The organism is Ruegeria sp. THAF57, from assembly GCF_903914075.1.
Classification (GTDB): Bacteria; Pseudomonadota; Alphaproteobacteria; order Rhodobacterales; family Rhodobacteraceae; genus Ruegeria.
Window position 1 is genome coordinate 558,778 of record NZ_CAIWNQ010000003.1, and the last position, 56,727, is coordinate 615,504.

At 55.1% G+C, this 56,727-nt stretch carries 54 protein-coding genes and 2 pseudogenes (1 of these 56 only partly in view); 22 read left to right on the top strand and 34 right to left on the bottom strand.

The features are described 5' to 3' along the window. From RUESEDTHA_RS10650 to RUESEDTHA_RS10710, 13 genes are all read left to right on the top strand, one after another. On the top strand, positions 1-51 hold the 3' end of the coding sequence (locus tag RUESEDTHA_RS10650; protein ID WP_255431687.1) for an HK97 family phage prohead protease. 495 nt of this gene lie to the left of the window's left edge; 51 of the gene's 546 nt are visible here — the last part of the coding sequence; its start codon lies off the left edge, out of view; it ends in the stop codon at positions 49-51. Between the two features lie 32 nt (positions 52-83). Beyond that, entirely contained in the window at positions 84-1,262 is a 1,179-nt protein-coding gene (locus RUESEDTHA_RS10655; RefSeq protein ID WP_180886702.1) for a phage major capsid protein, read from the top strand. Positions 1,263-1,435: 173 nt separating this feature from the next. After that, on the top strand, positions 1,436-2,035 hold the full coding sequence (locus RUESEDTHA_RS10660; protein ID WP_180886703.1) for a head-tail connector protein: 600 nt from the start codon (positions 1,436-1,438) through the stop codon (positions 2,033-2,035). Further along, the gene (locus RUESEDTHA_RS10665; RefSeq protein ID WP_180886704.1) at positions 2,032-2,370 is read left to right on the top strand and encodes a phage head closure protein; all 339 of its coding nucleotides are present in this window, start codon (positions 2,032-2,034) and stop codon (positions 2,368-2,370) included. The genes RUESEDTHA_RS10660 and RUESEDTHA_RS10665 overlap by 4 nt, the downstream gene beginning before the upstream one ends. Further along, a complete protein-coding gene (locus tag RUESEDTHA_RS10670; protein WP_180886705.1) occupies positions 2,367-2,780 on the top strand; it encodes a DUF3168 domain-containing protein in 414 nt (137 codons plus the stop codon). The genes RUESEDTHA_RS10665 and RUESEDTHA_RS10670 overlap by 4 nt, the downstream gene beginning before the upstream one ends. A 20-nt stretch (positions 2,781-2,800) precedes the next feature. Continuing rightward, the gene (locus RUESEDTHA_RS10675) at positions 2,801-3,214 is read left to right on the top strand and encodes a phage major tail protein, TP901-1 family (protein ID WP_180886706.1); all 414 of its coding nucleotides are present in this window, start codon (positions 2,801-2,803) and stop codon (positions 3,212-3,214) included. A 4-nt stretch (positions 3,215-3,218) separates the two neighbouring features. Continuing rightward, the gene (locus tag RUESEDTHA_RS10680; RefSeq protein ID WP_180886707.1) at positions 3,219-3,536 is read left to right on the top strand and encodes a gene transfer agent family protein; all 318 of its coding nucleotides are present in this window, start codon (positions 3,219-3,221) and stop codon (positions 3,534-3,536) included. Continuing rightward, positions 3,533-3,745, top strand: coding sequence for a rcc01693 family protein (locus RUESEDTHA_RS10685; RefSeq protein ID WP_180886708.1), 213 nt, complete (start codon positions 3,533-3,535; stop codon positions 3,743-3,745). The genes RUESEDTHA_RS10680 and RUESEDTHA_RS10685 overlap by 4 nt, the downstream gene beginning before the upstream one ends. Beyond that, entirely contained in the window at positions 3,729-4,394 is a 666-nt protein-coding gene (locus RUESEDTHA_RS10690; protein WP_180886709.1) for a phage tail tape measure protein, read from the top strand. Before RUESEDTHA_RS10685 ends, RUESEDTHA_RS10690 begins: the two co-directional genes overlap by 17 nt. Before the next feature lie 12 nt (positions 4,395-4,406). After that, on the top strand, positions 4,407-5,039 hold the full coding sequence (locus RUESEDTHA_RS10695) for a DUF2460 domain-containing protein (protein WP_180886710.1): 633 nt from the start codon (positions 4,407-4,409) through the stop codon (positions 5,037-5,039). After that, positions 5,039-5,926 (top strand): DUF2163 domain-containing protein, encoded by an 888-nt coding sequence (locus tag RUESEDTHA_RS10700; RefSeq protein WP_180886711.1) that lies wholly within the window; start codon positions 5,039-5,041, stop codon positions 5,924-5,926. Before RUESEDTHA_RS10695 ends, RUESEDTHA_RS10700 begins: the two co-directional genes overlap by 1 nt. Beyond that, entirely contained in the window at positions 5,923-6,369 is a 447-nt protein-coding gene (locus RUESEDTHA_RS10705; protein ID WP_180886712.1) for an NlpC/P60 family protein, read from the top strand. Before RUESEDTHA_RS10700 ends, RUESEDTHA_RS10705 begins: the two co-directional genes overlap by 4 nt. Beyond that, positions 6,370-10,332 carry a glycoside hydrolase/phage tail family protein gene (locus tag RUESEDTHA_RS10710; protein ID WP_180886713.1) on the top strand — a complete coding sequence of 1,321 codons (3,963 nt, stop codon included), beginning with the start codon at positions 6,370-6,372 and terminating at the stop codon, positions 10,330-10,332. It abuts the gene before it with no gap. 158 nt (positions 10,333-10,490) lie between these two features. Here RUESEDTHA_RS10710 and RUESEDTHA_RS10715 read toward each other — a convergent pair whose 3' ends face one another. After that, positions 10,491-10,829 (bottom strand): TraR/DksA C4-type zinc finger protein, encoded by a 339-nt coding sequence (locus RUESEDTHA_RS10715; protein ID WP_180886714.1) that lies wholly within the window; start codon positions 10,827-10,829, stop codon positions 10,491-10,493. Positions 10,830-10,913: 84 nt separating this feature from the next. Between RUESEDTHA_RS10715 and cysE the strand changes: the two genes are divergently transcribed. Beyond that, on the top strand, positions 10,914-11,723 hold the full coding sequence (cysE, locus tag RUESEDTHA_RS10720) for a serine O-acetyltransferase (protein ID WP_171122181.1): 810 nt from the start codon (positions 10,914-10,916) through the stop codon (positions 11,721-11,723). Between the two features lie 7 nt (positions 11,724-11,730). On the opposite strand, the gene RUESEDTHA_RS10725 is transcribed toward cysE, so the two are convergent. The 7 genes from RUESEDTHA_RS10725 to pgk all read right to left on the bottom strand — a co-directional run bounded on the left by RUESEDTHA_RS10725 (position 11,731) and on the right by pgk (position 17,963). Continuing rightward, the gene (locus RUESEDTHA_RS10725) at positions 11,731-11,967 is read right to left on the bottom strand and encodes a hypothetical protein (RefSeq protein WP_180886715.1); all 237 of its coding nucleotides are present in this window, start codon (positions 11,965-11,967) and stop codon (positions 11,731-11,733) included. 154 nt (positions 11,968-12,121) lie between these two features. Continuing rightward, positions 12,122-13,423: a pyruvate dehydrogenase complex dihydrolipoamide acetyltransferase gene (locus RUESEDTHA_RS10730; RefSeq protein WP_180886716.1), complete on the bottom strand. Its 1,302-nt coding sequence runs from the start codon at positions 13,421-13,423 to the stop codon at positions 12,122-12,124. A 12-nt stretch (positions 13,424-13,435) separates the two neighbouring features. After that, positions 13,436-14,806: a pyruvate dehydrogenase complex E1 component subunit beta gene (locus tag RUESEDTHA_RS10735; protein WP_180886717.1), complete on the bottom strand. Its 1,371-nt coding sequence runs from the start codon at positions 14,804-14,806 to the stop codon at positions 13,436-13,438. A 3-nt stretch (positions 14,807-14,809) separates the two neighbouring features. Next, entirely contained in the window at positions 14,810-15,196 is a 387-nt protein-coding gene (locus RUESEDTHA_RS10740; protein WP_180886718.1) for a VOC family protein, read from the bottom strand. Beyond that, the gene (pdhA, locus tag RUESEDTHA_RS10745; RefSeq protein WP_180886719.1) at positions 15,197-16,195 is read right to left on the bottom strand and encodes a pyruvate dehydrogenase (acetyl-transferring) E1 component subunit alpha; all 999 of its coding nucleotides are present in this window, start codon (positions 16,193-16,195) and stop codon (positions 15,197-15,199) included. Positions 16,196-16,348: 153 nt separating this feature from the next. Next, positions 16,349-16,648, bottom strand: a complete 300-nt coding sequence (locus tag RUESEDTHA_RS10750) for a septum formation initiator family protein (protein WP_171122187.1) — start codon at positions 16,646-16,648, stop codon at positions 16,349-16,351. A 124-nt stretch (positions 16,649-16,772) separates the two neighbouring features. After that, positions 16,773-17,963: a phosphoglycerate kinase gene (gene pgk, locus RUESEDTHA_RS10755; protein WP_180886720.1), complete on the bottom strand. Its 1,191-nt coding sequence runs from the start codon at positions 17,961-17,963 to the stop codon at positions 16,773-16,775. 132 nt (positions 17,964-18,095) lie between these two features. Here pgk and RUESEDTHA_RS10760 point away from each other — a divergent pair, with 132 nt between their 5' ends. Together RUESEDTHA_RS10760 and RUESEDTHA_RS10765 are read left to right on the top strand one after the other, a co-directional pair. Next, the gene (locus RUESEDTHA_RS10760; RefSeq protein WP_171126544.1) at positions 18,096-18,602 is read left to right on the top strand and encodes a peptidylprolyl isomerase; all 507 of its coding nucleotides are present in this window, start codon (positions 18,096-18,098) and stop codon (positions 18,600-18,602) included. After that, a complete protein-coding gene (locus RUESEDTHA_RS10765) occupies positions 18,595-19,143 on the top strand; it encodes a peptidylprolyl isomerase (RefSeq protein ID WP_171212681.1) in 549 nt (182 codons plus the stop codon). The genes RUESEDTHA_RS10760 and RUESEDTHA_RS10765 overlap by 8 nt, the downstream gene beginning before the upstream one ends. Before the next feature lie 51 nt (positions 19,144-19,194). Here RUESEDTHA_RS10765 and aqpZ read toward each other — a convergent pair whose 3' ends face one another. The 7 genes and pseudogenes from aqpZ to RUESEDTHA_RS10800 all read right to left on the bottom strand — a co-directional run bounded on the left by aqpZ (position 19,195) and on the right by RUESEDTHA_RS10800 (position 25,117). Continuing rightward, complete coding sequence (gene aqpZ / locus RUESEDTHA_RS10770; protein WP_180886721.1) at positions 19,195-19,881, bottom strand: aquaporin Z; 687 nt, start codon at positions 19,879-19,881, stop codon at positions 19,195-19,197. An 89-nt stretch (positions 19,882-19,970) separates the two neighbouring features. After that, positions 19,971-20,780: a zinc-dependent peptidase gene (locus tag RUESEDTHA_RS10775; protein WP_180886722.1), complete on the bottom strand. Its 810-nt coding sequence runs from the start codon at positions 20,778-20,780 to the stop codon at positions 19,971-19,973. A 121-nt stretch (positions 20,781-20,901) separates the two neighbouring features. Beyond that, positions 20,902-21,402, bottom strand: coding sequence for a polymer-forming cytoskeletal protein (locus RUESEDTHA_RS10780; RefSeq protein WP_171122193.1), 501 nt, complete (start codon positions 21,400-21,402; stop codon positions 20,902-20,904). Beyond that, on the bottom strand, positions 21,392-22,717 hold the full coding sequence (locus RUESEDTHA_RS10785) for a M23 family metallopeptidase (protein WP_180886723.1): 1,326 nt from the start codon (positions 22,715-22,717) through the stop codon (positions 21,392-21,394). The genes RUESEDTHA_RS10780 and RUESEDTHA_RS10785 overlap by 11 nt, the downstream gene beginning before the upstream one ends. Before the next feature lie 179 nt (positions 22,718-22,896). Next, positions 22,897-23,088 (bottom strand): annotated as a pseudogene (locus tag RUESEDTHA_RS10790) (DUF455 family protein); the annotation flags it as partial. Positions 23,089-23,462: 374 nt separating this feature from the next. Then, a complete protein-coding gene (locus RUESEDTHA_RS10795) occupies positions 23,463-24,269 on the bottom strand; it encodes a ferritin-like domain-containing protein (RefSeq protein WP_180886902.1) in 807 nt (268 codons plus the stop codon). Positions 24,270-24,814: 545 nt separating this feature from the next. After that, positions 24,815-25,117, bottom strand: coding sequence for a hypothetical protein (locus tag RUESEDTHA_RS10800; RefSeq protein ID WP_170676402.1), 303 nt, complete (start codon positions 25,115-25,117; stop codon positions 24,815-24,817). 106 nt (positions 25,118-25,223) lie between these two features. Here RUESEDTHA_RS10800 and RUESEDTHA_RS10805 point away from each other — a divergent pair, with 106 nt between their 5' ends. After that, positions 25,224-25,466 carry a helix-turn-helix domain-containing protein gene (locus RUESEDTHA_RS10805; RefSeq protein WP_170676400.1) on the top strand — a complete coding sequence of 81 codons (243 nt, stop codon included), beginning with the start codon at positions 25,224-25,226 and terminating at the stop codon, positions 25,464-25,466. Positions 25,467-25,534: 68 nt separating this feature from the next. Here the strand turns inward: RUESEDTHA_RS10805 and RUESEDTHA_RS10810 are convergent, their stop codons facing one another. From RUESEDTHA_RS10810 to RUESEDTHA_RS10870, 13 genes are all read right to left on the bottom strand, one after another. After that, positions 25,535-25,867, bottom strand: coding sequence for a hypothetical protein (locus RUESEDTHA_RS10810; RefSeq protein ID WP_170676398.1), 333 nt, complete (start codon positions 25,865-25,867; stop codon positions 25,535-25,537). A 187-nt stretch (positions 25,868-26,054) separates the two neighbouring features. Further along, complete coding sequence (locus RUESEDTHA_RS10815) at positions 26,055-26,435, bottom strand: hypothetical protein (RefSeq protein ID WP_180886724.1); 381 nt, start codon at positions 26,433-26,435, stop codon at positions 26,055-26,057. A gap of 3 nt (positions 26,436-26,438) precedes the next feature. Continuing rightward, positions 26,439-26,948: a hypothetical protein gene (locus tag RUESEDTHA_RS10820; RefSeq protein ID WP_170676394.1), complete on the bottom strand. Its 510-nt coding sequence runs from the start codon at positions 26,946-26,948 to the stop codon at positions 26,439-26,441. 187 nt (positions 26,949-27,135) lie between these two features. Next, positions 27,136-28,119: a PD-(D/E)XK motif protein gene (locus RUESEDTHA_RS10825; RefSeq protein ID WP_170683816.1), complete on the bottom strand. Its 984-nt coding sequence runs from the start codon at positions 28,117-28,119 to the stop codon at positions 27,136-27,138. A 6-nt stretch (positions 28,120-28,125) separates the two neighbouring features. Next, positions 28,126-30,327 (bottom strand): Z1 domain-containing protein, encoded by a 2,202-nt coding sequence (locus RUESEDTHA_RS10830; protein ID WP_180886725.1) that lies wholly within the window; start codon positions 30,325-30,327, stop codon positions 28,126-28,128. Further along, entirely contained in the window at positions 30,320-31,894 is a 1,575-nt protein-coding gene (locus RUESEDTHA_RS10835; protein ID WP_170770570.1) for an ATP-binding protein, read from the bottom strand. The genes RUESEDTHA_RS10830 and RUESEDTHA_RS10835 overlap by 8 nt, the downstream gene beginning before the upstream one ends. Further along, positions 31,894-33,198, bottom strand: a complete 1,305-nt coding sequence (locus RUESEDTHA_RS10840; protein WP_170676386.1) for a DNA cytosine methyltransferase — start codon at positions 33,196-33,198, stop codon at positions 31,894-31,896. The genes RUESEDTHA_RS10835 and RUESEDTHA_RS10840 overlap by 1 nt, the downstream gene beginning before the upstream one ends. A gap of 344 nt (positions 33,199-33,542) precedes the next feature. After that, positions 33,543-33,905, bottom strand: coding sequence for a DUF4145 domain-containing protein (locus RUESEDTHA_RS10845; RefSeq protein ID WP_180886733.1), 363 nt, complete (start codon positions 33,903-33,905; stop codon positions 33,543-33,545). Positions 33,906-34,774: 869 nt separating this feature from the next. After that, on the bottom strand, positions 34,775-36,304 hold the full coding sequence (locus RUESEDTHA_RS10850) for a DUF3299 domain-containing protein (protein ID WP_180886735.1): 1,530 nt from the start codon (positions 36,302-36,304) through the stop codon (positions 34,775-34,777). Positions 36,305-36,489: 185 nt separating this feature from the next. Next, on the bottom strand, positions 36,490-38,199 hold the full coding sequence (locus RUESEDTHA_RS10855; protein WP_180886737.1) for an amidohydrolase: 1,710 nt from the start codon (positions 38,197-38,199) through the stop codon (positions 36,490-36,492). A 466-nt stretch (positions 38,200-38,665) separates the two neighbouring features. After that, positions 38,666-39,598, bottom strand: coding sequence for a cation transporter (locus RUESEDTHA_RS10860; RefSeq protein WP_180886738.1), 933 nt, complete (start codon positions 39,596-39,598; stop codon positions 38,666-38,668). A gap of 62 nt (positions 39,599-39,660) precedes the next feature. After that, the gene (locus tag RUESEDTHA_RS10865) at positions 39,661-40,272 is read right to left on the bottom strand and encodes a TetR/AcrR family transcriptional regulator (protein WP_180886739.1); all 612 of its coding nucleotides are present in this window, start codon (positions 40,270-40,272) and stop codon (positions 39,661-39,663) included. Between the two features lie 72 nt (positions 40,273-40,344). After that, positions 40,345-41,619, bottom strand: a complete 1,275-nt coding sequence (locus RUESEDTHA_RS10870) for a serine hydrolase (RefSeq protein WP_180886741.1) — start codon at positions 41,617-41,619, stop codon at positions 40,345-40,347. A gap of 387 nt (positions 41,620-42,006) precedes the next feature. On the opposite strand from RUESEDTHA_RS10870, the gene RUESEDTHA_RS10875 reads away from it, so the two are divergent. Together RUESEDTHA_RS10875 and RUESEDTHA_RS10880 are read left to right on the top strand one after the other, a co-directional pair. After that, positions 42,007-42,903 carry a hypothetical protein gene (locus tag RUESEDTHA_RS10875; protein WP_180886743.1) on the top strand — a complete coding sequence of 299 codons (897 nt, stop codon included), beginning with the start codon at positions 42,007-42,009 and terminating at the stop codon, positions 42,901-42,903. 64 nt (positions 42,904-42,967) lie between these two features. Further along, entirely contained in the window at positions 42,968-44,248 is a 1,281-nt protein-coding gene (locus RUESEDTHA_RS10880; protein ID WP_180886744.1) for a phosphatase PAP2 family protein, read from the top strand. A gap of 159 nt (positions 44,249-44,407) precedes the next feature. On the opposite strand, the gene RUESEDTHA_RS10885 is transcribed toward RUESEDTHA_RS10880, so the two are convergent. From RUESEDTHA_RS10885 to RUESEDTHA_RS10900, 4 genes are read right to left on the bottom strand one after another with little or no spacing between them, the layout of a single operon-like run. Next, the gene (locus RUESEDTHA_RS10885; protein WP_180886745.1) at positions 44,408-44,809 is read right to left on the bottom strand and encodes a hypothetical protein; all 402 of its coding nucleotides are present in this window, start codon (positions 44,807-44,809) and stop codon (positions 44,408-44,410) included. Then, positions 44,806-46,896, bottom strand: coding sequence for a hypothetical protein (locus tag RUESEDTHA_RS10890; protein ID WP_170676356.1), 2,091 nt, complete (start codon positions 46,894-46,896; stop codon positions 44,806-44,808). The genes RUESEDTHA_RS10885 and RUESEDTHA_RS10890 overlap by 4 nt, the downstream gene beginning before the upstream one ends. Next, a complete protein-coding gene (locus tag RUESEDTHA_RS10895) occupies positions 46,893-48,470 on the bottom strand; it encodes a site-specific integrase (RefSeq protein ID WP_170676354.1) in 1,578 nt (525 codons plus the stop codon). Before RUESEDTHA_RS10895 ends, RUESEDTHA_RS10890 begins: the two co-directional genes overlap by 4 nt. Next, positions 48,467-49,885, bottom strand: a complete 1,419-nt coding sequence (locus RUESEDTHA_RS10900) for a site-specific integrase (RefSeq protein WP_180886746.1) — start codon at positions 49,883-49,885, stop codon at positions 48,467-48,469. Before RUESEDTHA_RS10900 ends, RUESEDTHA_RS10895 begins: the two co-directional genes overlap by 4 nt. A gap of 478 nt (positions 49,886-50,363) precedes the next feature. Between RUESEDTHA_RS10900 and RUESEDTHA_RS21040 the strand changes: the two are divergent. Then, positions 50,364-50,477: pseudogene (locus RUESEDTHA_RS21040) on the top strand (ATP-binding protein); the annotation flags it as partial. A 455-nt stretch (positions 50,478-50,932) separates the two neighbouring features. Here RUESEDTHA_RS21040 and RUESEDTHA_RS10905 read toward each other — a convergent pair. Continuing rightward, a complete protein-coding gene (locus tag RUESEDTHA_RS10905; RefSeq protein ID WP_180886904.1) occupies positions 50,933-51,613 on the bottom strand; it encodes a ferritin-like domain-containing protein in 681 nt (226 codons plus the stop codon). A gap of 84 nt (positions 51,614-51,697) precedes the next feature. Continuing rightward, entirely contained in the window at positions 51,698-52,159 is a 462-nt protein-coding gene (locus RUESEDTHA_RS10910) for a peroxiredoxin (protein ID WP_180886747.1), read from the bottom strand. Between the two features lie 68 nt (positions 52,160-52,227). Here RUESEDTHA_RS10910 and RUESEDTHA_RS10915 point away from each other — a divergent pair, with 68 nt between their 5' ends. Both RUESEDTHA_RS10915 and queA read left to right on the top strand, forming a co-directional pair. Next, a complete protein-coding gene (locus tag RUESEDTHA_RS10915; protein WP_255431692.1) occupies positions 52,228-55,614 on the top strand; it encodes a DUF3971 domain-containing protein in 3,387 nt (1,128 codons plus the stop codon). Positions 55,615-55,658: 44 nt separating this feature from the next. Beyond that, complete coding sequence (queA, locus tag RUESEDTHA_RS10920; RefSeq protein ID WP_180886749.1) at positions 55,659-56,705, top strand: tRNA preQ1(34) S-adenosylmethionine ribosyltransferase-isomerase QueA; 1,047 nt, start codon at positions 55,659-55,661, stop codon at positions 56,703-56,705. The last annotated feature ends 22 nt before the right edge of the window (positions 56,706-56,727 follow it).

The following is a 56,727-nucleotide window of genomic DNA, read 5'->3' on the forward strand; positions in this document are numbered from 1 at the left end:
AGTATTGCCGAGGTGTTCAACGACGCCCGGCTGGAGCTGGCGCGACCCTAGTGCCTCAAACCCACCCAAAAAAGGAAGTGCTGATGAGCAAGACCGACACCCCGGCCTTGACCGGAGAGGGTGCGCCCCTGGTTCAGGAGGTGAAGCAGGCGATGGCTGGCTTCGTGAACGAATTCAAGGGCCTCAAGGCTGAAGTTAAAACCCAACTGCAACAGACAGAAGAGCGACTGACCATGCTGGATCGTAAATCAACCATCGCGGCGCGCCCGCATCTTGCGGCCTCGATCGAGGACGGTGCCCCGCACCAGAAGGCCTTTGATGCCTACGTGCGCTGCGGAGACGATGACGGGCTGCGCGGGCTGGAAATGGAAGCCAAGTCGCTGTCGAGTGCGGTAAACAGTGACGGCGGGTATCTTGTCGATCCGAAGACCGCCGAGATGATCAAGTCGGTGCTGAAGTCCACCGCCTCGATCCGTTCGATTGCGTCGGTCGTGAATGTCGAGGCGAACTCGTTCGATGTGCTGATCGACCATACTGATGTGGGGGCAGGCTGGGCGGATGAGAATGCCGCGGCAACCGAAACCGCAACGCCGTCGATTGACCGTATCTCGATTGCACTGCACGAACTGAGCGCGCTGCCTAAAGCCTCGCAACGTTTGCTGGATGACAGCGCGTTTGATGTCGAAGGCTGGTTGGCAGGTCGCATCGCCGACAAGTTTGCCCGCGCCGAGGCGGCTGCCTTCATCTCGGGCGATGGCGCTGACAAGCCAAAGGGCATTCTGGATCACGCCAAGGTCGACAACGATGTCTGGACCTGGGGCAATATCGGTTATGTGCCGACGGGCATTGCAGGTGGTGTCGAGGCTGATGCGATTGTCGATGTGGTCTATGCGCTGGGTGCGCAGTACCGCGTCAACGGAACGTTCGTGATGAACTCGAAAACCGCTGGCTTGATCCGCAAGCTGAAGGACAGCGATGGCCGCTTCCTGTGGTCCGACGGTCTGGCCGCCGGTGAGCCCGCGCGTCTGATGGGCTATCCAGTGCTGATCGCCGAAGATATGCCGGATGCGGGCACCGACAGCTTCTCGATCGCGTTCGGTGACTTCCAGGCCGGGTACACCATCGCCGAGCGTCCCGATCTGCGCGTTCTGCGCGACCCGTTCAGCGCCAAACCGCATGTCCTGTTCTACGCGACCAAGCGTGTGGGCGGCGACGTTAGCGACTTTGCTGCAATCAAGCTGGTGAAATTCGGCACCGCCTAAGCGGTGACGGATCCGGGGGGCCGCTGGCCCCTCGGGCGGCGGGCGCGGGCCGGGGTGAGATCCCCCGCGTTGTCTAGCTGCTCCCCTCCGTCCGAGCAACGTGGGGCGGCGCGGGCCCGCCAATTTCCTGAAGTGACGACCCCCGGAGGGGGCCGAGATTGCGGAGTGAATGGATGATGTTGATCGAAGAAACCGCCATCGCGGATGTGGCGCTGCCGGTGGATCAGTTCAAGGCGCATCTGCGGTTAGGCACGGGATTTGCTCAAGGCAGCGTGCAAGACGAGGTGCTGAAAGGCTTTTTGCGGGCGGCGATCGCAGCGATTGAGGCGCGCACCGGAAAGGTGCTGATCGCGCGCGGGTTTTCGTGGAATCTGAATGGCTGGCGCGATGCGGCGGGTGAGGTGCTGCCGGTGGCCCCGGTTAAGTCGATCAGTGCTATGACTGTGACAGATGCGGCAGGTGCCGATACGGTAGTGGATGGTGGTCGGTATCGTCTGGCCAAAGACAGTCAGCGTCCGCGTCTACGCCCTGCGGGGACGTCTCTGCCGATCATTCCTGCTGGCGGGTCGGTCAAGATTGCTTTTACTGCCGGGATGGCTGCGGATTGGGGGGCTCTGCCCGCCGATCTGGGGCAGGCGGTGCTGTTGCTGGCTGCGCATTACTACGAATACCGCGATGAGACGGCGCTGGGCGCGGGTTGTATGCCTTTTGGTGTCACCAGTCTGATCCAACGCTACCGGATTGTGCGCTTTGGTGCAGGGGTAGCGCAATGAAGCCACCCCGATTGAACAGAAAGCTGGTGCTTGAGGCACCAGTGCGCAGCGCGGATGGGGCCGGTGGGTACACCGAGACATGGGCCGCTCTGGGGACGGTTTGGGCCGAGGTCACCGCGCGCAGCGGGTCCGAGCGGCAGATCGCAGGCGTCCCGGTCTCGCGCGTTGGCTATCGCATCGTGGTGCGCGGAGCGCCCGAGGGCTCAGCGATGCGCCCAACGCCGGATCAGCGGTTCACCGAGGGCCCGCGCCGGTTTGTGATCCGTGCCGTGGCCGAGCGTGACCCGCGTGGCCAGTACCTGACCTGTTTTGCAGATGAAGAGGTGGCGGCATGAGTTACGGCGTTTCAGCCGCTTTGCAGGCGGCGGTGTTTCAACAACTGTCCGGCGACGCGCAGGTCGGCGCGTTGTCGGGCGGCGCGATCTATGACGCGGTTCCGGCGGGGGCGGTGCCTCAGACTTATGTGACGCTGGGACCGGAAGAGGTGCGCGACGCCTCGGATCGGTCGGGCGCGGGAGCCGTGCATCGCTTTACCGTGTCGGTGGTGTCCGAGGCCGCAGGTTTTGGCGCAGCAAAGACATTGGCCGGTGCTGTATGCGACGCGCTGGAGGACGCGGCGTTTACTTTGGAGCGGGGTCGCCTTGTGGGGCTTTGGTTCGAACGCGCCAGCGCCCGGCGCACCGGAACGGGCGGTGCAATCCGCCAGATCGACCTGAGATTCCGCGCCCGCGTGGAAGATGAATAAACACTCAACGGAGAGAGCATATGGCTGCCCAGAACGGAAAAGACCTTTTGGTCAAAGTGGATATGAACGGCTCGGGCCTGTTTGAGACCATCGCGGGCCTGCGCGCCACGCGGGTCAGTTTCAACGCGGAAAGTGTGGATGTTACCAGCCTTGAAAGCCAAGGTGGATGGCGTGAACTGCTGTCGGGGGCTGGGGTCAAATCGGCCTCGATCTCGGGCTCGGGTGTGTTCAAGGACGAGGGCACTGATGAGCGCGCGCGTCAGTTGTTCTTTGACGGCGAGACGCCGAGTTTTCAGGTGATCATCCCCGATTTCGGCATTGTCGAAGGCGCGTTTCAGGTGACCGGCATCGAGTACGCGGGCTCGCATAACGGTGAGGCCACCTATGAGATGAGCCTGGCCAGCGCCGGTGCCCTGACCTTTACGGCGCTGTAACCCAATGGCCAATCCGTGGACGGGTGAGGTGGCATTGACCATCGACGGGCAGCCGCGTGCGCTCAAGCTGACGCTGGGTGCTTTGGCGGAACTGGAACAGGAGCTGGGCGCCGAGACGTTGGTGGAATTGGTGCAGCGGTTCGAAGGCGGGGCGTATTCCAGCGGTGATGTGCTGGCGCTGATCGTGGCGGGGCTGCGGGGCGGCGGGACGGATGTGACCCGCGCCGACATGCTGCGCGCCGAGATCGAGGGTGGCCCAATGGCTGGTGCCCGCGCGGCGGCTGAGTTGCTGGCCCGCGCCTTCATGGTGCCGGACTATTGAGCGGGTTCGACTGGCCAACCCTGATGCGGGCCGGGATGACCGGCCTGCGTCTGACGCCGGAGCAATTCTGGCGTCTGACCCCGGCCGAACTGCGGCTGATGCTGGGGCAGGGCGCAGGCGTGCCCGCGATGAACCGGGCAGGGCTGGACGCTTTGCTGGCGGCCTACCCGGACAAGAAACAAGGAGAACGTGATGACGACGGATCATGACGGGTTGGACGACCTGCAAGAGCGGGGCGAGGCGCTGGGCGACTCGCTGGGGGATGCTGCGTCGATGGCGGCGGCCTTTGACAGCCAGATGAAACGGATCAGCGCTGCGTTTGAAGAGACCGGCAAGGATGTGGCGACGTTGGAACGCGGCATGTCCAGCGGTCTGCGCAAGGCGTTTGATGGCGTCGTTCTGGACGGTATGAACCTGTCGGATGCGCTGGATGTGCTGAAGAACTCGATGATCCGCACGGCGTATTCGGCGGCGATCAAGCCGGTGACGGATCACTTTGGCGGTCTCATTGCAGGTGGGATCGGGAGCTTTGTGCAAGGTGTTCTGCCCTTTGCCGATGGCGGCGGCTTTAGTCAGGGCCGGGTGATGCCCTTTGCCAATGGCGGGGTGATCAGCGGCCCGACCACATTTCCGATGCGAGGGGGAACCGGGCTGATGGGGGAAGCTGGCCCCGAAGCGATCATGCCGTTGGCACGTGGCCCGGACGGTAAGCTGGGCGTTCGTACATCCGGCGGCGCGCGCGCTGTCAATGTCGTGATGAACATCACAACACCGGATGTGCAGGGGTTCCGCCGCAGTCAAAGCCAGATCGCCGCACAGATGAGCCGCGCATTAGGGCGCGGCAATCGCAACAGATAAAGGGAGCAGGTCATGAGTTTCCACGAAGTGAGATTTCCCGCCAGTCTGAGTTTCGGCTCGGTCGGTGGCCCTGAACGGCGCACGGATATCGTGACGCTGGCGAACGGGTTCGAGGAACGGAATACCCCTTGGGCGCATTCGCGCCGCAGGTACGATGCCGGATTGGGAATGCGATCGCTGGACGATATCGAAACCCTGATCTCCTTCTTCGAAGCGCGGCAGGGGCAGATGTTTGGGTTCCGGTGGAAGGATTGGTCCGACTACAAATCGGGGGCTGCGACAGCCGAAACGGATCAGGGCGACCAGATCATCGCGCGGGGCGATGGGCTTCAGACTGAGTTTCAGTTGGTTAAAACCTATCTTTCAGGCGGATTTCAGTATGCGCGACCCATCGTAAAACCAGTTCTTGGTACAGTGATATTGGGTTTGGAACAGGATGAAGTTCGCGAAGGTGTGGACTTTGAGGTCGATCTTGTTCGGGGTCGGGTTATGTTCGCGGATCCGCCACCTGAAGGTGTTGAAATTACGGCTGGATTTGAGTTCGACGTCCCGGTCCGGTTCGACACGGACAAAATCCAAACAAGCGTCGTAAGCTTTCAGGCGGGTGACGTTCCAAATGTGCCCGTGGTTGAGGTGCGTGTCTGATGGTTGGGAACAAGGATGCGCTGCAGGCACACTTACAGACGGGATTAACAACCACCTGCCGATGCTGGGCGATCAAACGCGTTGACGGACAGGAATTTGGTTTCACCGATCATGACATGGAACTGCGCTTTGATGGCCTGACGTTCAAGGCCAGTACGGGTTTGACTGCAACTGCGATTGAACAGGCGACCGGGCTTTCCATAGACAACTCCGAAGCGATGGGGGCCTTGTCGGATGCGTCTGTCACCGAAGCGGATATCGAAGCGGGCCGGTTTGACGGGGCCGAGGTGCGCGCCTGGCTTGCAAATTGGGCTGCGCCTGACCAAAGGGTCCTGCAGTTTCGCGGCTCGGTCGGGGAATTGCGAAGGGCTGGTGGCGCTTTTCATGCCGAACTACGTGGTTTGACAGACCTGCTAAATCGACCTCTGGGGCGGGTTTACCAGAAACCTTGCACGGCTGTGTTGGGAGACATGTCTTGCAGGTTCGACACCGACGCCCCTGGCTTTTCCGCAGAAGCTAAGGTCGCTGAACTGACGGCTGGCAGCGTCATAAGACTAGCAGGGGCAGCATCGCCGGACAGCGGCTGGTTCGACCGTGGACGAATGGATGTGCTGACTGGTCCCGCCTCGGGCTTGTGGGCGTCCATCAAACAAGATGACGTAATCGCAGGTGGGCGCACCATTACGTTGTGGTCCGGAATCAGCGGTGGACTGGGCTTGGGTGATCGGGTCCGTCTGACGGCTGGCTGCGACAAACGGATGGAGACCTGTCGAAAGAATTTCAACAACCTTCTGAACTTCCAGGGCTTTCCTGACCTGCCAAAAGAGGATTGGGTGCTGGCCGTTCCCAAGAAAGGCAATCCAAACACTGGGGGAAGCAGGCGATGAGCGGCTCCAGACAGGAGATAGTGAAGGAAACCCGAACCTGGTTGGGGACGCCCTATAGACATCAGGCATCAGTGAAAGGTGTGGGCGCAGATTGCCTTGGCTTGCTACGAGGTGTCTGGCGCGCGCTTTTGGGTACAGAGCCTGAACGCGTGCCCTCTTACAGCGTGGATTGGTCCGAACCGCAGGGCGAAGAGCGCATGTGGGCGGCCGCTTGCCGGCATCTACTGCCTAAAGACGTTTGTGAATTGGAACCCGGCGACGTCCTGCTGTTTCGTATGCGAGAAGGCCGGGTTGCAAAACACGTCGGAATTGTCAGCGCGGTGGGAAGCGCGCCGCGATTTATTCATGCGTATTCCGGGCACGGCGTTGTCGAGAACACTCTGAGCGCCCCTTGGCGTCGCCGAGTGGTCGCTTGTTTCAGCTTTCCCTTGGAGGGTACTTGAATGGCTACGATTGTTCTTTCCGCCGCCGGTGCGGCAATTGGCGGTGCCATCGGTGGTACGGTCGCGGGTCTTTCGACAGCAATTGTCGGGCGCGCGATCGGTGCGACTTTGGGGAATGTCATTGACCAACGCCTGATGAGCCAATCCGTGATGGGCAGCGGCAGCGAGGTCGTCGAAACAGGTCGGCTCGACCGATTTCGCCTGACCGAAACGGGTGAAGGTGCTCCGGTCGCGACCATTTTCGGGCGCATGCGGGTTGGTGGACAGGTCATTTGGGCTTCGGACTTTCTGGAAACTCACAGCACCAGCACGCAAACGCAATCCGGTGGCGGTGGTAAGGGCGCGCCCAGTACACCGGACGTCACAACCACCACCCATAGCTACAGCTATTCAGTTTCGGTTGCGATTGCAGTGGGCGCGGGTCTGATCGCCGATGTCCCTCGAATTTGGGCCGACGGAGAAGAGGTTGAGCGCGCAGGGCTCAACATGCGTGTCTACCACGGATCGGATGACCAGCTTCCTGACCCCCTTATCGAGGCCATCGAGGGCGCAGGTTCGGTTCCGGCGTACCGGGGAACGGCATATGTGGTGATCGAAGATCTGCAACTGGCTGCCTTCGGAAACCGTGTACCACAGTTTTCTTTTGAGGTCGTCCGACCGGACCAACCGGACCTGCCAGAAGCCCCAAACGCCTTGTCCAGTATTGTCCGTGGCGTTGCGATGATGCCGGGGACCGGGGAATATGCGCTGGCCAGCACACAGGTGAACTACACCAAGGGCAGGGGGCAAAGCTGGGCCGCAAATGTGAACTCGGCCTCGGGTGAACCTGATCTTGTGACGTCAACCAAGGCGTTGAGTGCTGAGCTTCCCGCTTGTGATGCGGCGTCTTTAGTCGTGTCTTGGTTCGGAAATGACTTGCGCTGTGGTCAGTGTCAGATTCAGCCCAAGGTTCTGCACAAGGATATCGAGGGTAAGAACATGGTCTGGGGCGTGGCGGGGATGACACGTCAGACCGCGCAGGTCGTCAAACATGATCAGGATCGTCCTGTCTATGGTGCAACCCCCGCCGACGCTTCTGTCATTCAGGCGATTCAACACTTGAAGGGTGCCGGCAAGCGGGTGATGTTCTACCCCTTTATCCTTATGGATCAATTGGCCGGGAACGGTCTGCGTGATCCCTGGTCCGATGCCACCGATCAGCCACATCTGCCTTGGCGCGGGCGAATTACCTTGAGTTCTGCACCAGGTCGCCGGGGTTCCCCGGATGGCTCTGTAGCCGCAGATCTGGAAGTAGCAGAATTCTTTGGAGAGGCTCGCGCAGATGACTTTACCGTAGGTGATGGGGGCGTCGAATATACCGGTCCGCAGGAGTGGGGCCTGTTCCGGTTTATCTTGCATTATGCCAGCCTGTGCAAAGCTGCTGGGGGAGTGGAGTCCTTCTGTATCGCGTCGGAAATGAGGTCGCTCACGCAGATAAGGGGGGCCTCAGGGTTCCCGGCTGTGGATCAGATGCGCGTGTTGGCCGGTGAAGCCCGCAAGATACTCGGGGCAGAGACCAAGATCGGTTATGCTGCGGATTGGAGCGAGTATTTTGGATATCAGCCTGCCGATGGCAGCGGAGACCGGTATTTTCATCTGGATCCGCTTTGGGCCGACGACAATATCGATTTTGTTGGCATCGACAATTACATGCCGCTTTCTGACTGGCGGGACGGCGAGACCCATGTTGATGCTCAAAACGGGGCATCAGCGATCTATGACCTCGACTATTTGCGCGGCAATATTGAAGGCGGCGAAGGGTACGACTGGTACTATGCCTCGCCAGAGGAGGCTGAGGCACAGATACGCGCTCCGATTGAGGATGCGGAACATAATGAGTCGTGGGTCTGGCGCTACAAAGACCTGCGCAATTGGTGGGCGCAACCGCATCACGAACGAATAGGGGGCGTGCGACAGCCGGATCGAACCGCTTGGGTTCCGGAGTCGAAACCTATCTGGTTCACGGAACTTGGGTGTGCTGCTGTCGATAAGGGGACAAATCAACCGAACAAGTTTCTGGACCCAAAGTCATCTGAATCAGGTTTGCCGAAATATTCCAATGGCTTGCGGGACGACTTTATGCAGGTTCGTTACCTTGAAGCGGTTTTGGGCTATTGGTCTGACCCGCAGACCAACCCGGTTTCAGACATTTACAACGGCCGGATGATTGATATGTCCAACGCTTATGTCTGGGCATGGGATGCCCGGCCGTTTCCAGCCTTTCCAAACTTGCGCAGTCAGTGGAGCGACGGAGAGAATTACTCTCGCGGTCACTGGCTGAACGGGCGATCAGGTGCGCGGACGCTGGCGTCGGTCGTGACCGAAATTTGCCATGGCGCCGGGGTGACCGACATAGATACGTCTGGCCTGTACGGGGTCGTTCGCGGGTATGTGGTCGAGCAGGTCTCGGACGCGCGGTCCGCGTTGCAACCCCTTATGTTGCGGTACGGGTTCGACACGATTGAGCGTGACGGTATCCTTCTTTTCCAGATGCGTGACGGGCGAACACCGATCCAAATTGATCCGGAAAAGCTTGCGATCAGTTCGGATATCGACGGTTCAATCGAACACCGGCGCGAAGCAGAAGCCGAGATGACAGGTCGCGTTCGCCTGCGTTTTGTTCAATCGGACGCAGACCACGACATCGTTGCCGAGGAGGCTGTGCCGCCGGACGCACGCACGCACGCTGTGTCGATAAACGAAATGCCCTTGTCAATGACACGCGCCGAAGGCCGTCAGACATCCGAGCGGTGGCTGAGTGAGGCAAGAATAGCCCGAGAAACGGCACGTTTTGCCCTCCCCCCATCGATGTCGCAAGTCGGAGCGGGAGATGTCGTCAGCTTGAACGGAAGCGACCAAGGTACGCGATATCGTATCGACCGCTTGGAGCAGGCCGAGTTACAAATCGCAGACGCCGTCCGGATTGAACCCGGCATTTATGCGGCCACGGACTTGCCCGACGACACGATCGCCGAGAATCCGTTTGTGGCCCCGGTTCCCGTGTATCCTGTGTTCCTGGATCTGCCATTGATGAGCGGGTCCGAGGCACCGCATGCGCCATATTTGGCGGTGACGGCCAATCCGTGGCCTGGAGGTGCAGCCGTCTATTCCGCGCCAACTGACGAAGATTATGTGTTGGAACAATTCGTTTCTGGTCAGGCGGTGATTGGCCTGACAGAAAGCCCACTGATGCGTTCAACCGCAGGAGTTTGGGACGAAGGCGCCCCGCTAAATGTCCAACTCATTGATGGCGTTTTGGAATCCCGCCCACGTTCCGCGTTGTTGAGCGGTGCCAATCTTGCGGCGATCGGGGATGGAACGCCTGACAATTGGGAATTATTCCAATTTGCCGACGCCAACCTTCAAGGCCAGGGAACTTACGCGCTGTCCGGGCGGCTTCGTGGGCAGTTCGGAACTGACGCAATCATGCCCGAGGTTTGGCCCGAGGGTTCGGTGTTTGTGTTATTGGACCCACGCGTGATGCAGACCGGGCTGCTTCGGTCAGAGCGCAGGCTTGCGAAGCACTATAGAATTGGACCGGCTTCGCGTGGGTATGACGACCCGTCCTTTGTCCACCAAGTCGAGGCGTTCAATGGCAATGGTTTACGCCCCTACGCCCCGGTGCATCTGCGTGTTCGTAGATCAGGGGCGGGGGATACGTTTTCGTGGATGCGTCGAACGCGAATTGACGGTGACGACTGGGCCGGAATCGACGTCCCGTTGGGCGAAGAGTCCGAAGCTTATCTGATACAGATTCGGGCCGAAGGGTCATTGGTGCGTGAGGAATTGGTTCAAATTTCCGGCTGGACATATGCGTCGGGTGCAAAACTCGCCGACGGTGTTTCCGGTTCCTACACAGTCCAGGTGGCCCAGGTGTCGGCCAGCTATGGTCCGGGTTTGCCGGCATTTCTTACGGTAGGTTAGACGGCTAAGTAGTTAGCCGTTTTGTTGGAAACCTTCTCAGGCGACGCGAACAACAAAAAGCGCCGCCTGCTATATGATATCGCTATTTCGCCTATATGGTGAGCGAGGCAAAATCACAGACAGAGTTGTGAGAACGCAAAAAAGACCAAGCAAACGGCTCACCCGGATGCGCAGCTAACGCACTTGGTGGCCGCATGATCCAAGTTCAGGCGGCCAATTGGGATCTCTTCACCGCAGTCTTCGCAGAAACCGTATTCTCCCTCGTCTATCCTAAGTAATGCCGCCTTCAACCTGTTCATTTCGACGTCCCTGTTGGCTTGCTGTGCCTTGGCCATTGCCTGGCTCTGCAACGCGTCCATCCTGCTAAGGCGCCCTATGGCTTGTTGGTCCAGTTCTACAATCGCCTGCGCCTTCTTTCCTGCTTCCGAGTTGTCAGCAAGTTCCGCTAAACGACTGCGTATTCGGGCCTCGAATTCGGCCATCAAAGAAGCATTCATTTTCGTTATCCTGCTGATCACGGGTTTGCGTTTGGCGTTTTTGCCTCTAAATGGCATTCTAGGCGCAGCAAAGGATCAAAAGCCATGTTGGAAACGCGCAGTCACGTTACTCCCGTCGATCCCGTCTGGGATCGCATCACGACCGAAGCTCAATTGGCCGTTGAGAATGAGCCGTTGATGGGCGGGTTGGTGCACGCCTGTATTCTGCACCACCGCAGTCTAGACAGGGCATTGTCCTACCGGGTATCGGCCAAGCTGTGCTCGAATGAAATGTCCATGATGGTGCTACGAGAGATCGTGGACGAAGCTTATGCGGATGATCACTCGCTGATCGAGGCGGCTCGCGCCGACTTGATGGCTGTGTACGAGCGCGACCCGGCTTGCCATCGCCTGCTGCAGCCGATTCTGTACTTTAAGGGCTATCAGGCAATGCAAGCCTACCGTGTGGCGCACTGGCTATGGCAAAAGAAGCGCTACGATCTGGCTTACTTCTTCCAGATGCGCTCCTCCGAGATTTTCGGGATTGATATCCACCCGGCCGCGAAAATCGGCAAAGGGATTATGATTGATCACGCCCATTCGATCGTAATCGGCGAAACCGCGGTTGTCGGAGACAATGTGTCGATGTTGCATTCCGTCACGCTTGGCGGGACCGGCAAGGAAGAAGAACAGCGCCATCCGAAAATTGGTGACGGTGTTCTGATCGGTGCAGGTGCTAAGGTGCTTGGCAATATTGAAGTGGGTCATTGCAGCCGAATTGCTGCCGGATCGGTTGTCTTGCAGGCCGTGCCTGCGTGCAAAACCGTTGCGGGCATTCCTGCAAAGATCGTCGGCGAAGCAGGTTGTGATCAGCCCGCGATCTCGATGGATCATATGCTGGGTAAAGATCAGTAAGTAACACTCAGTTCGGGCGGTTGTTCTTTTTGTTCAACCGCTTGAGCCGCTTTTCTTCCCGCCGTTTCTTTCGCTCTTCAATCCGCTTGCTGCGCTCGGCTTCCCATTTGGCAACCGCGCTTTTGGAATTGAATTTCGAGTTTTCACCTGGATAGCTGTTGGGCTTGGCATAGGCATCTGCAGGTGCAATTGCAGCCAGCATCAACAAAATCAAACCTGTCCGAGTAAGCCGTGTGAAGGTCATGGGGCACCTTTGCATCCGTGTCTGATTTGCAAACAATTTGACGCCCCGCGCGTGCCCATACAACAGTTGGCCGGATCACGTTTCCTCACTTCCCGGCCAGACATGAAAAAGCCGCGCCAGAACGTGCGGGCGCGGCTGCTTCAGTTTTTTGGTGTCAGGCCAGCATGACCATGGGGTTCTCAAGGTTTTCGACAATGGCTTGCAGCAGTTCCGCGCCAAGCGCGCCGTCAATCACGCGGTGGTCCACGGACATTGTTACAGACATCACGGTCGCAACGGTCAGCTCTCCGTCATCGCCCACGACGGGCTTTTTGACGCCTGTACCCACGGCAAGAATGCCAGCGTGCGGCGGGTTCACGATGGCGTCGAAATTGTCGATGCCGAACATGCCCAGATTCGAGATCGCAAAAGTACCACCCTGATATTCATGCGGGGCAAGTTTGCGTTCGCGGGCGCGACCGGCAAGGTCTTTCATCTCGGTCGACAGCGCGGACAGCGATTTGGTGTCGGCATCCTGAAGAACCGGGGTGAACAGACCGCCCTCGATAGCGACGGCAACAGCCACATCTGACGGTTTCAACTGCAATACCCGATCACCGGCCCAGACGGCATTACAGGCCGGAACCTGTTGAAGCGCGTTGGCTACGGCCTTGATGATGAAGTCATTGACGCTGAGCTTCACGCCTCGGCCTTCAAGCTGTTTGTTCAATTGGCTGCGGAACTTAAGCAGCGCGTCCAGCTTGATATCGCGGCGCAGGTAGAAATGGGGGATGGTCTGCTTGGCCTCGCTGAGACGCGCGGCAATGGTCTTGCGCATGCCGTCCAGCTTGACCTCTTCGTAATCGCGGGTTTCGTACATCTTGGCGACGGCGTCTGCGGATGGGCCAGCCGGGGCTGCTGCTGCCGGAGCCGCCGCTACGGGTGCAGGGGCCAGAGCCGGTGCGGTGGCTGTTGCGCCCTCAACATCCGCTTTGACGATACGGCCATGCGGGCCAGATCCGGAGATCTGCGCCAGATCGAGACCCTTTTGTGCGGCAATCCGGCGGGCCAGGGGTGAGGCGAAGATACGACCGCCATCGGCCTTGGCCGGTGCTGCCGGAGCAGGGGCAGACGCCTCGGACGCCGCTTGCGCGGCAGCCTCGTTGCCTGCGGCGGCTGCGGGCGCAGCCGCGGGGGCTGCGACAGGTGCGGTGCCAATGTCATCGGCGCTTTCGCCGTCTTCCAGCAGGACCGCAATCGCGGTGTTGACCTTGACCCCTTCGGAACCCTCGGGAATCAGGATCTTGCCAATGGTGCCTTCGTCAACGGCCTCGAACTCCATCGTCGCTTTGTCGGTTTCAATTTCGGCCAGCAGGTCGCCGGACGACACCGTGTCGCCCTCTTTGACCAGCCATTTGGCAAGGGTGCCTTCCTCCATCGTGGGGGAAAGGGCGGGCATCAGAATTTCTGTAGGCATCTGTGTCGCTCCTTACCGGTAGGTCACTTGTTTGACGGCTGCGATCACTTCGTCGGTGGTGATCAGTGCCAGTTTTTCGAGGTTCGCGGCATAAGGCATCGGAACGTCCTTGCCGGTACAGTTGACGACCGGAGCATCCAGATAATCGAACGCCTCTTGCATCACGACCGAGCTGATATAGCTGCCTACCGAACCTTGCGGCCAGCCTTCCTCGACCGTCACTAGACGGTTGGTTTTCATCACCGAGTTGATGATCGCGCCGGTGTCCATTGGGCGGATGGTGCGCAGGTCGATCACCTCAGCGCTGATGCCGTCCTCGGCCAGCTTGTCGGCGGCTTCCAGCGCATATTGCATCCCGATGCCGAAGCTGACGATGGTCACATCCGAGCCTTCGCGCCAGATGCGGGCCTTGCCCAATGGTATGGTCAGATCATCCACTTGCGGGACATCGAATGAGCGTCCGTAAAGGATCTCGTTTTCAAGGAAGATCACCGGGTTGGGGTCGCGGATCGCCGATTTCAGCAACCCTTTTGCATCAGCAGCCGAGTAGGGCATAACCACTTTGAGACCGGGGATTTGCATATACCATGCGGCATAGTCCTGAGAATGCTGTGCGGCCACGCGGGCGGCAGCACCGTTGGGGCCCCGAAACACGATGGGGCAACCCATTTGACCGCCGGACATATAAAGCGTTTTGGCAGCAGAGTTGATGATTTGGTCAATCGCCTGCATGGCGAAGTTAAAGGTCATGAACTCGACAATCGGCTTCAACCCACCAAAGGCCGAACCAACTGCGATACCTGCGAAACCATGTTCGGTGATGGGTGTGTCGATCACACGCTTGCTGCCGAATTCGTCCAGAAGGCCTTGGCTGATCTTGTATGCACCCTGATATTCGGCGACCTCTTCGCCCATCAGGTATACGTCTTCATCGCCGCGCATTTCCTCGGCCATTGCATCACGCAGCGCTTCGCGAACGGTCTCGGATTTCATCTCGGCGTCCGCAGGCCAGTCCGGGGACAGATCGACGACTGGTGCAGCAGGCGCAGCGGCAGGAGCGGGGGCCTCAACCGCCGCAGGAGCGGCCTCAGCCACCGCTGCGGCTGCCGGCGCAGCAGTGGGCAGGGCAGAGGCGTCTTCGCCTTCTTCCACGAGGACCGCGATAGGTGTGTTCACCTTGACCCCTTCGGTGCCTTCCGCGATCAGAATTTTGCCGACGATGCCTTCGTCAACGGCCTCGAACTCCATCGTGGCCTTGTCGGTTTCAATCTCGGCCATGATATCGCCCGAGGATACGGTGTCGCCTTCCTTGACCAGCCATTTGGCCAGCGTGCCCTCTTCCATCGTGGGCGAAAGGGCGGGCATGAGAATTTCGGTTGCCATGTCTCAGTTTCCTTCCGGGGCCGGGGTAATCATCCCGACGATGTTTCCTTGTCCATCTTCCACATAGGCGCAGCGGCCTATGCCAGGATAATCGGTTGGCGGCAGCGCTTCGGCGCCACCATTATCCAATGCCCACGCATAGCGTTCGTCGCAATCGCTGACCTCAAAGGTCATGGTGCCGCCGCGCACGGGGGACCCCGCGGCCGGTGCGTTGCCGATACGCTGCATCAGACCGCCGGTCAGCGCCTTGTTTCCAATCTGGTCACCTTCGATCAGATGGTAGCCCATCTCTTCCCCGCCGGGCATCGGAGTGAACCCCCACCCGAACAGGCCGGAGTAAAACATCTTGGCCTGTTCCACATCGCTGACGTGAACCTCAAAATGTGCCATCTACCCGACCTCGGCGTAGATATCTGTCCAGAGCTCTTCCACAGAAGGCTCGGGGCTTTCTTTCGAGAATTCGGCGGCCTGATTGACGATCTCTTTGATCTCTTTGTCGATCGCCTTCAGGTCATCCTCGGTCGCGTGTTTGCCGGTTAGCAGCAGTTCGCGCACATGCTCAATTGGATCGCTTTGCTCGCGGACCTTCTGAACCTCTTCGCGGGTGCGGTACTTGGCTGGGTCGGACATCGAGTGGCCGCGATAGCGATAGGTTTTGACCTCAAGGATGTAGGGCCCCTTACCAGCGCGGCAGTGGGCGACGGCTTTTTCACCAGCCTCTTTGACGGCCAGTACGTCCATGCCATTGACGATTTCACCGGGGATACCGAAAGCCTCGCCGCGGTGGTAGATATCCTTGGTCGAGGTCGAGCGCGCCTGCGCCGTGCCCATAGCGTATTGATTGTTCTCGATCACGAAGACCACTGGCAAACTCCAGAGCGCGGCCATGTTGAATGTCTCATAGACCTGACCCTGGTTGGCCGCACCATCACCGAAATAGGTAAAGGTGACGCCACCGTTTTCCTTGTACTTGTCGGCAAAGGCCAGACCTGCGCCCAACGGTACCTGCGCACCAACGATGCCGTGCCCACCATAGAAGTGCTTCTCTTTCGAGAACATGTGCATCGAGCCACCCTTGCCCTTGGACAGGCCGCCAATACGCCCGGTCAGTTCGGCCATCACGCCGCCCGGATCCATGCCGCAGGCCAGCATGTGACCGTGGTCGCGGTAAGAAGTAATCCGCTTGTCGCCGTCCTTGGCTGCGGCCTCCAGGCCCACAACAACGGCTTCTTGGCCAATATACAGGTGACAGAATCCACCAATAAGACCCATGCCATAAAGTTGACCGGCCTTTTCTTCGAATCGGCGGATCAGCAGCATCTCTCGGTAGTAGGTGGTCAGTTCTTCCGACGAAACATTTGGTTTCTTTGCGGTTTTTCGCGCAGCCATTGTGGCGATCTCCCCCTCTCGGCAAGATAGTTTAGCGTTAAACTATCTCATAAAGCATTTGCTGCTTTCTGGCGAGGGTAAATGTGACGCAGCGTCCGATCTCGCGAAAATCGGGTTGCGGCTTGCTGTAATATTGATCGATTCAGTGGAGGATTAACGGATGACAACCTCATCCGAGCGGATCATTCCCAGCACAGAGCGCGCTTGCTGGTCCAGCAAATCCAGGTCCAGATAAGTATCCGACAAGCGGCGGGTCAGGTTCTCCATCTCGGCAATTTCAGCCTCGAGCTTGTCGAGGTCGCGCGACAGAGCGTCCCGTTCCGCTGCAATCTCGACCCGTCGGAACAGGCCATAGTCACCCTGCACGGCGGCAAAGGTGAAATATACACCCAGCATAAACGCCACCATAAAGAATGCGACTGCGCCCAAACCGGGCCGATTGGAACGGGACACTCTGTTTACCGCCGTATGAAGTCTGCCTCAAAACGGGTCCTTTTTGGACCTCTGAAAACACTATGTCACAGGTGATTCGGGTTGTGAATCCCCTGATTCGACAAAAACGCGTGGGCTGGTGGTTTTATTGCTCCAGCGCGGCAACGCCGGGCAGGGTTTTACCTTCCATCCACTCGAGGAAGGCGCCGCCTGCAGTCGAGATATACGAGAAATCCTTGGCCGCGCCCGACGCATTCAAAGCCGCAACAGTGTCACCCCCACCCGCGACCGAGACCAATTGCCCGGACCGCGTCAGTGCGGCGGCTTTCAGCGCCGCCGCGTTGGTTGCTGTGTCGAAAGGCTCAATCTCGAACGCGCCCAGTGGACCGTTCCAGATCAAAGTCTGACTTTGTCCGAAAATGTCCGAAATCGCCGCCACGCTGTCGGGGCCTGCGTCAAGGATCATACCATCGCCGGTGCATTGATCGGCGGGCAGGACTTGATGCGGGGCGCCTGCTTCGAACTTTTCGGCCACAACGATGTCGGTGGGCAGTACGATGCTACAGCCCGAGGTTTCGGCCTTGGCCATGATCGCGGCTGCGGTGTCCTTCATCGCTGTTTCCGCCAGCGAATTGCCCACGTTCAGGCCCTTGGCGACCAGAAACGTATTGGCCATGCCCCCGCCGATAACCAGGTAATCCACCTTGTCGATCAGATTGCCCAGCAGTTCCAGCTTGGTTGAGACCTTGGCCCCGCCAACAACTGCCGTCACAGGGCGTTTGGGTGCACTCAAAGCACCCTCCAGCGCCTCCAGTTCGGCCTGCATCAGCCGACCAGCGCAGGCGGGCAGCAGGCGGGCAATGGCCTCGGTCGAGCTGTGGGCGCGGTGCGCGGCGGAAAAAGCGTCGTTGCAATAGACATCGCCCAGACGCGCCATACCGGCGGCCAGATCGGCGTCGTTCTTGGTTTCCGCAGCGTGAAAGCGTGTGTTTTCCAAAAGCAGCACCTGACCGGGCTGCAACTGCTCGGCGGCCAGTTCCGCCTCGGTGCCGACGCAATCGGCGGCGAATAGGACAGTCGCGCCAAAAGCGGTCTCAAGCGTCGGGACCAGTTGCTTCAGCGATAGGTTCTCGCGCCGTTCACCCCCGGGGCGCCCAAAATGCGCCAGCAGGATCGGTTTGCCGCCGGCCGCAAGGATGTCGCGTACCGTGGGCACGATGCGCTGGATGCGGGTCGCGTCGGTCACAACGCCGTCAACAACTGGTACGTTGATGTCCACGCGTACCAGCACACGCTTGCCGTTCAGGTCCATATCATCCAGCGTTTTCCAGCCCATCGTTTCATCCTTGTCGTTACAACCGCTTTAGGCGGTTCTTTTCCTGCATTTTGCCCTCAGGTCAATGCGTCACTTGGCATTCATGCGTCCGCGTCATAGGTATTTGCGCAAGATAAACGACAGGAGGGCCTCATGGCCGAGATCAAGGATCCCGAAAATACCATCATCATCGAACTGAAAGACGGCAATGTCGTCATCGAGCTGCTGCCCGATGTGGCCCCCCAGCACTCGGCCCGGATGAAAGAACTGGCCCGTGGTGGTGAGTATGACAACGTGGCCTTCCACCGTGTGATCGACGGTTTCATGGCGCAGACAGGCGACGTGCAGCACGGTGACATGGAAGACGGGTTCAACATCCGTATGGCGGGCACAGGTGGGTCGTCGTTGCCGAATGTTCCAGCAGAATTTTCGAAACTGCCTCACGATCGCGGCACATTGGGCGCGGCACGTTCGCAGAACCCGGACTCGGCCAACTCGCAGTTCTTCATCAACTTCAAGGACAATCACTTCCTGAACGGCCAGTACACCGTCTATGGCCGTGTTATCGACGGGATGGAGCACGTGGATGCCATCGTCCGGGGTGAGCCGCCGATGAGTCCCGACCGTATGATCAGCGTCAAGGTGGCAGCCGATGTATAAGCTGGCAGCCGCATTTGCTTTGCTGGCCAGCCCCGCGTTGGCCACAGGTTTGCAGATCGAGATCGAGGGCGAGGGGGCTAATGGCACCGTAACCGTTGATCTGTTTGACGATCTGGCTCCGAAACACGTTGAACAGATCAGCACCCTTGCTGCCGAAGGCAAGTATGACGGTGTGGTTTTTCACCGCGTGATCGACGGCTTCATGGCACAGACAGGCGACGTAGAGCACGGGCGTCTGGGCAGCGATCTGCGTCGTGCGGGCACGGGTGGATCGGACCGGCCTGACCTGCCTGCCGAGTTCTCGGACTTTAATTATGACCGCGGTGTTGTGGGCATGGCACGGGCGCAAGACCCCAACAGTGCCAATTCGCAGTTCTTCATCATGTTTGCGCCCGGTCCGTTTCTGAACGGCCAATATACCGTTGTTGGACAGGTAACCGACGGGATGGACATTGTCGATGCGATCAAGCGTGGCGATGGCCCCAACGGGGCGGTCATCGGACAGCCCGACGTGATGAAAAAAGTTACTGTAACCGAGTAACACAAAGGGCCCCGACGCAGATTGCACCGGGGCCTTTTTGATAGACAGGGCTTAGTCGTCGCCCATGGCTTTCCAGATCACGGCCCCAAGCGCGCCGCCGATCAGGGGCGCGACCCAGAACAACCAGAGTTGTGAAAGGGCCGGACCGTCGGCAAACAGCGCAACACCGGTTGAGCGCGCCGGGTTTACGGATGTATTCGTCACCGGGATCGAAATCAGGTGGATCAGCGTCAGGCCCAGCCCGATGGCGATGGGACCGAAACCAGCCGGAGCACCCTTAGACGTCGCGCCGAGAATGATTACGATGAAAAACGCCGTTAGTACGATCTCGATGATCAAAGCGGACATCATCGAATACCCTTCGGGGGATGCGTCGCCATAGCCGTTACTGGCAAAGCTTCCGACCCCAGTGAATTCGGGTGCACCGCTTACGATCAGGTAAAGGACGACCGCTGCGGCAATTGCGCCGACGACCTGGGCGATCCAATAGGGAATAAGGTCTTTTGCAGGGAACCTTCCACCGATCATCAGGCCAAGACTGACGGCTGGATTGAAGTGCCCGCCCGATATATGGCCGACCGCGTATGCCATTGTCAGAACGGTTAAGCCAAAAGCGAAAGATACACCCAGCCAGCCGATGCCGACATCGGCGACGCCTGCCGCTAAGACGGCGCTGCCGCAGCCGCCAAGTACCAGCCAGAACGTGCCGAAGAATTCGGCCATGAGTTTTGATGACATGAAAAGCCCTCCGAAAAACAATGGGTTCAGTGTAATTCAAAAAACCTGTTTTGTGAAATTTTTCCAGAACCCGGTTCCGCCAAGGCAGGTTAATTCCAGGTTACAGGATCCAAGCGGAACAGCTTGGCCAACTGCTCGTAAATACCGGGGGCCTCTGATTTCAAGGCGCGGGGCCGTTCAAAAAAGACCTCGACCGATACCGCAAAGAACTCTTCGTGCCCGACGGCGCCATAGGGGTCGATGACCGTGTGCCGCCCTTTTTCCACGGATTGAACATGGGCATCGTATGCCGCCAGAAATGCGCGCTCCCACTCGGCGAAGGTCTGACCTTGACTGAGGATCGGAACGCCGTTGGTTCCGCCCGACAGATCGTCGATCTGATGTGCGAATTCGTGCAGGACTACGTTTTGTCCATCATGATCATCCAGTGCGCCTTGCCTGCTGTGAGACCAAGACAGAATGACCGGCCCCCGGTCCCAGCTTTCCCCGGTGCGGATGATTTCCTTTTCGCTGACCACATAGCCGTCCTGCCTGCGTTGCCGGGACTTGAAGGCGTTGGGGTAGATCAGGATCGTGGTGAGGTGATCGTACCAGAGCGTGTTGTTGATAATCAGGAGACATGCTTGCGCGGCGATGGCCAGACGCATTTCTTCCGTGACCTCAAGACCGTCACAACCAAAAAACCGGACCTGATTCAGAAAAAGGTTCACCTTGCCGTCGAGACCTGCGCGCAGGTCAGGCGGCAAACGGCGCACCAAGGGAACCTGAGCTTCGATTACGGCGCGCTGTTCAGGGGTAAGCGGGGTGGACAGCAGCGCCTTGCGCGCCTGTGTTTTGGCCCAATGGCGATAGGTAAAAAAGCCCGCGATAAACAGAACTAAGGCAAAGAAAATCCACATTTCACAAGCTTATACAGGCGGGTTGCGTCTTGGAACCTGAAAGTGCGCCGTGGTCCAAGGCAAAAAGAAACGCCGCAGGTTTCCCTGCGGCGTTGAATTTTCAATCCGGGCGAAGCAGGTGTTACTGCTTGACCTCAGCCGCCGGGTTTGCGCCGCCCTTGGCACTGCGGCCGGGGTTCAGCGGGTCGTCCTGACGCTGGACCGAACCTTCGAAATGCGCGCCGCTTTCGATGGCGATGGTCTTGTGGATGATGTCGCCTTCGACACGTGCGGTCGAGGTCAGGCGTACTTTCAGACCACGCACACGGCCAACGATGCGACCATTGATTACCACGTCATCTGCGGTGACTTCGCCCTTGATGGTCGCGGTTTCACCGATCGTCAGCAGATGCGCGCGAATGTCGCCTTCGACAGTTCCTTCAACCTGGATATCGCCCGAGGTTTTCAGGTTGCCGGTGATGTGCAGATCCGAAGACAGAACCGACGCCGGAGGCTTGGGCTTGGGCGCGGTGCTCGCCTTGTTTTCTGACGGTGCAGGGGCAGCCGGTGTTGCTGGTGCGGCGGGTTTTGCCGCTTCTGGTGCATTCGAACCGGGCTCGTTGATTTTGCTCTTAGAAAACATTTCTCGCAGCCTTGATGTAAGTCATTGGGTTAACAGGTTTTCCGTTCACGCGTACCTCATAGTGCAGATGCGTGCCGGTCGACCGTCCGGTGCTACCCATATCAGCAATATGATCCCCGCGCGAGACCCTTTGACCAACCTTTACCTTGATCTTGGTATTATGGGCGTAAAGTGTCTCAATTCCGAAGGCGTGCTTGATTTTTACCAGCCGTCCAAACCCGGATTGCCAGCCAGCATGGGTGACCACTCCGTCAGCGGTCGCAAATATATCCGTTCCATGTGCACCTGCAAAATCAGCACCGTTATGCATGCGGCGACCTCCGGTCTTGGGGTCGCGGCGTGTTCCGAAACCACTGGTAAAGCGGACAACCGCGTTTACTGGGCTTGCAAACGGCGCTTTTTCTGCAGCAATGCGATAGAGGTTCAGCTGATCCATCTGCTGCAGCAGGGTATTTGCGCGGATTTCGTCGGGGGTCAGTTCCTCACCGCGCGTGCTGAAGGATATGGGGGTTAGGGGGCCACCCATGCCACTGTACCCACGCCGTACTTCTTCGATGATACGGTCGGTGGGCATTCCTGCTTTGCGGAACATCTTGTCGAGCGGCTCGACAGAGATGACCATAGCTTCTTCTAGCTGACGGAAAATTTCGTCGCTGCGTTCCTGCATTAGCTGGATTTCCAGTTCCAGCTCGTCGCGCTGATCCAGCGCATCCTTGGCATCGGCCGCGATCTGATCACGTTCCATCGCGGTCCTGACCAATGCCTCGGTCATGAAGTTCATTTGGGCAGGGTCGGTGGCATATGCCATCTGTACCTCGCCCGAACCTGCCTCTTGGTTCATCTTAGCCAGCTCTGTGCGGGCTTCTTCGCGCTGCTTCATTGTTGCGCGCAAGGTCGTCTGGATCACTTCGATCCCGGTCTCAAGCTCGCGGCGGCGGTTTTCTGAGGCCAGCAGTTCGGATTGCATGGCGGAAATCTGTTCGAGCGCCGCGTTGAACCGGTCCTGCGCCATCAACGCTTCTTGCGCGCGCACATCGCGTTCGGCCGACAGAACATTCAGTCGTTCTTGATAGGTGGCCTGATCTCGTTTCGCCTGTTCGCGGAAATTGCCGGATCCGATGCTGTCCATCAGCAGGATCGCGGTCGCAACAGCGGTCCAGCCAACAATCACCGCAACGCCAGCAACAGCAGCGACCTGCGTTTCCGAACTAAGCCGGATGAACCGTGTGTCGTTGTCGGATTTCAGAAAAACCCTGCGTTCCGGAAAATGCCGTTCAAGCAGCGAGTGTAGTTTGATTGCCAGACGTGTTCGCACGCGTCTTCCCTCTTCATCCCCAAGATCGGGATCGGTCGTGAGTGTTAGCCGTCCCTTGGCCGAAGTGCATAGAGGGCGCTCAGGTTTTGGGCAAGTTTGTTAACCAGTTTACCCAACAAAGTAGGTTTTTCCCGCCAATTCTCGGCGGGAAATTGCCGATAACGTCAACTTGAGCGCGTTTAATGGTCGTGTCCGGGCTGAGGCAGGTCTTCAGTCAAAGGCCAGTAGAAATCTGGCGGCAACCCCGCTTCGGCGCGTTTTTCCTCGTTGAAAGGGGGCTTCAGGACGCCGTGGAAATACCGCCGGACCAATTCGTGAAATACATCCTTTGGGTCGGCATTCTCACGCCCACATAGGGACTCGTTATACCAACCAAAATCGATTTTTCATTGTTATTGTCAGCGCGACCCCCTTGAAAACAATCAATGCATCGAACCGAAATACTTCCACTTCAAAAAGTTCCACGTGCATTATGGAACTTTTTCGCCCCAAAACCCGATCAAAAGTTCCATGCACTTGAGTTCCAGTCTTGATCGAAACGAGGAGAGAAGCGGCAAACAGGAAGAGCATTGGTTTTGACTTGGGCAATTCTTCTGCGTCGCTTGGACGGGATTCCGCAGGCCGAAACGGTCCCGCCCTCGGTGAGTCGGAACTGTTGCCTGATGAATTGGCGCGAAGGGTGATTACTTGAAGTACGAGGTCCTCAAGCAAAATGCTTCAGTGGCGCAGGCAACTGCCAACTTTCTCAGCGAACATAAGGAGGAAGTTCCTCAGCGAGCGGCCAATAAAAGTCAGGTGGCAATCCGGCATCTACGCGTTTTTCTTCGTTAAACGGAGGCTTCAAACCTCCTTTGAAATAGCGCTTTACTAGCGCATGGAATACTTCTTTTGGATCACTGTTGTCCCTGCCACAGACGAAGTTAAACCATTTCGCCCCATACGCCACGTGGCTGACTTCCTCACTGTAGATGGTTTTGAGGCTTTCAACAGCCGCAGTCTCACCAGCTTTCTCGAAAACGTCTATCATTCCCGGTGTTACATCTAGCCCTCGTGCCTCCAATACCATTGGAACGATGGCTAACCGTCCTTGTAGGTCGTTTGCAGTATCTGATGCCGCGCGCCACATTCCATCATGAGCGGGCAGGGCTCCGTAGTAGCTTCCCATCGTTTCCAGGCAATCACAGATCAGATTGAAGTGTTTTGCTTCGTCGTCTGCGGCTTTCACCCAATCGTCATAAAATCCCATCGGCATCGGCACGTGGGCGAAGCGTGAGATAATATCCCAGTGCAGATCGACGGCATTGAGTTCGATATGAGCGACGGCATGAAGTAGCGCTATTCTTCCTGCTGGAGATCCCGGCTTGCGCTTTGGTACGTCGCGGGGACTGAGCAACTCTGGGTGCTGCGGGCGAGCTGGATGATCTGGTGGAATAGAACACCCGAGTTCAAGAACTTCACCCGTAGTCCGCGCAGTTTTCCAAACCGAAGCGTAGGCTCTTGATTTTGCTGTTTTTGCGCGACCATCCTTCGTGGAGAGCACATCGACCGCCATTGCAGTCAGCGTAGTCGGACGCTGTGATTCAGCGTCTTTGTCAGTACGGCTAGACAAGTTGTAACTTGCTCCCGGTTCTGTGAAATTAGCAGAGCTTGGCTTTAAGCCAGATGGCGCAACAAACATTTTAAGGTTGCCCGTTACGCCTACTATAGGGTGCAGCCGGCGTCCAGATTTCAGGATGCTGCGTGGTCTGAACCATCATGCGCTCCCGCTTCATGGGCTGTGTGTCCGTGAGAGCGCATATTGAGTGACCGGTTCATTAGAAGATCGGACGGTTGATGAGCGGACTGAAACCGAGTTGATGAGCCAGCCCATTAACTCGGGATACTGGCGCACGGATCGGTGAGTGGGGCTGGTAAACTAGACGAAGCGGGATACAGCACTGCTATCTGGGGCGGCGACCTTAATCATAGCAGCCCTAGATTGCGGTGCGGTAGCCCTTGAGAACCCCCATCAGGTATTTGGATTCAAATCCCGTTTATACTTTCGCGCCTTTACTATGCATGAAGCTGTTTGGCTTTTGACCTTCTTTCATTACGAACCTAACCGTGTCGCTCGAAAATTTGGCGTAAGCAGGTGAAGAACTTTCCGTATTGCAGGTTGTTGGCTTGTGCAGTCTTTTTGAACCAAGCTTCATCTTCCTCCAAAATCGAGAGATGCAGTTGCCCAACGTATTGAGACCTTGGCCTTCCACCTGTTCGAGTTGGTTTTTCACCTGATGCAAGGTGCGGTTTGACAAAAATCTTGTGTTCATTTTCGAGAGCCATTCGCTCCAAAAAGCGCATTTCCAGTCTGTTCAGTATTTCAATCATCTGGGTTTCTGTGAGATGAACTCTTTCCGCCATTTAACGGCCCCCGCTTTTTGCCAAACCTTTGTGCAGTTGAAATTTACCCTGAGATTCAAAGTATACTGTATAGACGACTAGCGTTACGTGGGCGATTTGTCAAAATATGGCGAACGCAAAAAACGACCCGCTGCTATTGGCATTTTCAAGAGTTTTGCGTCGCCACAGACTCGCCAAGAAGTTGTCGCAACTAGAGCTCGCCACGCAGGCTAACCGAAGCATGCAATACATCTCACTTCTGGAATCCGGCCACCACCAACCAACTCTCGGAACGCTACAACTTCTCAGTGGCGCACTGGGTCTTTCTTTGACCAGATTGGTATCCGAAATTGAAGAAGAGGCTGAGTAGAATCTAGCGATTTCTCTCGGTACACCTCTGGACATTGAATCTATCGCAGAAAACAACTCTGACGATAGTCACAACTGCCACCGCTCAATGAACTTCTCGATCTGAATGACGTTGGTTTGGAGCTTCGCTCGCAGCGTCGATGCTAGGATGTTTGCCGTGGGCGTGTCCTCATGTTGCGTGATAAGTCCATCCTTGCCGGTCCACCGGATGTCGAAGAAATCAGGGCAGGGCATCTCCATGCCGCGGAGGGTGGCTTTCTCGTATTCCTCGAAAAACCACTCCCTAACGGTTCGCTTGATATACTCAGGCGCATCATCGTCTTCGAGTTGAAGGACCATCTGCTCTCGCCATGCGGCCCAGCCATAGGCGATTTCTTCAGGCCTCAAATGGATTCCATTCATTTCGCCCTCCTTTCAGCTACTCCGCCTTCGCGTCGATGATCTCAGAGTTCCGCTCTTCCGTCATCTCTTCATAAGTCAGGTCTGCGAAATCCTTTGGTCCGATGGGAAACCACCGGCCGCTTTCGTCGTCTCTGACAGCAAGTGTCATCCGCTAAAACGCGGATCTTCAGTCTCGGTGTACACCGGCTCAATGACTCTCATCGTCATTCTCTTCATACACTTTGCGCGCCCTGATCTCTTCTGCGGTGATCGGATCAGACAGCGGCAGTCGCCCGGCGATAAACTCGGCCTTTCTCCTCGCCAGGAATGCCCTGGTCAGTTCATCACCTCGCTCACCTGTTTTCCGCATCCAGAGCGTTGCGGCCTTCTCGACCAAAGCCCAGACGGTCTGCTTGCGCTTGTGGCTCAGGATCTCGCCCTTGATGCCTCGCTCTGAAATGCCGAGCTTGGCGCATTCTCTTTCGTTCATTTGGACTTCATAGTCGGAGATATCAGCGAGGTCGCTGATGTTGCTTAGGTGCGCCCTGGCAACCTCTCTCTCATTTACAAAGACAACGACTTTGAGCATGTTTCACCAATTCCTCTTCACGCAAGCAGGGCAACGTCCGTGCTCATCAGTCCGGTCGATCTGCCCCCTATAGCCACACACATTGCAGGCCATCCCATCCTTCACAGGCCGCCCATCTCCGAATAGGCGCTTACTCTGCGGACGCCTGGACGACACGAGCTCATGCGCACACCAACAGCACAGCGTTGTGACAAAGCCCTCTGCGAGCTGCACCTGGGCTGCGTTGCTGCACTTCTCGCAGCTGTGATTGGCTCGTTCGATTGTCGCTTGAAACAAGCTGTCGATCCGCTCGTCCTTAACCACAGTCCTGAAATAGATACGCAACTGGCCAAACTTTTGCTTGATCTGAGAGACCACAGGATACTCGATCTCCTGCTTGTCGCAGTGCTCCTTGATCTTCTGGAAAAGATCCGTGACCTGACCTGCCCAGCCGTCGGGCGTGTAACCCAACTCTTTCTCAACTGAATTCTTGATGTCGTCATAATCGACGACGCCGATATTGCTATCCGACATGACGGACTCCTCCTAAATGGTAGGAGTGGAGGGGCATGATCCCTCACCGTCGACGCTAATCTGGCGTAAAGAGCTTATAAGACTCCTGGCCCACCATGGCACTCCCAAAGGCTCACTGAATCAGCGAGTTATTCGGGTGCTCAATTGGTGTACGCAGCAAGTCATAACTTAGGCATAGCTCAAGACGTCACAGTTGTGAAGTGCCTCTCATGCCACACCATACGAAACCGACGCTAAGGCGTTTTGCCCTGTTCTGAATCGGCTCAATCTGGGTCAGTTCAACGTCGAAACGAATATTGTCGATGGGTGAGCCCAATTCCACGACCGGAACAGGTATGTCGCGTGCATCGAAAACCTCATAGCAGTTCTCTTCCGGATAGGCTTGAAGGTGCAACGGGCTTTGGTAGATATCTCGGCCTCCTTTAATGAGACACTGAAGCAAGAACGCGCTGCGCAACTCTGTATCAGCAATCCGATCTGCGACCATGTCCATCATCTCTCCGACCGACTTTCCGGCTGGAACTTCTTCGACGCACAGCGAAAAAATGAACGCGTCGAAGTCTCCAGCCGGGCGCAGTTGTTCTATTGAAAATCTATGCTTCGGAATGTTGGATAGCGTTGTTTTGACATCCAATACGAACGACTCTGTGATAAAGTCGAATTTGGCATTCTTCCGGGCGCTCCAAGACCGGATAGCCGCCTCAGTGTCAACGGATTGGGCAATGGCAAAAAGCTCGCCCCAAAGTCCAATAAGATCACGTGACGCGCCTCCAACTTGGCTAAATAGTGCAGCAATCTCCTGAATTCTTTCAGCGATTGCGGCGTTGTTGAGCGCATCATCACCGCCACAAAACCGCTCTTCAAGTATCCTCATGAAGAGCCGAACAATGTCCGGGTCATCATCCTTGAGGCGGATGATCGTGTAGCAACCAGACTGCGCTTGGTTGTCGGCGGTTTGAATTTCACATTGCCTGGAAAACCCCACATCAACAGACCGCAGTACAATATCTGGCCGCAGATCAGTCTCTTTGGCAGGCAGTAGCAACGCAGGGTATGCCTTGAAGTCTACGCACAGCCAAAGGTCGTCCAAGCCGGAGATGGGCAAACCAAACTGAGAGCCTTCCGTCTCGGGTATTCTTTCACACAACGTGTTGTAAAGCGCGAACAACATGATGCGTTACCTTTCGATCCAGACACGCTCCATCAACGGATCGGGCACATGAACTGCTAAGATAGGCACGTCATTGAGCGTACGCTTCTTGTCCGCTGTTTGTATGTCGTAACGATGGAGTTGAAAGGTAACAGTCTCCGAAGACACCAGTGCTCGTGCGCCGGGATAGTTGGTCCGAGCGTTCGAGCCTTGGAACAAGTTTTTAATCTTTGGTGGGTTTTTGTCAGACAGGCTCCGTTTCGAAGCCACGCCGGACCAAGGACCGGATAGCGCATAGAAACTGCAACGCATGTCGGGTTCTTCTGCGATCATCCGCTCCAGCCCTAACATCAATGCACCGTGCTCAAGCGTGTCGTCGGTCCATTTGTAACGAAACTGGCCGATGAAGGGGACGAGATCAGCCAAACGCAATGCATTGCTGAACTTTGGAACAACTTGCTCATCATTCCAGCCATTTTCTGCATATGCCTCAAGGTTAAAAGCGTCCAAAATGGCGTCAACCGTGTCACGGTTGTCGGAAACAACTTCTCCGTCGTCAAAAGGGTGATTTGGAATGATCCAGCCGCTTTTCCCTTTGGATTGATACATCTCCAACAAGATCACGGAAGAGCGCGTAGGCTTTAGGCTCTTGTCCAGCGGATAGCTACGTCGCCATTCCTTGAGGGTCTTACCGCTGGCAAGATGATTGCGAATGGATCCCCGAATGGTCTCCTCGTGTCGCACGTAGCCAGAGAAGGCATCAATGTTCTCTTCGGTGAGGTAGATGCGGCAAAGGCCCAGATAGCGTTTCTTGTAGCCAAAGAAACGTGCCCGCTGTTGGATGTTGTCGGCATTACCCACTCCGGTTGAACGCGGCACGTAAGACACTGTCAGGCCTTCAACAGTGAATCCACGGTCAAGACCGATTCCGCCAACCAAAATCCAACTGTATTCGCCCTCCCAATCCACGGGCGCAATGCGACTTTTCTCGCGTGTGTTGAGTTCCTGTACGGTCGTTTCCTCCATTGCCTCAAACAAAACCGGAGCGATTTCTTTGTATCCGAGATCAGTTTCGTAGGTTTTGAGCAAAGCCGCAGTCGATGCTTCGAACTGCTTCAGGAGGACACTATGTTCCGGGTGAGCGGGGTCTTGGAGGATTTCCGCCCAATGATCTTTGATTTGGCGCGCCCACCTAGCGAACATCAAATGCTCGTCTTTGGCAACCGCCGGATGGATCATCATTGACCTGTTTCGACCCTTCTGGAACTCGCCCTCCATGAACCCGATTGCAACGCCTATGAAGAAGTCTCGGAGTGCGGACTTTAGGCTCTCTGGCGGTTGAAAGGGTGGATCATCTTTATCAGGAACATCACCGCTTGGAATGAGTTCAACGTACTTACTTTGACCATCAACAAAGAACTCTTGGCCGCCAACATAGTGATCGCCGGGCGTTAGGACGCGGCCAAAATCCGGAGATAATGCATCAATTCTACTGATAAGCAATGGTGCCTGGGGAGTCGCAGTGTACAGGATGTAACTATGGTGAGGGAAGAGTTCCCGCAACTCTCTAATTCGTTGATAGGTCTTACTTTCTTCTTCTTGCTTGGCCTTGGTATTCATCCCGGCTTGGTCGCCCTCATCATCTATGATGAGTGTTGGAATGTCGGAAAAGTCTGACTCACCAAGTAGGCGCGCCAGATTTTCAAGATGTTGGTGTTGCTTCATCGAAACAATGATGATCGTCCTTGCGCGAGGAGAATTACGACGCCAAGCGCCGAGTTCCTTGTTCACGCGCCCAACTTCACTCTCTTGAAAGGCTTTCTGCTGTGTAGTGAACAGATTCCACTCGCGAGCACCTGCCACATCCAGATCGGTCTTCAGGCGGTCAAAGGACTGTTCGACAAGGTTATTGGTCGTTCCTGCCAACAGGATTACAAGGCGATAACCATTGTCCCTGGCCAAGGCGGTCAAGCTGGTAAAAGACAGCGTTTTCCCACTTTGGACATATCCAATCACAAGACCGGTATTGTTCTGATCACAGCATTGGGGTGGAGCACATTCGCTCAGTATTGATACGGTTTCCTGAACAAGCCGTTCTTTTTCGGTGTCTGAAAGGTTGTCGTTGGAGTTCAACAGATCAGTAAGCGCTGATCCTTGCACGGGAGACCATTTTCCGGATGAATGCGGAGATGGTGAAGAAATAGTGATGACGTTGGGCTGTTCAGTCATTGGCAATTGGTTTCGAAAGTTGATTTTTTAGAATTTCATTTGTGTAGCGGCGTACTGCGGCCGGGTTTCGATCAGCACGTTCTCCAGCAGCTACTTCGGCGAGCGCCATAGCTGCTGCAATGTTCATAACCGCTAAGAAGCCTTCTGAATCCAGTGTCGGAAACTGCGCCATAAAGGGATGCAACATAGCAATCCGGATATTAACCTGACGTGGTTCTGGATCGACAATGGATGGTCTATTACTGATTTCGAGCCAGTTCGACGCATCATCGTCATAGGATAGCTCGATGGATACAACCCATTGTTCGTCACGAAAACGCGTCCGAACCTTTACATTCTCTTGTTTGCTTTGCGGGATTTCCGGAAGCGGCGTTTCTGGCGATGGCTCAGGCTCAACCGGTTGAAACAGATCAGGAGACCTCCCCGCGCCCGGCGTTGATTGCGACAAGTCTTGCCCTTTGAGACGCTCCGCCATTGTCTTGAGCGCGGTCGTCGCATCCTTGCGTTTGGCCTTTGCGTCCTTCCTGGTTCGGTGTTCACGCACCTGTGCCAAAAGTGGAAGATCATCCTCGGACAAAACTTTTCGAAGTTCTTTCAGAAAGGTGTCCTCGCTTTCTTCCCACTTGATGCCGTCCTTGGTGTGACTGACATGGAAGCCGCGCAAATGTATCTCACCAAACACGCGGAGGTAGGCATATGTATTGGATGCTCCGAAAATATCCTTGGGTCGGTAAGTTTCATCGAAACTACCCATGATCAGGCGCTTGCGCCGAAACAAGGCTAAACCTGCAAACTGGTTGCTGATTGTCTTACGAATGGCGACGAAACCCGTGGCAGCCTTACCGTCGCCCAGATCGATATGGATGTCTTTTTTCCATTCGACGTCGGGTCCATCCGGATCACGGTAGCTTGGCGCAACCAAAATCTCGGGGTCTTCATATTCAAGCGGTTCGCCATCTATGCGAAGCTCCATACTGCCTTCGCGAATGAAGACGCGATAGATGCTTGCCAAATGGCTTTTGATCTTCTTGACCGTGTTTCCGTGTGGAAAACGCCTGATATTATCGAGCCGGATTTCAGTGTAGTGTTTGTCAGTTGCAACTTGAGTTGAGACGACATGCAATTCCTCTACGCTGTCTTCGACGATTTTATCTATGTCGAAGAAAACCGCCCGTTCTGTGTTCTCTCCGAGTGCGCTTGAGGTAACACTCCAATTAGGCGCAAACCAGCAGGCCGCACTTTTCATCCCCATACCGAATTCAGAAAGTCCTGATGCATCAGGTGGGATTTCTGCTGGGCGGAAGGCACGAGCATAGTCACGTTCTGCAATCCCGGCAGCGTTATCCCGAATGGTAATACTGTTCTCTTGAGGGCGGAAGTCGATATCGATGACAAGCTTAAAACTCCCACCATTGACCTTCTTGAGAGCTTTTTTCTGATCGATGCTGCTTTGAATTGCGTTGTCCACAAACTCTGCAAGCGCGAACCATGCTTTGTAGTTCAAGTGTGGTAGAACAGAAAGAACGTTGACGCCGGGGCGGATGTTTACCGAACTAAGTTGAACCATTACTCCGCTGCCACCGCCTCATGAGCTTGTGCATCTCGCAAGTCACGATTTGTGAGTGCATCAAAGATGTTGCGGACAACCTCGACGTTCACGGCGTTGCCGAAAGCCTTGTATGCTCCGTTTTTTGTGTCGGGAAGAAACTCAAGATTCCCCATGCTTTGTAGTCGGCTGCACTCTCTTGGCGTCATGTATCTCTTTTTCCAGGCGATTATCGGCACCTGACTAGTCGTCATAGCGATAAGCGAAGGTGCCGTGTCTTGCTTCTTAACGCGAATACCACTGGCTCGAAACTGGATGACATGGCTCCAGATGTTTCGTTCAGCTCCTTTGCAATTCCACTCTAGCTTCTGAAAGCTCGGTGGAAATGCTTTGATGCGGTCGATCCAGGGATCAATGATATTGCGGTGCCGTGTATAAAACTCGCGGTTCTTTTCAATAAAATCTATCTTCCAGCTAGGGAATGCTTCGAGGGAGGTGCGCGCGTAAGCTGGAAGTAAGTCTTTGACTTCTTCCGGTGTCCGTCCGGTCAGCGGAACACCAAACGCGCCGCAGTATTGATCCAATCCTTCGTACCCGAGCGCGTCGGGGGTTTTTCCGTCTAAAGGATAGTCGGCACCAAACTCCATAGCCCAAATCGGAAATGATGGCAGGTGTTCATCGGCGGGAAAAGCAGCAACGAACTCCTGCCAAGTTTCGAGATAATTTAGATGATCCTCATTGAGTGTGTGCGCATCGTCCGGCTCTTCGTCGAGAACAGTTCGAATTGAGGTCGGTGCAATCTTGCTGGGAACAGGCCAAGAAAACCCATCCAAGCCCTCAAGGTCGCCAACTATGAAAGCCCGTTCACGCTTCTGCGGTACGCCGAACATATGCGGGGAGAGACGCTCAAAGGAGATTGAGTAACCCAATGATCTTAATTGATCGCAAATAATTTCCCAAGTCTCCCCGCCTTTGTGGCGCATCAAATTTGGGACATTTTCAACAATAAAAAAGCGAGGTTTCTTTAGCTTCAAGATATCGACAACGTAGTCGAAGAGGTTTCCCCATTGAGGGCATTCAAGCCCCTTTTGGTCTCCGGCTTTAGAAAAAGGCTGGCAAGGAAATCCGGCGCAAAGAATGTCGTGATCAGGAATCGCTCCTAGATCGACGGTGCGGATGTCCCCGACGGGAAGGATGCCGAAATTCTTCTCGTAAAGCGCACCAAGGGTCGGATTGAGCTCGGAAGCAAAGACGCATTCACCACCACGCTGCACCAAGGCCTGGTGGAAACCTCCGAGTCCTGCAAATAAATCTATGAATTTCATGCGGTTACGGCTGCTCCGTTTTTTCCCTAGCGTACACATGAAATTCAGTGGTTGCAACCAATCTGGTTCGCTTGACCACATCATCTTGCTTCAAAGAGTGCCAAACCCACAAACTGGCGGGTTCTTTGCAACTGACGGGTTGTTCTCAGGTTCCGTCTCGGTGGAGAACCGCAAGAACGCGCTCCTCGCCGGGCATGATGTTGGCGCTCAAAACTGAGTCGTCATCGCGTCGCTGATCGAGACCTGCAAGCTCAACGGGATCGAACCCCAAAGCTATTCGCCAGTTAACTGGGTATGTCGCTTTCCGCAGTTCAAGTTTCGACCTAGGGTGCAACGCCGTATAGCTAGGTAACTGGTTTGCCTTTGATCTCTGCTCGAATTTTCGCGGCTAATTCCTTCATCTTCGCAGCGTCGTTCTCAAACAACTGTGTGAGGACATGAGAATAGATTTCGAGCGCACCAAAATAATGTTTTTCGCGAACTCTTTCGCCATGTGACCCAAGGTTTCCAACCTCTTTCAATGCAAAACATAGTTCGGCGTAGTCCTCGTGGGTTTCCGCCCAAAGTTCGATCCTTCGATGCAAGCTTATTTGCACAACCTTACCTTTGTCAGATTTCTGCGTGGTTGGTATCTTCAACTCGTCCATTAGTACTTCCAAGCTCGCGCGCATGGCATTGGCTGCGGCGGAAACATCGATCCAATACAACGAGAAACTTCTTTTGAGTTGCTCTTCAACCTCACGGGGTATGTCTTCAGGAAGCCGAATGATGTCCGGCGCAGGAAAGAAAGACTGGATGTTGCGAAAGTCGTAGTATTCCGCCCCGCCCTCAAAGTCGTAGGCCTGGTCAACTCCACCACGGCCAGATACAAACGCAACCTCGGAACACTGCTCATTGTTGCAGACGCACTGCTACGTGAACCGACGCTCGATCCAGTCCGGGTCCCAAGCTTCATGTCCATGAGCAAGCTTAGAGTGCGCGGGTTCAATCTCCACAAAACTACCTTTTTCTGGCACTAATTGTCCCTCCCTACAGGTGGGGCAGTGGTACTTGCGGGTGGGTTCACCGCTAAAGTATCTGGAGAACTGTTGCGCTAAAGATGGCATTGTTTCTACTTCTTCGAGCTTTGATTTAGCGCGATATTTTGTGACTGAACACGCTTAGTTAGTCAACTCTGCGCCAAGGACTCTTGGTCGTCTAGAACTATGCTCTTTAGGTGTCCTGTCATTAGTAGCGGTCACAGGTTGCCAACGCCGGATTGATTCCCGTTAACGAGAATTTGGGAGCGACTAATGCAGATACCTAAGACAATCATGCAGTGTCCCTTTGGGTGTTGCGATGCACGAGACTCCCGAGTGCGTGGGTAAATTGACGACGGGTGATGCAATGTCAACCTGTTGCTTTTTCAGCGCAATAAATGGACGTCCACAAGCAGCCCGAAGCGGACATTCAAAAAGACTATTCAATTCCGGCTTCGCAGGACGTAACCGGTGTTCGGGACGGATGAAAAAATTAGTGTTCCAATCGATGCGACGGTTAGAAATGAATCTTTTATTGGACCGGCCGTTTGATTTGATTACTGTCCTTCGGGACTTGAAATATGATTTGTTTGTGACTGTATCTCAGCTGTATCGTAAGGACTTTCACCCAATACTGCGGCTGGTTGAGATAAGGTGAGAAAGAACATGGTCGCACCGATCAAAAAAACGACAGCGGCGCCGGCAACCCGCGCTCCAACGGCAAATCTCATCTGTTGGGTCGCACTCGATGCCGAGCGGGCTGCGGCCCAATTGTGGCTCCAGATTGCCGCGACACCAATGGCTGCCATCGACAAAGCCATGCCGAAGGAGATCGCGGTGACCATGACAATTGCGGGGCCAATTAAGTCGTTCGCCAGACCATAGAGCATCACCATAAGTGCACCGGTGCACGGGACGACGCCAATTGCTGCGGCAAGCCATCCTGAGCCTGTCTCGGCCTTCTTTGCAGCCGCGGCGCAACTGGCACATCCGCCAGAATGGTGATGGTGGTCATGTCGGCGGTATTCCAGTAACGCTGCACCGGCGCGCCAGAGCATCACCGCACCGATCACACTGATCGCCGCGTAGCTTGCGAGGCGGATCAATCGATAGTCCGATGGGGCATTCCCGGTAGCTTGTCGTACGGTGAAATCTAGAAGGAAAACGACGACGATGGCTGACAGGACATGGGTTATTGCAATTTGAGTGCCCATCATGATCCCGCGCCGGAGGTTCCCTCCGGAGCCCACGAAATAGGAGATCACAACTGCCTTGCCATGCCCGGGTCCCAAAGTGTGAACCGCACCGTAGAGAAATGCAATCAGTAAGGCGAACAATGCGCTCTTGGTAGAAGCGCCTGCTTTCATGTCCGTCATCGCACCCGTGAACACGTTGGCCACGTGTGCTTGTATTCGCACGAAGAGGGGCAGATCCGGCGTAACGGTCGGTGCAAAAGACATCTCGCCTGCTGTGCCAACTACAGTCACGCTTTCGAGCGCGTAACTTGCAGGGACGTCGCGCCGACCGTCCACTAAGAAAAGGTCATGCTCCGCCGGATGATGTTTGAGCTGACCAGAGATCCGCATGGGCTGAAACAGGCTCACATCCTCCAATCCTTCTGGCATCGAGGCGTAGATGATCTGATTTGCTGGTGGCGCGGGTGTGTGGATACAGGCCCCAACCCATGGCACAAGCAAGAAGCTGGTGACGTTGCGGCCGTCCATAGTTAGCGGCAGGATGTAGCCATCAATCATGACCTGTTGTTCAAGATGCGTCGCAGAAACTCCTGTAACGGCCTCCATGCGCCTGGCCATAATGAGCTCTCGTTGCGCGAACAGAGCCTCGATATCCAGCCCGGCAGCCTCGATTCGCGACCGCGCGGAAGTTAGGGCCTCTGTGCGCGCAGTATCGGCCTCACCGCGTTTCGAGAGCATCTCCGATTGCAGGATTAATCTCAGGTCCTCGAGCTGTGCGGCGGGCATTGCGGCAAAGGGATCGTCATAGGGTTCTGTGCTCGGAACCAGATCCTCCCATGTAACCAAGGGCAGACTCAACGACTTGGTCGCTGTAACCAGCACGATGGCCACTGCGGCCCAAAGCGAATGCCAGCTAGGCAAGGTGCTGCGCGTTTGGTTCTCCGCAGTCGCGTTCCCACCCATCATACCAATACTCGGCAAAACGGGTATGCGGACATTGTTAATCTGCTACCCGTTGATGCCATACTCTTTTTCCTCCAGAGATTTGCCGAGTACTTGTGAGATACTTACCCAATCTAGAAGCTGACCTTATCGGTGCCCTCGTAGACCTTATTACCTTCGAACCAGGTCTCCAGCACGATGGTTGCGTGGATCTGGCTCGGGTTGATCTCGGTGAGGTCCTGATCGAGCACGATGAAGTTGGCCCGCTTGCCAGCCCGGATCGAGCCAATTTCTTCTTCCAGGAACATCGCGTATGCACCGCCCATAGTGTAGGCATAGAGCGCATCTTCAAGTGCCACGGCACTGGACGGGCCGAGGATCGGGTCGATTGCACCGGCCCCAGGAGCCTGCCGGGTAACGAGTGTCTCAATGTTGATGAAAGGATCCGCCTGGGCCTGGTTCCAATCTGAACCAATGGCGACATTGACACCGCTTCTCAACACCGGGCCAAGTGGCCAGACCTCTTGCAGCATTTCGGCGCCGAGATCGGCTTCCGCTGCGTCGATAATCGCGCGCGGGAACCAAAATGAGGGCGAGAACTCCATGATCACGTTGGTATATTTCATGCGATCAATGTCATCAAAATCAACGATCACGTTATGAGCGATGTGATTGCGTAGGGCGCGCACTTCTTCGACGCCGTGTGCCGCCATCGCCATCTCGACGCCTTCCATGACGATCTCTGCGCCGCGGTCGCCGGTCGAGTGCACCATCACGCCGAGGCCGAGACCGTTGTAATGCACGATCTTTTCGCGCAACTGCTCAGGCGGTGTCGCCGGAAGCCCGAAATTGTCAGTGCCAGGATAGGGCCGTTTGATCAGCATTGTTTGACCAAACGGCACGCCATCAGCGAAGAGTTTCACACCGTCGATGCGGAAATGGTCGGTTTCATACTGCTGGCGGTTCCGCAGCAGTTCGGCATTGGAATACTGGCGGTAGAAATCGACTTCGTAAGGGGTCATCGACACCTGCATGTTCAACCTGCCCTGCCGGTCAAGTATCTGGACCGCTTGTGCCCAAAGGTGATCACCTTGAGCGACTTTCACGCCAGTGACACCCATGGCATGTAGCAGCGGGAAGATCTCTTCTGCCGCCGTCGTGACCTGTTCGAGCGTGTAGTTCGGCGATGCGCCAAACACTTGCTGCATGGCGGTTTCGTAGAGCAGACCATTCAATTTTCCGTCTGCATCGCGACCGAAATAGCCGCCGACGGGATCCGGGGTGTCCTCGGTAACGCCGGCCAGTTCCAGCGCTTTTGAATTGGCGATGGCGATGTGGCCGGTTTCGTCCTCGATCACAACTGGGCGATCCGGAACGATGGCATCTATGTAAGCGAAATTCAGCGGTGTGTCGGTGAAGGTGCCCCAAGAGAAGGCTGCGCCGATCAGCCAGGGTTTGTCCGGGTTGGCGTCGGCATAGGCCTTGATCTCGGCGGCGAATTCGTCGGGTGTCATGGGCACAGCCGCATTGACAGAGATATCAACATTGGCGATCAATTGCGACCGGATCGGATGGATGTGTGCGTCGATGAGACCCGGCATGACGAACCGGCCTTCGAGATCGACAATATCTGTATCATCGCCCTGGTGAACAGACACCTCTTCGAAAGAACCGACGGCCAGGAAGCGCCCGTCGCGGATCGCTACCGCCTCAGCCATAGGCGCTTTTTCTTCAACGGTGTAAAATTCACCGTTCGTCAAAATCAAATCCGCGTCCTGGGCGGCGGCGGCGAACGGAAACAGCGCCAGCAGAACTGCTGTTGAGCGGAAAGTCGATTGTTTCACAGTGTAACTCCCTGTTTTACCGAGGCTGAAAAGGCCTGACGCATTCCTGATCTTGTCACAATCCGCGACGCGCGACTACGGGCTGTCATCATTTGGACGGTTCGTGCACGGGCGGAGCGTGGGACACAATAACCTCGCCTAACGCCGGACTTGGCAATTCAATCGATGCGCGTCTGGCTCACGATAAGCGGTTAAAGTGAGTGCGCAAACAGGACAGCTTGCCTCACTTCTCCAGTGACTTTAACAAAAAGGTCGACTTTCCGGTGGATCAGTACGGAGCACCGCACCACCACCCGTTTCGCAAGCGGTCGCTACGGTGCAGTTCAGATTTGCATTTTCAATGCTCGCTGTTAGCTCACTGTTTTCGTTTTGCGCAGCAAGCATGATTGGATGTTCGCCGCCTTAAGCTGACCTTCACAATAGCCAATGCGGAATTGGGCAAACCTAAAAAGCGAGGGTCAAGTCTCTAATGCGTTTCTGAATCTCCGCTCGAAGAAGTCACCACAGTCAATATGTTCGCGTGTTTAAGTTTCTGTCGCAGACTCTGCTCCAGTTCATCCGAAAGAGTGTCTACTTCAATTGCGGACACTGGTCGCTGAGGATCAAATAAGACAACGATAGAGTGACTTCTCCCTGCTTTTACAATCAATAGTTCAACCAGCTTACCACCGAATGACGCTATCGGCTCATTGACGACACCAAGCACCATTTCATAACTGGCCTTTGGCGCTGCGACCCCTGCCAACTCGGCCAATCCCGCTCGAAAGTCTGCAAAATAACGAATTGCAGCCATCGAGCATAAGACTAGAACAATCAGAGAGTCTCCGATGGGGGCGACAACCGCCAACGGTCCATCGTCTATCGAAGCGACCAAAAACAAACCAACACCCGCGGCCGCGGTCACAGCGCCGTCAAAGGCAGCCGCATTGGCCTCCAGCTTTAAGATATCACTGCGCTTTCCGCCCTTCCTCCAGGCTCTCTGGTGAAACAACCAAAGAACCAGGCAAGTCATCAAGATGGCAGCGAGATAAACTGCGATAGGCTCGAACAGCAAAGGTGGCGGCAGCTGACCGTTCGCGTATGAGCCGATGCTACGAAGCGCATTGATGATTGCGAAGAGCACCACACCAAGCAACGAGAGAGCCCTGAATGTTGTGAAAATTGACTCTTCCGACCCGTAGCCAAAAGGGCGAATCTGGTCTGGCGCCTTTTGGACCCTTCCAATTACCCTTCGTGCAAAAAGTGCTGCTGCAAAGCCGACAAATGAAAACAACCCATCTAGGAGAATAGCCTGGGAGTTTGAAAGAATGGCTGCGCCGATACCCGCGAGCCCCATCAAGAGCGTGCCAATCATACTAATGGTTAGAGCACGTTGCTCAGATGCATGTTCATTCTGCACGAGTGCCTCACAAAACTCTTGAGTGGACCGCTAAAGGTACAGTGCTTGAAAGGACCTGGCTGTCAAACGCCACGGCGTGGAATGCGATCTGGGATGAACTGCCGCAAATATGAGATCGATGCAGAAAGCCCATCGTCAATCATCTCGGGGGTCAGAGCCCCATGCCTCTGAAATGATAGGCTAAGGAACAGATCAAATATCTCGATTGCATGGAAGAAACGTAATTCGCGTTGGTCAATCTCAGGCAAAACAAAGTAGCTGTTCATGAGTTCCGCGAATTGTGCACCAAGCTCAAAGTCGTTCTGTCTATCGGTAGCCTTGATCGCAGGTGCCGTTGTACTCCCCAAGATAAGTCGGCAATAGCCTGGCTTCCTTTGATACAAAGCGACGCCTCGGCGTGCTGCGTGTTCGAACAAGCTACGCCAATTCTCCAAGGCAGTGCCTGAGTAGGGCGAGATTATGTCTCCGATTAACTGCTCGCCAAAACGACCGGCAGCAGCTGCAAACACCTCGTTGGTCCCCTTGAAAAAGTGGTAAGCAGAACCTGACGGGATATCGGCTTCTGCCGCGATCCTGTGCATGGTGATATCTGGAAGGTCTTCATTTTCCAGAAGTGTTTCGGCAGCGAGGATCAACTTCAATCGTCGCTCCTCGCCTTTAGCGTAGTGTTTCATTCACAGTCTTTACCATTGGTATTTGACACGTCCGTACCAACATCAGAACCCGCGCGTCAAATTCCAGCTGCCCTACATCTTTGCTGTTTCATCTAGAATCGCTGGAACAATCTGTAGGAAAATCATTGAATTCATGCGTTCTGTTTCCGTCTGCGGGTAGCCACCGTTCATTGCAATGACGGTTTCACTTTCTGGCTCAACCACCAAAACCTGACCGTGTATTCCGACAAACGCCGCGAATTTGTGGTCACCAATTTCCAAGATCCGGATCTGATCTTTATACCACCCATTTGGCGCGAGCACGGCCTCTTTTCCGTTGCTCCAAGCACCGCGGACCCTGTCGTTTCCCATCCACAGGGCGTCCAGGAAAGCGGCAGGGATGACTTGATCTCCAGCGTAGTTCTTACCTCCGGCGAGCATCATGCGTCCGACGCGCGCGAGGTCACGCGTTCTCATGTTCAATCCCCCGGATGCAACTGTTGCACCCGACGGGTCAGCCATCCAATATGCCTCGCCCTCAGCTCCTAGCTTTGACCACAACTTGTCTTGCAAATACTCGGCCAATCCAACACCGGTCGCCGCTTCGACAGCAAGACCCAGAACTTCTGTGTTGGGGTCCTGGTACTGATAGTGTGTGCCTGGTTCATATTTTCGTTGCGCGATTGTCACCAGATAATCTTCGATGCCGTTCAAACCGCTATCATTGGGTCCGTTCCATTCCTGAGACTCGGTGAATTTTGGGTCCCACGAAAGAAAGGGCGGTGTGGGAATGTCGAGGCCTGAATTCATGTCGGCCACGTCTTGCAACGAAACGCCTTCAAACGCTGTCCCTTTGAACCTTGGCAGATAAGCTTCCACCGGTGCCGTCATGTCCAGTTTACCCTCGGCCGCAGCAATTCCAGCAAGAATGGCAGTGAAGGACTTCGTTACTGACATGTCCAAGTGGGTAGATGTTTCATCCATCCCGTTCCAAAAATGCTGGTGCAGCAGGTCGTCGCCCTTCAGAATTACCACTGTATGGTTCTTGAGCCTGTCCCGCAACAAAGTCTCGATATCCAGTGGACCATCAGCGTCTTCAGCAGTCAGTTCGGACAAATCGAGACTCTTGGACTCCGTCCAGCTCTCGGGCTCAATGTCACCGCTCGGTTCAACAACGTAGTGACGCGTGAACTTGTAGGCATTGGGAAAGGTTACGGCTGCATTTTCGCCGCTATCCCAGTTTTCTTGGGTGACTCCAAAGCCTTCGACTTGATCGAGGAACGCCTGATCTGGAGGCAGTATTGACTGAGCATATGCTGCTGATGACAGGAGAAAGCTAACTGCTACTATACAATTGATTTTGTTCATCTGTTTTCCTTGATGCCGTTGAGCTTATTTCTAATGACTGCACTGCATATTTTATGAAATCGAAGCGCGGTCAGATCTGAGAAGTGTGCTGTGCGCCATGGGCTGAGCGCTGTATTTGTTATTCGAGTCCAGCTTCACCGATATGGGTACACCAAGAATGCCGATGTCGACAATAGTCGAGTTTTTGGTCGGGATTTCAGCCATGCCGGGTTTTCGCTACCGCGCATCCTTGCTAAAAAATTATGCGATTTTATAACCTTGTGACAAATTGGTTTCGAAAATTTCCAGAGCCCAAATCCACTGCTCTCGAAGTTATCGACAAGAGTCGAAACTAGGGTATAAAAATCTCGTGGGAGAGTCTGGTGTATCTGACCTTAGGAGCTACCCTTGTTTTGCATGGTAATTGGGCCTTGGGCCCGAGCAACTCAGTTAAGCTCGCTGGCCAATCGATTGTGTGTGCTCTCCAGGCTAGTTCTCTTTAGTGTTTTTTGCTCGGTAATTTTATGCTCTCTCGCTTATGCGCAGGAAGAGTGCGACGCCGCGTGCCAGGCCGCACGTAAAGCACAGGACCCGCTCGCCGCAGTCACCGCACTACTTACGGATAACACAATCGGCTTTGGCCCCAATAGCGACAGCACAACCTACAATTTTCAACTTCAACCAGTTTACACGTTCGAAGGAGAAACCGCGAATGTGATTTTGCGAGGTTTGATACCTTATGTTGGGTTGCCGGGCGGTGTAGCGGGAGCAGATTCCAGCCTACCAGAATTCGCCCTTTCCGACAGTGGTGGAGGAACAGATTTCGGCTTTAGTGATACCATTGTTCAGGCTTTTTATGTTCCCGAAGTGGAGCCAGGAAAGTTTAAGATCGGGTACGGTGTCCAATTCTCATTTGATACAGCCGAAGACGGGTTCAACGGGCCTGGAAACGGAGCGGGCCTCGCTCTTGTTGGGTTCAATTTTGCTGGCGATTTGTCTTATGGCGGGGTGGTCGGGCATCTTTGGGGAGAGGATGCTTTTTCGCTCACCACCATACAGCCGATAGTCTTCTACAATTTGGAGAATTTCCTCGGAGGCTCTTACGTCGGCTACTCCAATACGAGTAGCTATAATTGGAACACAGGTGACTGGGTTGTTCCCGTCGGAGCGACCTTCGGGAAGACGTTCATCGTGGGTGGCGGAAATGCTGTCGACCTGAATGTTGGTGCCTACTATCTCGCCGAGGCGCCGGACAACAGCAATGACTGGCAGCTCAAATTCGGCGTTTCCTGGTTCTTGCCGTGAAATCAACTCATGAGGATAAGTCAGCGCACTAGTTTCAAATAGGGCGCAAGTTGAGGCGTTATTTATGGGAATTCGAAGAAAACTAACTTCAGTAGTACTATGTGCGTCACTAGGTGCACTGTCTTCTCCGTCACTTGTATCTGGGGACACGACTGATGACCTCGAAGACGTCGGTGATGTTCTCCAACTGGCAATTCCTCTCGCGGCCCTTGGGATAACTTACGCTAAGGACGACAAGGAGGGGCGACAACAACTCGCAAAGGGTGTTGGCACGACCTTTCTGACCGTTCAGAGCCTTAAGTTTCTTGTGGAGAAATGGCGCCCCAATTACTCGGCGGATAATTCCTTTCCGTCGGGGCACACCGCAGCTGCATTCTCGGGTGCTGCCTTCCTTCAAACACGGTACGGGTCCAGCTACGGCGTACCAGCTTATCTGCTAGCGTCATTTGTCGGTTACACCCGAGTTCGCGCCGAGAAACACTTCTCCGACGATGTCCTGGCCGGTGCAAGTATCGCAATGCTTAGCAATTGGTTGTACGCGACGCCTTTGGAGAACGGAGTCAGGGTTCTTCCCACAGTCTCGCAGGATGCAGTCGGTTTGCAGGTTTCGATGCTTACTGGATCAAACAAATCGGCAGAGACAAAAGAGACAGAACCCTTCAAACCCAGGTTTAGGTTTTCATTCTCCTTCGGCGCGAGCAGTCTGGACAACAACGACGTACGATCTCCCAGTTCAACCGGCTCACAGCTAGACCTTGAACAGTTTGATACCTTTTCAAACCCGACCACAAGTTCCGCAGCGAGTTTCGAGTATTTCATGTCTGATCGGCACGAGTTCTACGCGGTCCTAAATCCGCTAGAGGTACGAGACGAAGGCACTTTTTCAAACCCCGTTCGGTTTGACGGCACGGTATACCCGGCAAACACGACAACTGCGATGGATTACGTTATGAACGAAATTCGTGGCGGTTACCTGTACAACGTCGTCCCTGAAGGTCGGTTCGATTTAAAAATTGGCGGGGGTCTGACCTTTCAAAATACCTATGTGCGACTTGTTTCCGGAAATTTGGATCGTGAAGTCGAAAGCAACGACTTTGCGCCATACGCGAGCATCCATGCCACCTATGAACTGTCTGATCGGTTAGAATTTCAGTTGGGTGTCGACGGCACCTCGTTTGACTCTGTCGAGTTTCTAGATGCGGTCGCCTTGCTGAGCTACGAACTCACACCACAATGGGATATTGGAGTAGGCGTTCAAAGCTTCAGCCGAAAGCTGGATGTGGCTGAATTGGAGAACAAATACGATGCCACAAGCGTCTTCTTGAATGTTGGGTATTCATTTTGAATGATTTGGATGTAAACCAAATAGACTGCTGAGGCTCAAATTATACATCTATTGTTGCTCTGAGCAATGGTAGCGAATGCTGTTAGCGAGGCTTTGCAAAGTCAGCTTTCTGCGCATTGCAGTCGTTGGGGCATCGCGCAGCATCGGCCATGCTGCGACTCATTTTCTGCGTCCCTCTGGGTAGGTATTCCCAAGTCTAGAGACGTTAAGCGGTTGCTTCATCAAGCGAGGATCAACCCCTTGTGCTACAGCGTTTGACAAGATCACGTCCAATTTCTCTTCGAGTTGAGCGATCTTTTTCTGCTGTTCTTCCATTATTACAGCGGCGTTTTTTGGTGCCTTTCGGGCTTTCTTACCTTTATCCGTCTCTCTTTTGCGCGAGAAGGCTGCCGCTTTGTCTTGGTAGGCCGCATGGATGAGAGGGTGTTTGAATAACTGCTTAGATGAGATTTTGACAACCTTGGATTCAACTTTATCGTGAATTTTTTTCTGGGTGATTTCGCCCCTCATTTGACCAATCAGGAATAAAATTTTATCCACTTTTTCGGGCGTAAGCTTCACGTCAAACTCCACGTGGTTCGAGAGGTTTCAAGCTCTGCCAGCTTTTTCTCGATGATCCGTTCAGCGTGGCTGAACTCGATCAATGGGCCGAGGTCGGTATTGCGGATCAGAGTCCCTTCGTTTGCTGGATCCATAATGGCCTCAGCGAGTGCTTGGCTACGAGCGTGACTATGTTCGATTGCCTTTATGGTTGCTTCATTGACCCGCATTCCTTTGGCCTGGCGAGCACGTAGAGTTTCAAGAGATTTCTGATCTCTTTCGGCATCTCTAAGAAGCAGATCAGCGGCTCTTTTGGAACCTCCTAGGCACACGAGCCTCGTGCACGTTCTACAGGCGCCAGCTCGGTCGCACGGCTCTTGATTGAAGCGACGGTTGCAATATCCGAATAAAGTCGACAGAAGATGCATCTTCAGGTTTGCAGTTTCGTAGGCCGCATTTTCGACATCCGAGTCGTCCACAACCCTGATTGCCGGTAGGTTCTCATCCTCGCCACTGCGCTTTATTTGTTCGACTTGATACAGTTTGTCTGTGTGGTCGTAGTTCCGGTTTTGCATGACGTTCGCACGACCACTCCAGTAGGCTATGTGTGATTGGGGAACGTTGGCGCGTTGAGCCATCGTGTTTAGGTAATGGCGCATTTGGTGTGTAGTGATTTTGGGGTACTTACCGTTCTTTAACCGAATATCGAAACGCTCGAAGATGGAGGGAACCGCAGGGTTAGTGTGGCCACTTTTGTGAAGACTTTCTGGCCTGCCTGACAAGACGAGTTCGACCACACCACTACTTAATGCTTCTATCATGTAAGGCCGTGCCTCAGTATTGTGAGCAAATTGGTTTTTTAAGCAGACGCACAGCGCCTCGGAGTATGCTACCGAAGACAACTCGCTGAGCACAGGCAAGCCGTGGGGTGCTTCCGCCAAGCACTTCTCTTCGATTTGAGCAAAGTCGTACACAGCTATGGGTTTTCCGTTTTCGCAGGCCCTGTACTTGGCAGCTAGGATGCGCCTGGACTGAAGCCAGTAATTTCCACCGACACCAAGAAATTCTTCCAGCTCTGAACGTGTGATTTCGCCCGTTGCCCGAACATGCTGAAGATTCGTAGGGACAAAGACTCTGCCAGGGTTCTCCATCATCCATTTTGCTAACTTGCGCGCTCTCTCAGTATGTTCACAGATCCTTTCGAGTGCCAGCTGAGCAACCGGAACCATTTCTTTCGGAACAAATTTAATCATAGGCTTGCCGCCCTTTACTGGCCACCACCTGAGGCCAGCCTTGAAACGACAGTCTTCGTTGAAGGGCACATCTGGGTTGGCGTAACCTTCGCCCGGGTTATGCAAAGCCTGAACCTTGGCTGGTAGAATGAAGACTTCCTCCTTTCGAGAGGGGGCACACATCAAAAGTGCGACAATGCCCATAGCGACCTGATCTCGCGGCGTTTTTGCCCGGTGAAAGGCTTCTCCCAAGCATGACACTTCCTCTTCGGTCAGGTTTTTCCGGAGAGAGTACTCATTCACTCTGCTCAGAAAGCGTTTGTCCTGGAGTTCTGGGTGCCACCAGCTCTTCAAGTCATGCGCGATGCCCGCTCCCTCCAACACTCGCGCAATAGATCGCATGGTCTCGGCAGCCTTACGCTTATGGGATTTACTGGCTAACTCGACGACTTTGTTCAGGTCTGACTTTGCTATAAGGTCTGCACGGCCGGGATGTCCTCGACTTTCTAGAACGCGGTCTAAAATGCGGCAGAACTTCACCTTGTGCCTAAAGACATTGGATTTTCTAAATTTTCCTGTTTTTGTGGCGTTTTCATTGAGTTGAAAGGCGAAGTATGCCTTTGCGAAGTCACCAAACGGCACGTTCATCGCGAACTCGGGATCATTCGCGCGGGACCGCTGTCGATCCGCATGATGGAAACCAACCGTTTCTCCCTTGGAATTCCTTATCCGCTTTACAAAAGCAGTGATGTCCCAAGTAGCACTGTCCCAAACAACATGTCCCTCGACGCGAGGGTCAAAGATCGACAGTTTCTTAGCCTTTGCGATGTATTCTTCAACTGAGATTTGTTGTTTCGACTTGAAGTGCAAAGTCAATTGGTGCTCTCCCGTTCATTGCGCGCCTGATGCTGCATTTTTTTAGCTGCTAAGACCGCAGCAACGTGTCGATTAAGTTCTCGAGAATATTCGTCATCACCATGCATTTTCGCTTCTGCCTTTCTGCCAGTCAGAAGGTGCAGTAATGGGTCAAGATCGGAATCAATTGAGAGATTGAAATGACGGCAGAGAAAGCATGCATATGGCGCTGCGAGGCTTTCCAGCGCGCTACAACCTCCAGAATCGCATGCACCCAGATCTGGAGCACCGTCAGCCTCGGTTGCTGTAATAATTGCTCCGAATTCGAGGTCGTCGGGTTGCGCTTCGGTCACTTGACCCAAGAACCTGCCTGCGACATGTACCATCTTACCGTCCAGCAGACTACTCATTAGCTGATGATGTCGAGAGGCTAGTTCGATGTAGGCTTCGCAGCTGCCGGGGCTGGTATGATGCATCCATGCCGCGATTTCTTCCGCCGTACATCCTCGCATCGCCATGATTGTCGCGATAGTGTGCCGTTCTCTCATTTGGTTAAACACCATTGGTTCACCAGTTCGAGGGCTTATGATGTTTAATCTTCCAAGAATGGCTTTGAAACGTTCGGAGGCTAGGTTCGCAGTCATGTGACCTTCGTAACCCGCCTTTGTTTGACCTTTTGAGCGTCGTGCTCTTTTCTTATTAACTGAGCGACAATCTGTAACAAACTCATCAGTCCTCGCGGGAAATAATGGTTTCTCTTGATTCCACTCAGGAGCAGGAATGCCACCGGTTAATCGATCCAGGTAAGCTTCTAAGGCGTGGGTAAACAGCATTGGCGCAGGTCGCTTAGGGCCGTACCTTTCGGCTTGGGTTCGCTTCTGCTTTAGGATTTCGAACCGGATAGAGGTCTCCACACCGTGGTGCTTCGGAGTTCTTATGTCCCGAAGTTTCAGGTTGGCATTCATTGAGGCTCGTTGGCCATAGAGGCGAAATGTTTGAACTAGCACATATTGAGCATCATTGATGGCGCCGTTTTCGTAAGCTTCATGGAGTTCGCGATCCACCATCGCGATTTCGCCATCCAAGTAGGGACCCGACTCTGGATCTAGGGTCAGAATATGAACTTTTTCGTTTTCTTTTTTTCGGAAGCCGTCGATTAGTTCAGCCGCATCCGGGGCAATCCCCGGAAATCCAATTTCTTGCCATGAAGAAACAATGTTTCGCATGCTGTAATCACTGCCACTCGGATCACCCAATCGGTAGGCGGCAATATCTTTACGGTTGATCCAACCGACCAGGTCGTTGTTTTCGCGCCTGAGCCAGACACAGGGTCGCTTGAAGGCTGTCAACTCTGCAAGAATCGAAGAAGCAAGGTTGGTTTCGAGCCGATAAGCCACCACTTCCTTGAGCGCGTTTTTCATCAACGGCGACAATACCTCAGTACACCATTCAAAATTGAAGGTAGCAACGCTACCAGTTGCGCTCACTTCCCAATAATCAGAAGTGATATCGAAAGTTTCACCGTTGGCAGCTCGGCGGAAATTGGTTGGGCGCAGTGCTGGTATGCCGTGAGAGCACGGTTTGTGCTTGTTCATTTCTTACCTTTCTTCTTTCTCGCGGCTTCTTCGGCCACCTTTTCGCGGTGATCGAGCAGGCTAATGTACTCACTTGTCTCTGAGCCAATTATGTTGAGGAATTCCGTATCTTTGGCAGCGGCTCGAGCTTCCTGTTCCGCCCAGATCGTTCGGATGCTTTTCGCTGCGCCAATGTCGGACTCTCCTCCGAGATAGCGAGAGATCATCTGAGATGTTCCCGACCACCCAAAGTGATAGGTGAAAACCTTTCGAGCTTCTTCGCCGCTGGCTCCAAGTTCGTTTAGAAGCCTGGCAATTTCTCGAGCCTTCCTGTGTCGCATAGGGTGAGGCGTCAGTTTTCGAACTCCAGCTGCTCTGGAGGCGTCTCTGAACACATCGTCAATTGCGGTCTTGGACATGGGCTTGCCATACTCAGTGGGATCACGAGCCAAGTTGACAAACATGAAGGAGTTTGAGTTTCTGCCGCTTTGAAAATCGATGTCGTCCCTCACATCCATCCATTCATCGAGGGTCTCGATCAGCAACGGCGACGATTTCAAACTGATTTTCCGGTCGAAGGTCTTTGCGTTTGGCTGACGTTTCCTAGGGTCTTCTGGGTCATTGTGGCGGCGAACGACCTCGATCAAATCATCTTCGCTCTTATAGTCTTCGGTCTTCATTTGACCCAACTCGCCAGCGCGCAAACCAAGGTCGGAAAACATCAATAAAATAAGGTAGTTTCGTAGTGCTCGAATTCGGTTCTTGGGCCAGACTTCACACGGATTGCAGATCGCTAACCACAGGGAAAAGCGATCTGCGGCTTTCTCATGATCGTATGCCTTGATCCGGCTTTGTGGCATACCTTTGCGTAACTTTCGAAAGTAATGCGCATAGCTCCCCGGCACTGTGTGGTAGCCGCCGTCACTTAGCTTGATCGCTGGTTCCAAGAGCTGTTTGCGACGGCACAGTTTCTGTTTGGAAACTGGACTTGGCTTTTTTCGAAGCAAGCGATTGCCATATTCGCCGAGCCACTGGAGGTATTCTTCAATACCAATCTGCCGTTGGATTATTGTGCCAGCTTGAACGCTTCGCTCTTCCAGGCACCTGGTAAGAAACTTCTGCTCATTCAGGGGCAAAACCCACGCCAGTTTACGCAAATCCTGAATTTGAAAATTCAGGAAGTAGTTTAAGTCTGCGACTTGCTCTAAGCTCAGGCATTCTCCATCTAGCATGATGGTATAAAGGTCGATACCTCGGTGAATTGCCCAAAGTTCGAGAATGGTGATGTGAGATAGTCGAGTGGAAATAGTATCAGGGGTGTAGTTCCGCTGACGTGTCTCGCTGACAACCCAAGCCCAAGGCCACAGAGCGATGCTGCCATCTTCACGGTAAATCGAAAATCGGGTTTCGCCAGCTCGAGTTTGAGTCTGTTTCACAGGTTGTCGGCCTAGTGTTGAAATGGGCTTCAAGGGTTTCTCCGAGGCAGTGGACGGTCTCCAAACGATACTCGAATGGAGGCCAATCTTCAACTTTCTCGCGCTTGGTGCGGTTCCAAATATTATGCAAGAACAAATGCTTATACTATTCTTGCTCCATAATGGATAGATGAAAGGACTGTTCTTGGTTCCAAGGATAAAAGAAGAGTGGAGAGGCAATGGTGCCCTACGAATGTCTATTCTTGGCGATAAGGGCCCTAAGATTTTTTTTGACGGTCTAACGCGTTTTTGAGCATTGTCGGTGCCAGTTTTGACCAGCGCTGCGAATCACCGGAGGTGTCCGCAACTGCAAATGATCGAAGGGAACAATCTCGACAGCCAAAGCAACTTGGAGGCGCGGACCCACGCGGCCTCACCAGGCTGCACTTTTGCAACCATCATCGGCAACAACGCTTGTACCTGTCACGGTTTGATATCGTTGACTGGAGCCTTTCTCAACAGGCTTACCCATCATGTCAGAATTCTTGAGGTGAACGGTGACAGCTATAGCCTGACGCAAAGCAGGGCAAAACAGCTCAAAGACAACTCTTGAAATGGAATTTCGATTGGTCCTGACGGACCAAGGCACCTCGGCACACGCCAGCTATTTGGAGAGCGCGCGTGCCAAGGTGCCAGTCACTCTGAAATGGCCTGGTATTGCGCCTCTCATTGGTCGGAAAACATACCGCCGTTGGCAGTCCAATAATGAAAACGTCTGAAGTAGTTGAGATCATCTGAGTCTCCGTCCGTGACTGTAAGTCAAATCTAGTCAGCAACGAGTACCTAACTAAGTGGCATCAAGTGCTGTCGGTTATTCTTGATCCCAGAACGTCCAATCTTGTAAAGCATTGTGATGATTTATTTTTTGTAGACGCTGCGTATGTGTATGTGGGCACATTTCGAAAGTTCCATCCGAAAAATACTTGTTCTGTAATCCCAAGTGATGAAGCAAGTCTTTCGAAGAGGGATTCTGACTTGATGAAAATATTTTTTATAATTTACAACTACTTAGGCGCTCGAAGCTTCCTCTGTAAAGAAATGGTTGGCATATAAATGAAACCACTTTGATCCATAGGCCACGTGCCCGACTTCTTCGGCGTAGATCACCTCGAGTGCGGCGATGGCGTTCTCAGCCTTCGCCTTGCGGAAGATGTCAATCATTCCGGGGGTTACATCCAGCCCGCGGGCCTCCAGAACCATCGGAACCACAGCCAGCCGTCCCATCAAATCCTCGGCCGTATCTTCGGCCGCGCGCCACATTCCCGCATGGGCGGGCAGGGCACCGTAAAAGCTGCCCATCTGCTCAAGGCAGTCGCAAACCATCTCGAAATGACGTGATTCTTCTTCTGCGCATTTTACCCAGTCGTCGTAGAAACCGATTGGCATGGGCACATGTCCGAACCGGGCGATGATGTCCCAGTGCAGATCAACGGCGTTCAGTTCGATATGAGCCACGGCGTGCAGCAGGGCAATCCGCCCGGCCTCGGTTCCTGGTCGGCGTTTGGGAACGTCTCGGGGCGACAGCAATTCAGGCTTTTCAGGCCGCGACGGGTAAAGCGGTGGGGTCGCTGTCCCAATCTCCATCTCAGGTGCGTCACCCGTGCGAGACGCAAACCACTCGGCGGCATAGCGTTTGGAAAGGGCGGTTTTTGCGCGCCCTTCCGCAGTGGTCAGGACTTCGGTCGCCATTTGGGTCAGCGTTTTCGACACCGGGTTTCTCCGCTTTTGCGTTTGCGCGGGTCTTAGACTGGATGGCGGTCGCAGGAAAGAGGGTCAGAGCGCGCACGCAGCCTCAAGCACCTCATCCACGTGACCGGGGACTTTGACCTTGCGCCAGACGCGGGCGATCTTGCCGTCGGCGTCGATCAGAAAGGTCGAGCGTTCGATCCCCATCGACTTGCGCCCGTACATGTTCTTTTCCACCCAGACGCCGTAGTCCTCGCAAACGGTTGACCCCTCGTCGGACAGTAGCGGGGTGGTCAGGTTGTGTTTGGCCACAAACTTGTCGTGCTTGGCAATGGTGTCCCGCGAAATGCCGAAAACTTGAGCGCCCGCCTCGGCAAAGGCTTGAAGTTGTTCCGAGAAACCGATGGATTCCTTGGTGCAGCCCGGCGTATCATCGCGGGGATAGAAGAAAAGAACGACGGCACCGCCGCGCAGGTCTGACAACGTGACCTCGCCACCGCCGTCGCGGGGCAACGTGAAATCAGGGGCAGTGTCTGTAACGTCGGGCATTGGAAACTCCGTTAAAGGTTTTTAAGTGCTGCCCGTCATCATAGGGCGGCGCGAGCGGGTTGAAAGGCGTGGATAGAAAATTGGTGCAGCACGAAGACAAAAGTGCAGATCAGCCGGGCAAACCCCGGCGCGGTCGGTCGCGTCGTCGTACTGCCCTTCGCTGGACGATGTGGTTCGCTATTTCACTTGCTGCGATGGCTTTTGCAGGGTGGTTCTTTTTGATCGGTCAGCAATTGCACGCCCCGAATTGGATGCGGGTTCAAGCTGAAAAGCGGCTTGATCAGACGCTGGGCGGGCTGAAAATCCGGTTCGGGGATGCCACCTTTTTTGTGAATGAACAGTGGCGCCCCCGGCTTCGCCTGACGGATGTGACCATCAGCGATGCCGCCGGACAGCAGATCGCCCAAGTGTCGGACTTGCGCACACGCCTGTCGATGCGGGGGCTTTTGCGGGGGCAAATCCGGCCAAGGCGCATAGTTCTGCAAGACGCGCAGATCGCCCTGACGCGCGGTAAAGATGGCGCGTTGTCTCTGACGGTCGGCACCGGCAGCTCGCCCGTGCAGCAGGCACCTACGCTGGCTGAACTGATCGAAGAGTCCGACGATGTGTTTCTTTCTCCGATCCTGTCGGGCCTAAGGTCGGTTGAGTTGCAGAACCTGACGTTGGACTATCAGGATTTGCGCCTGGGCCGTGCCTGGGTGTTCGACGGAGGGCATATTTCGATTGCGCGCAGCGGGGACGAAATGCGCCTTGCTACCGGGTTTTCGGTTTTGACCGGCCGGGATTATGCCAGCTCGATCGAGGCCAATTATTCCAGCGTTTTGGGCACGCCCGAGGCAAGTTTCGGCGTTTCCATCACCGATCTGCCCGCCGAAGATATCGCAGGACAAAGCCTTGCGCTGGCATGGCTGCAAGAACTTGACGCGCCAATTTCCGGCGCCCTTCGCGGCAGCGTCGACGATCAGGCCGCATTGGGCCCGCTGTTCGCCACACTGAATATTGCCGCAGGTGTCATCCAGCCGACGCCCGAGACACAACCCATTCGATTTGACTCTGCGCGGACCTATTTCACCTATGATCCCGATGCGCAGGTGCTGGATTTCAACGAAGTCTCGATCGTTTCCGATCTGGGGGCGGTTCAGGCCAGCGGCACGGCGTATCTGCAGGGGATTGAAGATGGGACATTGGAAAGCCTGACGGCGCAACTGGATCTGAACAAAATTGATATTTATCCCGGCGGTCTTTTCCCCGAGTCACTTGAATCGGCACGGGCAAATCTTGACTTCCAACTAAAGCTGGCACCGTTCGAGGTGCGATTGGGGCAACTGACACTGGTCGACGCAGACCATACTCTGCGTGCTTCGGGTAATCTGATCGGCCGCCCAGATGGATGGGTGGCGGCGCTGGATGCGTATCTGAACACAATGACTGCCGACCGGCTGCTGAATTACTGGCCTGAAATTCTGGCCCCGAAACCACGGCTTTGGGTGTCTGAAAACCTGTATGAAGGCCAATTTCGGAACGTCGAGTTTGCTTTGCGGCTGCAACCGGGGCGCAAGCCGGACATTTACTTGGGGCTTGGGTTCGAAAACGCCAAAATCCGCTATGCCAAGACGTTACCCCCCATTCAGGACGCGCAGGGTCGGGTCAGCTTGCTTGACGATCGGTTTACCGCATCTGCCGAAAGCGGGGTGGTGATCGCCGATGCTGGCGGGGCGGTAGATGCTTCGGGCACGTCGTTCATCATTCCCGATACAACAATCAAGGGTCCGTCACCGGCCATCGCCCGGATCGAAGCGCGGGGTTCAGCGACTGCGGCGCTGTCGCTGCTGGATCGCAAACCTCTGGAGTTGTTGACGAAAGCCGGGCTGCCTGTGGATCTGGCTCAGGGTGAGGTCAACCTGTCGGGTACTCTGGCGTTGCCTATGAAGAAAGGTTTGAAGTTCGAAGAAACAGAGTTCCACTTCACCGGCGAAATCGACGATGTGGCAAGTGACAGGTTGGTGCCGGGTTTCTCAGTCAGTTCAGACCGCCTGAATGTAAAGGGCGATCAGAATTCGGTCGAGATTGGTGGGTATGGTCTGTTTGGTGATGTTCCGATTGACGTGACATGGCGCCAACCCATCGGTGGTTCAGGCCCACAACGCAGCGAGGTTACCGGTGAAATCGAACTGTCGCCCCGTCTGATGACCGAGCTGAAAGCAGGATTGCCGCAGGGTATGCTGACGGGGCAGGGAACTGCGCAGGTCTCTATCGGCATCGGAGCAGGCGATCCAATAAAGCTGGCAGCGACCTCTGATCTGGTTGGCGTTGCCTTAGCCATACCCGAGCTTGGCTGGCGCAAAGGCAGGCAGACCGCCGGAACATTGAACGTCGACGCCACGCTGGGCGATCAGTTGCGTGTGGATGAGCTTAAGCTGGACGCGGCGGGTTTGCGTACCACGGCTTCGATCTCGTTTCGCGAAGGGGGGGATTTTGACAAGGTTCAGTTCAGCTCTTTCGATCTGGGCAACTGGCTGGCCGTCCCTGCCGAGCTGGTGAATCGTGGGTCGTCCGTGCCGGATATCCGCGTGCTGGGCGGTGTCATGAATTTGGGTGGAGCCACTTTCGGCGAAGGCAGCAGCGGTGGCGGAGGCGGCGGGCGCGGGCCTGCGCTGGACGTCGTACTGGATCGCCTGCAGGTAACGGAATCGGTTGCGCTGACGGGATTCAACGGATCATTTCAGACGTCGGGTGGCATCACCGGCGCATTCACAGCCGGCGTGAACGGAGGTGCGTCGGTTCGCGGACAGGTCACCCCGCGCGGAGGGCGCAGCGCCGTGGGACTGAAGTCATCCGATGCCGGTGAAGTGCTGCGATCGGCAGGGGTTATCACGCAGGCACGAGGCGGCTCGCTTGATATGAGCCTCGAGCCCGTTGGCGCGCCCGGCAATTATGACGTTAACCTCAAGATCGTGAATACCCGCATTACCGACGCCCCGGCGATGGCCGCCTTGCTGAACGCGATCAGCCTTGTTGGTTTGTTGGATGAAATGGCGGGGCAGGGTATCTTTTTCTCGACCATCGAAAGCCGGATGCGCATTACACCGACCGAGGTCAAAGTCCTCAGCGGCAGTGCGGTTGGCCCGTCCATGGGACTGTCTTTTGATGGCACGATAGATACCGTCGCGGGGATGCTGAATCTGCGGGGTGCGATTTCGCCGATCTATCTGGTCAACGCGATCGGCAGCGTTTTCACCAAAAAGGGTGAGGGCGTGATTGGCTTCAACTATAATCTGACAGGCCCACTGACCTCGCCCAAAGTGTCCGTGAACCCCTTGTCGGGCCTTGCGCCGTTGTTCTTGCGGAACCTCTTGCGCGCGCCAGCGCCCACTGTGACCGACGGCCCGAATTCCCTGCCTGTAAAACCTGATGAGCCAAAAAAGACCTTTGGTTCCCCTCCGAAGGATCGTTGATCTGAGCTGTTGCTGAATCCGGTCTGGCCTTGTATGGCGCGCGCATGAAACTCAGCGATTTTGATTTCCACCTGCCCGAAGACCTGATTGCCACGCGCCCGGCAACGCCGCGTTCGTCCGCGCGATTGCTTGTGGCCGATGGCGACGCAATCTCGGACGCGCATGTGTTTGATCTGCCCGATTGGTTGCAGCCTGGAGATCGCCTTGTTCTTAATGACACGCGTGTCATCCCGGCGCGCCTGAACGGTCGGCGGCACCGCGACAGCGCGCAGGGCCCTGTTTCGGCAGCGATCGAGGCTACCCTGCTGGACCCGCAAGCCGATGGAACCTGGGCCGCGCTGATCAAACCGTTGAAGAAGGTGAAACTGCACGAAGAGATCAGGTTCTCGGACCAACTCAGCGCCACTTTGGAGCGGGTAGATGACGGGCAGGCGTTCCTGCGGTTCAACCTGACCGGAGAGGACTTTGACACCGCGCTGGAACATGCCGGTGCGATGCCCTTACCGCCCTACATCGCAGCCAAGCGTCCGGCTGACGATCAGGACAAGACAGATTACCAGACAATCTGGGCCCGAAATTCGGGTGCGGTGGCTGCACCGACCGCGTCGCTGCATTTCGACGAGGCGCTTATGCGCGCGTTGGACGAGCGCGATGTGCAAATCACTCATGTCACACTGCATGTCGGTGCAGGGACCTTTCTGCCGGTGAAAGTCGAAGACGTGACCACGCACAAGATGCACGCCGAATGGGGCAGGGTTAGCGCGCAGGCCGTCAGCGAAATCCAAGAAACCAAGGCCGCCGGGGGACGGGTCATACCAGTTGGAACCACCGCATTGCGCCTGATCGAAAGCGCCGCGCGCTCGGGCCGAATCGAACCGTGGGAAGGCGAGACAGACATATTCATCTATCCCGGCTTCCAGTTCCACGTCACCGACGCGCTGATGACCAACTTTCACTTGCCGAAGTCCACGCTTCTAATGCTGGTGTCGGCTTTGATGGGGCAGACTCGCATGAGCGATGTCTACGCCCACGCTATTGAACAGAATTACCGGTTTTTTTCCTACGGAGATGCGTCGCTTTTGATCCCGTGACTGCCGCGTTGTCGGGATCGCA

What these genes read in the sequence shown, in the direction of transcription:
- RUESEDTHA_RS10880 (WP_180886744.1), top strand. Translation starts at nt 42,968, where the DNA reads ATGGGAATTCGAAGAAAACTAACTTCAGTAGTACTATGTGCGTCACTA.
- RUESEDTHA_RS10765 (WP_171212681.1), top strand. Translation starts at nt 18,595, where the DNA reads ATGTATAAGCTGGCAGCCGCATTTGCTTTGCTGGCCAGCCCCGCGTTG.
- RUESEDTHA_RS10820 (WP_170676394.1), bottom strand. Translation starts at nt 26,948, where the DNA reads ATGTCGGATAGCAATATCGGCGTCGTCGATTATGACGACATCAAGAAT.
- pgk (WP_180886720.1), bottom strand. Translation starts at nt 17,963, where the DNA reads ATGGGCTGGAAAACGCTGGATGATATGGACCTGAACGGCAAGCGTGTG.
- RUESEDTHA_RS10805 (WP_170676400.1), top strand. Translation starts at nt 25,224, where the DNA reads ATGGCGAACGCAAAAAACGACCCGCTGCTATTGGCATTTTCAAGAGTT.
- RUESEDTHA_RS10760 (WP_171126544.1), top strand. Translation starts at nt 18,096, where the DNA reads ATGGCCGAGATCAAGGATCCCGAAAATACCATCATCATCGAACTGAAA.
- RUESEDTHA_RS10715 (WP_180886714.1), bottom strand. Translation starts at nt 10,829, where the DNA reads ATGAATGCTTCTTTGATGGCCGAATTCGAGGCCCGAATACGCAGTCGT.
- RUESEDTHA_RS10800 (WP_170676402.1), bottom strand. Translation starts at nt 25,117, where the DNA reads ATGGCGGAAAGAGTTCATCTCACAGAAACCCAGATGATTGAAATACTG.
- RUESEDTHA_RS10680 (WP_180886707.1), top strand. Translation starts at nt 3,219, where the DNA reads ATGGCCAATCCGTGGACGGGTGAGGTGGCATTGACCATCGACGGGCAG.
- RUESEDTHA_RS10670 (WP_180886705.1), top strand. Translation starts at nt 2,367, where the DNA reads ATGAGTTACGGCGTTTCAGCCGCTTTGCAGGCGGCGGTGTTTCAACAA.
- RUESEDTHA_RS10655 (WP_180886702.1), top strand. Translation starts at nt 84, where the DNA reads ATGAGCAAGACCGACACCCCGGCCTTGACCGGAGAGGGTGCGCCCCTG.
- RUESEDTHA_RS10675 (WP_180886706.1), top strand. Translation starts at nt 2,801, where the DNA reads ATGGCTGCCCAGAACGGAAAAGACCTTTTGGTCAAAGTGGATATGAAC.
- RUESEDTHA_RS10830 (WP_180886725.1), bottom strand. Translation starts at nt 30,327, where the DNA reads ATGACTGAACAGCCCAACGTCATCACTATTTCTTCACCATCTCCGCAT.
- RUESEDTHA_RS10775 (WP_180886722.1), bottom strand. Translation starts at nt 20,780, where the DNA reads ATGTGGATTTTCTTTGCCTTAGTTCTGTTTATCGCGGGCTTTTTTACC.
- RUESEDTHA_RS10740 (WP_180886718.1), bottom strand. Translation starts at nt 15,196, where the DNA reads ATGGCACATTTTGAGGTTCACGTCAGCGATGTGGAACAGGCCAAGATG.
- RUESEDTHA_RS10690 (WP_180886709.1), top strand. Translation starts at nt 3,729, where the DNA reads ATGACGACGGATCATGACGGGTTGGACGACCTGCAAGAGCGGGGCGAG.
- RUESEDTHA_RS10835 (WP_170770570.1), bottom strand. Translation starts at nt 31,894, where the DNA reads ATGGTTCAACTTAGTTCGGTAAACATCCGCCCCGGCGTCAACGTTCTT.
- RUESEDTHA_RS10710 (WP_180886713.1), top strand. Translation starts at nt 6,370, where the DNA reads ATGGCTACGATTGTTCTTTCCGCCGCCGGTGCGGCAATTGGCGGTGCC.
- queA (WP_180886749.1), top strand. Translation starts at nt 55,659, where the DNA reads ATGAAACTCAGCGATTTTGATTTCCACCTGCCCGAAGACCTGATTGCC.
- RUESEDTHA_RS10795 (WP_180886902.1), bottom strand. Translation starts at nt 24,269, where the DNA reads ATGGCGGTCGATGTGCTCTCCACGAAGGATGGTCGCGCAAAAACAGCA.
- RUESEDTHA_RS10700 (WP_180886711.1), top strand. Translation starts at nt 5,039, where the DNA reads ATGGTTGGGAACAAGGATGCGCTGCAGGCACACTTACAGACGGGATTA.
- RUESEDTHA_RS10660 (WP_180886703.1), top strand. Translation starts at nt 1,436, where the DNA reads ATGATGTTGATCGAAGAAACCGCCATCGCGGATGTGGCGCTGCCGGTG.
- RUESEDTHA_RS10665 (WP_180886704.1), top strand. Translation starts at nt 2,032, where the DNA reads ATGAAGCCACCCCGATTGAACAGAAAGCTGGTGCTTGAGGCACCAGTG.
- RUESEDTHA_RS10705 (WP_180886712.1), top strand. Translation starts at nt 5,923, where the DNA reads ATGAGCGGCTCCAGACAGGAGATAGTGAAGGAAACCCGAACCTGGTTG.
- pdhA (WP_180886719.1), bottom strand. Translation starts at nt 16,195, where the DNA reads ATGGCTGCGCGAAAAACCGCAAAGAAACCAAATGTTTCGTCGGAAGAA.
- RUESEDTHA_RS10815 (WP_180886724.1), bottom strand. Translation starts at nt 26,435, where the DNA reads ATGCTCAAAGTCGTTGTCTTTGTAAATGAGAGAGAGGTTGCCAGGGCG.
- RUESEDTHA_RS10825 (WP_170683816.1), bottom strand. Translation starts at nt 28,119, where the DNA reads ATGTTGTTCGCGCTTTACAACACGTTGTGTGAAAGAATACCCGAGACG.
- RUESEDTHA_RS10695 (WP_180886710.1), top strand. Translation starts at nt 4,407, where the DNA reads ATGAGTTTCCACGAAGTGAGATTTCCCGCCAGTCTGAGTTTCGGCTCG.
- RUESEDTHA_RS10905 (WP_180886904.1), bottom strand. Translation starts at nt 51,613, where the DNA reads ATGGCGACCGAAGTCCTGACCACTGCGGAAGGGCGCGCAAAAACCGCC.
- aqpZ (WP_180886721.1), bottom strand. Translation starts at nt 19,881, where the DNA reads ATGTCATCAAAACTCATGGCCGAATTCTTCGGCACGTTCTGGCTGGTA.
- RUESEDTHA_RS10865 (WP_180886739.1), bottom strand. Translation starts at nt 40,272, where the DNA reads ATGAAACACTACGCTAAAGGCGAGGAGCGACGATTGAAGTTGATCCTC.
- RUESEDTHA_RS10725 (WP_180886715.1), bottom strand. Translation starts at nt 11,967, where the DNA reads ATGACCTTCACACGGCTTACTCGGACAGGTTTGATTTTGTTGATGCTG.
- RUESEDTHA_RS10730 (WP_180886716.1), bottom strand. Translation starts at nt 13,423, where the DNA reads ATGCCTACAGAAATTCTGATGCCCGCCCTTTCCCCCACGATGGAGGAA.
- RUESEDTHA_RS10810 (WP_170676398.1), bottom strand. Translation starts at nt 25,867, where the DNA reads ATGAATGGAATCCATTTGAGGCCTGAAGAAATCGCCTATGGCTGGGCC.
- RUESEDTHA_RS10780 (WP_171122193.1), bottom strand. Translation starts at nt 21,402, where the DNA reads ATGTTTTCTAAGAGCAAAATCAACGAGCCCGGTTCGAATGCACCAGAA.
- RUESEDTHA_RS10735 (WP_180886717.1), bottom strand. Translation starts at nt 14,806, where the DNA reads ATGGCAACCGAAATTCTCATGCCCGCCCTTTCGCCCACGATGGAAGAG.
- RUESEDTHA_RS10895 (WP_170676354.1), bottom strand. Translation starts at nt 48,470, where the DNA reads ATGAACAAGCACAAACCGTGCTCTCACGGCATACCAGCACTGCGCCCA.
- RUESEDTHA_RS10870 (WP_180886741.1), bottom strand. Translation starts at nt 41,619, where the DNA reads ATGAACAAAATCAATTGTATAGTAGCAGTTAGCTTTCTCCTGTCATCA.
- RUESEDTHA_RS10840 (WP_170676386.1), bottom strand. Translation starts at nt 33,198, where the DNA reads ATGAAATTCATAGATTTATTTGCAGGACTCGGAGGTTTCCACCAGGCC.
- cysE (WP_171122181.1), top strand. Translation starts at nt 10,914, where the DNA reads ATGTTGGAAACGCGCAGTCACGTTACTCCCGTCGATCCCGTCTGGGAT.
- RUESEDTHA_RS10910 (WP_180886747.1), bottom strand. Translation starts at nt 52,159, where the DNA reads ATGCCCGACGTTACAGACACTGCCCCTGATTTCACGTTGCCCCGCGAC.